Source organism: Rhodoferax sp. GT1R46 (genome assembly GCF_056521285.1).
Genome location: NZ_JBWMBC010000006.1, coordinates 225,003 through 282,673, shown reverse-complemented (window position 1 = coordinate 282,673; position 57,671 = coordinate 225,003). Strand labels below are relative to the sequence as shown.

The window sequence follows — 57,671 nt, the reverse complement described above, 5'->3', positions numbered from 1 at the left end:
CTACTCGAAGACGTGCAGGACGTTTACTTGAACAGTTTCTGTTTTGGTTTCCGGTTCCGAGAAAACGTGGCAGCAGACGGTGTTTTCTTTGCCTATTATTTGAGAAGTAAGGAAGGCCGCGAATTGATGAAGTCCCTTGCACAAGGATCGACGCGCTACAACCTGTCCAAGGTCGCACTGTTGAATTCGTCGCTCCGGTTGCCCGCACACGCCGAACAAGCCGCCATCGCCACCATCCTCTCCGACATGGACACCGAACTCACAGTCCTGCAAGAGCGCCGCAGCAAAACCCAAACCCTCAAGCAGGCCATGATGCAAGAGTTGCTAACCGGCAGAATCCGCCTGGTATGAAAGAAAACCAAAACACCGAGTGGAAAGAGTCCTGGCGCGACGACTACTTGCGCTGGGTGTGCGGCTTTGCCAATGCCGAGGGCGGCACGCTGGTGATTGGGCGCAATGACCGTGGCGCAGCGGTGGGCGTGGCCAACGCAGCCCGGTTGCTGGAGGAGATACCCAACAAGGTGCGCGATGTGCTGGGCATCATGGTGGATGTGAACCTGCTGGTAGAAGGCGGCGAAGAGCTGCTAGAAATAAGGGTGGAGCCCTACCCCAGTCCCATCAGCTACAAGGGCGAGTACCACTTTCGCAGTGGCAGCACCAAACAAGAGCTAAAAGGTGCGGCGCTGTCGCACTTTTTGCTGAAAAAGCAGGGCTTGCACTGGGACGGTGTAGCGCTGCCCGGTCTGAAGGTAGCCGAACTAGACGCCGGTGCATTGGCCTTGTTCCGCCAGCAGGCGGTGCGCAGCCAACGCTTGCCGCAGGATGCGCTGCAAGAGCCCAACACTGCGCTGCTGGAGCGCTTGCACCTGCTGGCCGATGGCGTGTGCAAGCGTGCCACGGCGCTGCTGTTTCATGCCGACCCAGGGCGCTGGTTTTCCGGCGCGTTTGTGAAAATTGGTTTTTTTGAAACCAATGTTGACCTGCTGTACCAAGACGAGGTCAACGGGCCGCTGCTGGTGCAGGTTAACAAGACCATCGAAGTGCTGCAAGCCAAATACATGAAGGCGCTGATCAGCTATGACGGTTTGCAGCGTGTGGAAACCTGGCCGGTGCCCCTGCCCGCGCTGCGCGAGGCGGTGCTCAATGCGGTGGTGCACAAGGACTACACCAGCGGCGCGCCGATCCAGATCAGCGTGTACGCCGACAAGCTGATGATCTGGAACTCAGGCCGCCTGTCCCCCGACTGGACGGTGGATCGTTTGCTGGGCAAGCATGCCTCGGCACCGTTTAACCCGGATGTGGCGAACGCTTTTTTTCGGGGTGGGCAGATTGAGTCTTGGGGGCGCGGTATTGAGCGCATGGTGCAAGCCTGCCTGGATGCGGGATTGCAGGCACCTGTTTTGCAGTTGGAGGACGGTGGGTTATGGGTGACGTTTGCATTTGCACCCCCTTCGGTGAAAACTTCGGTGAAAACTTCGGTAAAAACACCCGCAGAGATCATGCGGCTGTTGACCGCTACGCCGTCTATGACCTTGGCGGAGGTTGCAGCCGTGATCGGCAAAACTCCGCGCGCCATTGAACTGGCAGCGTCCAAGCTGGTTAAAGAAGGTCGATTGAAATATGTAGGTCCGCAAAAGGGTGGCCATTGGGAGGTAATTTTGTGACAGAACAAACCCGCTCCGAACGCAAGACGCAAAACCGCGTCATCGACCTGTTCACCCACAAAGCGCGGCCTGACGGCATGGGCTACCGCTACCTGGGTGAATGGAACAAGCGTGACAACAACCGACCCATTGAGGCCGCGCTGCTGCGCGACAGCCTGGCCGCCCGCGGATACACCGCCGCCCACATCTCTGCCGCCCTGCAAAAGCTGGAAGCCGCCGCCGACACCACCGGCCTTACGCTGTACCAAGCCAACCTGCGCACCTACCAATGGACAGCCTGGTACGGGAACATGCCCCCGCTGGCTGGAAAGGCGACCAGGCGCGTGAGGCGCAGGTGTTGAATGCTTTGTTCCCGGTGCTTGATCGTGACCGGGAAGCAACAAAAGCCCTGTTCGAGATCATCAAGAACCAGCCGGGGTATTTGTGACAGAGACGATCCAGCTAGGCGATGTCAGCATTGCGGTCACGCGCAAGGCTGTCAAGAACGTGCATCTATCGGTGCACCCGCCACAGGGCCACGTCACGTTGGTGGCTCCCACCGCCACCCGACTGGAAGTGGCACGCGCCTACGCCATCTCCAAATTGGGCTGGATTCGTGACCAGCAAACCAAACTGCTGGCCCAAGCCCGGGAAACGCCTCGCCAGTTTGTCGAGCGGGAGACCCACATGCTTTGGGGGAGGCGCTATCTGTTGTCGGTTGTGGAAGTGGATGCCAAGCCTGCTGTGACTCGGGACCATCGCCGCATCACTCTATCTGTGCGGCCAGGTAGCACCTTGGCAAAGCGCGAAGCTGTGATGGATGAATGGCACCGTGCCGTGCTGCATCAGGCCGTGCCTGCGCTGATTGAAAAATGGGAGGTAAAACTGGGAGTAAAAGTATCCAGTTATTTTCTCCAGCGCATGAAAACCAAGTGGGGAGGCTGTAATCACCGTGCCGGAAACATTCGCCTCAATACCGAGTTGGTGAAGAAACCCAAGGATTTGCTGGAATACGTGGTTGTGCACGAAATGGTGCATTTGATAGAGCCAACGCACAGCGAGCGATTTGTAGCTCTGTTGGAGCAGCATTACCCGACATGGCGTGAAGCTCGGGCGGAACTCAATGAGCTGCCGCTGGCGGCGCAGGTTTGGAGGGCATAGTGAATGTACCGAAGGACACAGGGGTGCTCACCGTTGCGCAGGTCAACTTTGGCCTTTCTCCCCAGTCGTAATTGCTAACCTGCTGACCGAAATAAGTTGGCAGCTTGTTTCAGTCAAATGAGCGCCCTCCTCCACTCATCGCTCCAGACGCAGCGCGAGGCCCCTATTGCAGGCCCGTTTGAGAGGGCTTCAAAGAGGTGTTTTTCATACTTATTTCATACCGCCAACAAAAAAGGACTTGCGATTTCTCGTAAGTCCTTGATTGATAACCAATATTTGGTGGGCGATGCAAGTTTCGAACTTGCGACCCCTGCAGTGTGAATGCAGTGCTCTACCCCTGAGCTAATCGCCCTGAATTTTCATTCAGAATAGCCTGAAATTATACAATGCTTTTCAAGCGGCTTTTCGCCATAGCGTTTTGCCACTGCTGGATTTGTCAATCTGGATCATCACGTCTTCGTGCGCGGCAAGTTCTTGCGTATTGGCCGCAACGACGGGCAGGTCAAACCCGCGCAAATCAACCTGCACCACCGCAACACCGCCCTCATCGGGCGAACCGGCATCCATCAACAGGGCATCCTGGCCACGAGTCATGTTGATATAGACATCCGCCAGCAACTCCGCATCCAGAAGCGCCCCGTGCAGGGTTCGGCCCGAGTTGTCGACTTCCAGACGGTCGCACAATGCATTCAAGCCGTTGCGCTTGCCCGGGAACATTTCCTTGGCCATTGCCAGACTGTCGATAACATTCGCAACATGCTCCCGAAACGGAGGACGCCCGGCCAACTCCAGTTCCTTGTTCAAAAACGCAACGTCAAATGCGGCGTTGTGGATGATGACTTCGGCATCCTGCAGATAGGCGACCAGTTCGTCGGCTACCGCCTCGAACTTGGGCTTGTCACGCAAAAACTCGGTGGTAATGCCGTGCACCTTGAGTGCCTCTTCGTGGCTGTCACGCCCGGGATTCAGGTAGAAATGCAGATTGTTGCCGGTGAGTTTGCGGTTGACCAGCTCGACGCAACCGATCTCGATGACCCGGTCGCCCGTATCTGCGGACAAGCCAGTGGTCTCGGTATCCAGAAAAATTTGGCGCATGGCGGGTATAGCCTCGTGGCGGTTAATGGTTCTCTTTGGCGTGGTTGATGGAGTACTTGGGTATTTCCACCACCAGGTCTTTTTGCGCCAGAATGGCTTGGCAACTCAGACGGGAGCTGGGCTCCAGGCCCCAGGCGCGGTCCAGCATATCTTCTTCGTTTTCATCCAGCGGATTGAGCGAAGCAAAGCCCTCCCGCACCAGCACATGACAGGTCGTGCAGGCACAACTCATCTCGCAGGCATGCTCGATGGGAATGTTGTTATCCAGCAAGGCTTCACAGATGGAAGTACCTGCAGGGGCAGAGATTTCCGCACCCTGAGGGCAATACTCAGGGTGCGGAAGGATTTTGATGACAGGCATGGTGATATTCCGGGTGCAGATTCAAATGGATTCAATATTCTTGCCCGCCAGGGCATGGGCAATGCCCCGGTTCATGCGCTGCGCGGCGAAAGCCTCGGTGGCTTGGCCCAGCGACTTGCTCAGAGCCTCAATCGCCGCAGCATCGTCCATCAACGGCGCTTTGGCGAGTGCGGCCATTGCTGCATCGATCTCCGCTCGCTCGGTCGGTTGCAGCAAATCGCCGTCGGCAGTCAGCGCGCTTTGGGTGGCCAACAGCAGGCGGTCGGCATCCACTCGGGCTTCCACGAGCGCGCGGGAACGCATGTCCTGCTCAGCGGTGGAGAAGCTGTCTTTCAGCATCTGCGCGATCTGGTCATCGCCCAGGCCATAGGACGGCTTGACGTCGATGTCCGCTTGCACGCCGCTTACCTGCTCCCGCGCAGACACATTGAGCAAACCGTCGGCATCCACCGTGAAGGTGACGCGGATGCGCGCTGCTCCGGCAGCCATCGGCGGTATCCCGCGCAGCTCGAAACGCGCCAGACTGCGGCAATCCGCCACCATGTCCCGCTCGCCCTGAACCACATGCAACGCCAGCGCGGTCTGGCCGTCTTTGTAGGTGGTGAAGTCCTGTGCCATGGCCGTGGGAATGGTTTGGTTACGCGGAACAATGCGCTCCACCAGACCCCCCATGGTTTCCACGCCCAGCGACAAGGGAATGACATCCAGCAGCAACAGATCGCCGGAAGAATTGTTACCCGCGAGCTGGTTGGCCTGTATGGAAGCGCCCAGGGCCACGACCTCGTCGGGGTTGAGGTTGTTGAGTGGGGCACGTCCAAAAAACTGGGCCACTGCGGCCTGGACTTGCGGCATGCGGGTAGAGCCACCGACCATGACAACACCTTGCACGTCTTCGATCGACAGCCGGGCATCGCGCAGCGCTTTGCGGGCCGCAACCAGTGTGCGCGCAGTCAGGGGCTCGGTGACAGCGTGGAACTGGCCCTGTTCTACATCAAAATGGACGCTAGACCCCGTCAGGTCTGCGAGGAAAGCTACACTTTTTGTAGCAGAGAGCGCCTCCTTGCACGCCCGGGCAGCCAGCTTGAGCGCCGCCTTGTCTGACGCCGTAACGGCTTGCGTGCCGGTTTGCGCCAACACCCAATCGGCCAGCGCGTGGTCGTAATCATCACCACCCAAAGCCGAATCTCCGCCGGTGGCGACCACTTCAAAGACACCTTGCGTCAGGCGCAGGATCGAAATGTCAAAGGTTCCGCCGCCCAGGTCGTAGATGGCGTAGACACCTTCGCTGGCGTTGTCCAGTCCGTACGCAATGGCAGCGGCAGTAGGCTCGTTGATCAACCGCAATACATTCAGGCCCGCCAACTGCGCCGCGTCTTTGGTGGCCTGGCGTTGTGCATCATCAAAGTACGCAGGCACGGTAATGACTGCGCCGTAGAGATCGTCGTTGAAAGTGTCTTCGGCGCGGTAGCGCAAGGTGGCCAGAATTTCGGCGCTGACCTCTACGGGCGATTTCTCTCCGGCAACGGTGTGAATACCCAGCATGCCATCGTGTTGCGCAAAACGGTAGGGCAGCTTTTCAGCGCCGACCACGTCAGCCAAGCTGCGCCCCATGAACCGTTTGACGGAGGCAATCGTGTTCTCGGGATCAGACGCCAGTGCTTGCTGGGCTGCGTCGCCAATCTGGCGTCCACCGCCCGCCACATAGCGAACAACGGATGGAAGAATTACGCGACCCTCACCGTCGGGCAAGCACTCAGCCACGCCATTGCGCACAGCGGCCACCAGTGAATGGGTGGTACCCAGGTCAATGCCTACGGCAATACGCCGCTCGTGCGGATTCGGCGTTTGGCCGGGCTCGGAAATTTGTAATAGCGCCATGGTTATTGTTTATTCAAACTTGTCGAAACCGTGTTCCAGGTCGTGGGAAAACTTGTCAATGAACATCAGTGCCCGCACCGGCTGCACTGCCGCATTGAAATCCTGTTGCAGATCCAGCAATTGCGCGCACTCCTGCATTAACTCGGCTCGGGTCGCGTCCACCCGCGCATTCAGTGCTTCGAGATCCGACACGTTTTGGGCCTCATCCAACAGTTCACGCCATTCCATTTGCTGCATCAAAAAGGCAGTGGGCATGGCGGTATTGCTGTGGGCGTTGATCGGAGCACCACTGAGTTCACACAAATAAGCGGCTCGCTTGAGCGGATCCTTCAGGCGCTGATAGGCTTCGTTGATGCGCACCGACCATTGCATGGCCACGCGCTGTGCAGCCGAGCCCTGTGCGGCGAACTTGTCAGGATGCGCTTCGCGCTGCAGGGCTTTCCAGCGGGCATCCAGCGCCGCGCGATCCTGGACAAACTGTTGCTTCAGTCCAAACAGTTCAAAGTCATTGGATTGAAGATTCACACCCGAAACGACTCACCGCAGCCGCACTTGTCGCGCTCGTTGGGATTGTTGAAGCGAAAGCCTTCATTGAGGCCCTCGCGTACAAAATCGAGCTCGGTTCCATCGATGTAGGCAAGGCTTTTGGGATCGACGAGAACCTTGACGCCGTGACCTTCAAAGATGGTGTCCTCGGGTGGCAGCTCATCCACATATTCCAATGTGTATGCCAGACCCGAGCAGCCGGTGGTCTTGACGCCCAAGCGCACGCCAACGCCTTTTCCGCGCTTGGTCAGGTAGCGGCTCACGTGGCGAGCCGCCGCTTCAGTCAGGGTCACTGCCATATCAGTTCAGGTGTTTTTTCTTGTAATCGTCCACAGCCGCCTTGATGGCGTCTTCAGCCAGGATCGAGCAGTGGATTTTGACCGGTGGCAGGGCCAATTCTTCGGCGATCTGGCTGTTTTTAAGCGCCGCCGCTTCATCCAGTGTCTTGCCCTTGACCCACTCGGTCACCAGGGAGCTTGAAGCAATAGCAGAGCCACAACCATACGTCTTGAAGCGTGCATCTTCAATGATGCCGGTCAGCGGATTGACCTTGATCTGGAGTTTCATCACGTCGCCACAGGCAGGCGCGCCGACCATCCCGGTGCCAACGGTGTCATCACCCTTTTCAAAGCTACCCACGTTGCGCGGATTTTCGTAGTGGTCAACAACTTTTTCAGAATATGCCATGGTGATACCTCTTGAATACGTTAGAAAGGGATGCTCAGTGGGCTGACCACTGGATGGAGCTGATGTCAACGCCGTCCTGGTACATCTCCCACAGGGGGCTGAGTTCGCGCAGCTTCGCGACGTTGGTCTTGATGGTATCCACGGCGTAATCAATTTCAGCCTCAGTCGTCCAGCGACCGATCGTCATGCGCAGACTGCTGTGCGCCAGTTCGTCACTGCGACCCAGGGCACGCAACACATAACTGGGCTCCAGGGAAGCCGATGTGCAAGCGGATCCACTACTAACGGCCAAACCCTTGATGCCCATCATCAATGATTCGCCTTCAACATAGTTAAAGCTCATGTTCAGGTTGTGTGGAACACGCTGGGTCACATGGCCATTGATAAAAACCTGCTCCACGTCCTTCAAACCGGCAAGCATGCGATCGTGCAGCGCGGTTATGCGGATGTTTTCTGCAGCCATTTCTTCCTTGGCAATGCGGTACGCCTCGCCCATGCCCACGATCTGGTGCGTCGGCAAAGTGCCACTGCGCATGCCACGCTCATGGCCACCACCGTGCATCTGCGCTTCGAGGCGAATGCGGGGTTTGCGGCGCACGAACAGCGCGCCAATACCCTTGGGGCCATAAGTTTTGTGGGCCGTCAGGCTCATCAAGTCAACGGGCAGTTGCGTGAGGTCAAATTCCACACGGCCCGTGGCTTGCGCAGCGTCCACGTGGAAGATGATGCCCTTTTCGCGGCATACCGCTCCAATGGCCGCGATATCCTGAATAACGCCAATCTCGTTATTGACGAACATCACGCTGGCCAGAATGGTGTCGGGGCGAATCGCCGCCTTGAACGCATCCATATTGACCAGACCGTCTTCCTGCACGTCCAGATAAGTTACCTCAAAGCCCTGGCGCTCCAGTTCACGGCAAGTGTCCAGCACGGCTTTGTGCTCAGTCTTGACTGTAATCAGGTGCTTGCCCTTGGACTGGTAAAAATGCGCGGCGCCTTTGAGTGCCAGGTTGTTGGACTCGGTCGCTCCCGAAGTCCAGACAATTTCGCGGGGGTCGGCACCAATCAAAGCCGCAACCTGACCCCGTGCGTTTTCGACCGCCGCTTCTGCTTCCCAGCCCCACGCATGGCTACGTGATGCGGGGTTGCCGAAGTGCGAACGCAACCAGGGAACCATGGCATCCACCACGCGCTCGTCGCACGGGTTGGTGGCGCTGTAATCCATATAAATCGGAAAATGAGGAGTAGTGTCCATCGCTTGCTCGCTGCTGGCTGGTTGGTTAAAAGTCGAGATGATCGGCATCAAGTCTTGGAGAAGGCATTACCCAAGGCAAACACCGAATTAGGCGCATTGATGCGAATGGGCTTGGACATCGGCATGGCAGAGATGGCCCGCTTCACACTGGGCTTGTCTTCAATCTGGATGCCTTTAGCAAGCTGGTCGTCCACCAGCTTCTGAAGGGTGACCGAGTTCAGGAACTCGACCATTCGCACATTCAATGAAGCCCACAAATCATGGGTCATGCACCGGGCGCCCTCACCCAGGCAGTTTTCCTTGCCGCCACACTGGGTGGCATCGATGGGTTCATCGACCGAAACAATGATCTCCGCTACGGTAATATCCGATGCTTTGCGCGCGAGGGTGTAGCCGCCGCCAGGTCCGCGGGTGGACTCCACCAGCTCATGGCGACGTAACTTGCCAAAGAGTTGTTCCAGATACGACAGGGAGATCTGCTGCCGCTGGCTGATGGCTGCCAGGGTCACAGGACCGCCATTCTGGCGTAAGCCCAGATCGATCATTGCGGTGACGGCAAAGCGGCCTTTAGTGGTGAGACGCATGGTGTGCTCCTTGGATTCTGGTCGCATCAACATGGATGCTTTAGTGACCGGTTCCCCTAGTATAGCCTTAACCCAAGCGTTTTGCTCGGGTAACTAGACTGATCAGTCACAATTCAGTCATTTCCCACCAGATGAAATAACCACGACATTGTCGTGGCCCGACGCACCAAAGGCCTGTTCCTTCAAAATGCCCAGCTGGTCACGCACGCGGGCTGCCTTCTCGAACTCCAGGTTGCGGGCATGTTCCATCATCAGTTTCTCCAACCGTTTGATTTCCCGGGAAATGTCTTTCTCGCTCATGTCTTCCACCTGAGCCCGCTGCAAGGCGTCGCGTTCCAGGCGTTCGGCCTCCTTACCCGCCTTTTCGCTGTAAACGCCGTCGATGAGATCGCGCACCTGCTTGACAATGCTCCGCGGCGTGATGCCGTGGGCCAGGTTGTGGGCAATCTGCTTCTTGCGCCGCCGCTCGGTCTCACCAATCGCGCGCTCCATCGAGTTGGTGACTTTGTCGGCATACAGAATGGCTCGGCCGTGCAGATTGCGCGCCGCCCGGCCAATGGTCTGAATCAGCGATCGCTCCGAACGGAGGAAACCTTCTTTGTCCGCATCCAGAATGGCCACCAGAGATACCTCGGGGATATCAATACCCTCGCGCAACAGGTTGATGCCCACCAGCACGTCGAAAGTGCCCAGACGCAAATCACGCAAAATTTCCACCCGCTCCACCGTATCCACGTCGCTGTGTATATAGCGCACCTTGACACCGTTATCGGTAAGGTAGTCGGTCAACTGCTCTGCCATCCGCTTGGTCAGCGTAGTAATCAACACCCGCTCGTTCTTGTCGACGCGGATGCGAATCTCCTGCAGCACATCGTCCACCTGGCTGGTAGCGGGGCGTACCTCTACCTCGGGGTCCACCAAGCCGGTGGGGCGGACCAACTGCTCGACTACCCTGCCCGTGTGCTCCTGCTCCCACTGGGCCGGGGTGGCGGACACAAAAATAGCCTGACGCATCTTGGTCTCGAATTCTTCAAACTTGAGCGGCCGGTTATCCAGCGCGCTGGGCAGACGAAAACCGTATTCGACCAGCGTGGTCTTGCGCGACCGGTCGCCGTTGTACATGCCGCCAAACTGGCCAATCAGCACATGCGACTCGTCCAGAAACATGATCGAATCCTTGGGCAGGTAATCGGTCAGGGTGGCGGGGGGCTCTCCTGGAGCGGAGCCAGACAGGTGTCGCGAATAGTTCTCGATGCCTTTGCAATGCCCCACTTCGCTGAGCATTTCCAGATCGAACCGGGTACGCTGCTCCAGACGCTGAGCTTCTACCAATTTGCCTTGACTGACAAACTCCTTGAGCCGGTCGGAAAGCTCCGTCTTGATGGTTTCGACTGCGGCCAGCACCTGCTCACGCGGCGTCACGTAATGGCTACTGGGATAGACCGTGAAGCGCGGAATTTTTTGCCGGATGCGCCCCGTGAGCGGGTCAAATAGTTGCAGCGATTCGATTTCGTCGTCAAACAACTCCACGCGGATGGCCATTTCGCTGTGTTCCGCCGGAAAAATATCGATGGTGTCCCCTCGCACCCGAAACGTGCCGCGCGAGAAATCCATGTCGTTGCGCTGGTATTGCATGCGCACCAGCTGGGTAATCAGGTCCCTCTGGCCGGGCTTGTCGCCCGTGCGCAGCGTCATCACCATCTTGTGATACGCCTCAGGTTGGCCAATACCGTAGATGGCCGAGACGGTGGCCACAATCACGACGTCGCGGCGCTCCAGGATGCTCTTGGTACAGCTCAAGCGCATTTGTTCAATGTGCTCGTTGATCGCCGAGTCTTTTTCAATGAACAGATCGCGCTGGGGCACGTAAGCTTCAGGCTGGTAGTAATCGTAGTAACTGACGAAATACTCCACAGCGTTTTTGGGGAAGAACTCGCGAAATTCGCTATATAGCTGGGCCGCCAGTGTCTTGTTGGGAGCGAAAACAATGGCAGGCTTGCCCAACTGGGCAATCACATTGGCCATCGTGAAGGTTTTGCCGGAACCGGTAACGCCCAGCAGGGTCTGAAACACTTCACCATCATGCACGCCCTCGACCAGCTGCCGAATGGCTTCCGGCTGGTCCCCTGCGGGTGGATAGGGTTGGTAGAGCTCAAACGGCGAATCCGGAAAACGAACAAAAACACCAGCGGCAGCAGTTTCTGACGGCTCGGGAACAACTTCAAGTGCGGTATTCATGGTTAGTTAATTCTGAGCCCGGTAAAATCGCGGGCAACCCAAAAGAATACGCCATTCCGGCACTTTGCGGAGCGGCGGGCGCAATCGCCCGTTCTTTATGCCTTTTCTGTCCCTTTTTTGACCACTCCAAGAGGAATTGCAATGTCCATGTTTTCCGCCGTAGAAATGGCCCCCCGTGACCCGATTCTGGGTCTGAACGAGCAATTCAATGCTGATACCAACCCCGCCAAGGTCAACCTCGGTGTGGGCGTCTACTACGACGACAACGGCAAACTACCGCTGCTGCAATGTGTCCAGGCTGCGGAAAAAGCCATGATGGAAGCCCCGAAACCCCGCGGCTATTTGCCCATCGACGGTATTGCTGCGTATGACGCAGGCGTCAAAGCGCTGGTGTTTGGCGCAGACAGCGAGCCGGTGACGTCCGGCCGCGTCGCCACGGTGCAAGCCATCGGCGGCACCGGCGGCCTCAAGGTAGGGGCCGATTTTCTGAAACGCCTCAGCCCCGACGCAACGGTGCTGATCAGTGATCCCAGCTGGGAAAACCACCGCGCCCTGTTCACCAATGCAGGCTTCAATGTGGACAGCTATCCGTATTACGACGCAGCCAAGCGCGGCGTGAACTTTGAAGGCATGCTGGCCGCATTGAACGCAGCGCCAGCAGGAACCATCGTGGTCCTGCACGCCTGCTGCCATAACCCCACCGGCTACGACATCACCCCGGCTCAATGGGACCAGGTTATTACAGCCTGCAAGGCCAAGAACCTGACGCCTTTCCTGGACATGGCCTACCAGGGCTTTGGCTACGGCATTGCGGAGGACGGCGCGGTCATCGGCAAGTTTGTGGCCGCTGGCCTGACCTTCTTTGTGTCCACTTCGTTTTCCAAAAGCTTCAGCCTGTACGGCGAGCGCGTCGGAGCGCTTTCCGTGCTGTGCGAAAGCAAGGAAGAAGCGGACCGGGTGCTGAGCCAACTTAAGATCGTGATCCGAACCAACTACAGCAATCCCCCAACGCACGGCGGCGCCGTGGTGGCCGCTGTTTTGGGGAACCCCGAGTGGCGGGCCTTGTGGGCAAAAGAGCTGGGCGAAATGCGCGTGCGGATAAAGGCGATGCGCCAGAAACTGGTGGATGGCCTCAAGGCCGCCGGCGTCAAGCAGGACATGGGCTTCATCACCAGCCAGATTGGCATGTTCAGCTACTCGGGCCTGACCAAGGACCAGATGGTGCGTCTGCGCAATGAGTTTGGCGTATACGGCACGGACACCGGCCGCATGTGTGTAGCGGCGTTGAACAGCAAAAACATCGACTATGTGTGCGCTTCAATTGCCAAGGTAGTCTGATTCCAGACAACCAGGGTCCACACGGCATCAAAAAGCAAAGACCTGCTGGTTGCAGGTCTTTGAGGGTGCCGGTTCAGCGGCCAATCGGTGGCGTGATTCGTCGCATAATCTGCACCAAGGTGAGGCGCGCTGCCATTGCACGAAGAAAAATAAACTGCATCAGCACTTCGGTCGTAGATCACGGAGACACCTGAATGCCCTGTTTTGCCATAGTTCTCAGCTTGATTCTGGCTGTGGCTTCGCCTCATGCCTTTGCCTGGGGCAACCATAGCTTTTCAGCCTACCGGGCATTTGAGTCCATGCCCGAGGTAGCCAACGCAGCTTCCGTCAAGGCAGAACCTCTCGATGCGTTCCTGAGAGCAGAAGAAAAAACCATTGAGGCCCTCCTCGCAAGCCAGGAGGCATGGGCGGTGGCCAATCTGGAGAAGTACCCTGCACGCCCGGCGGCCTTAGCGTTCACCGCCAACACCGACCGCCCCGATGAAGCACGCCGACTGGCTTTTCTGATGGCGCTTCGGGTCGCGCCCAACAGCAAGTTCGCACTGTATATCCAGCCGGACCCCCAGACCCCACCCGCAGCAAACACCCTGCTACCTCATGCGGCAGTCAATACGTTGCCGGAACAGCCCAACTCTGTGTATACCTACGTAGCCTTGAAGGCGGGTGAGCCAATAAAGCCACTCGCCATTCTGGCCTCGGCTTCGGATGAGCCCGATTACGGACTGGACATCAACCTCTGGGAAGACAGTCCGTCCGACTGGGGCAAGGTATATGGATTTGGCCCACTTCCTTTTGGCAACCCCGCGCTCTACTACTCGACGCAGGCACCGTTTCACATGGGGTTTTTCCATGAAGACAAGCTGCTCTACGTGGCTGCCCCATTCCTGAAACGAACCTTTCCACTGTTGCGTTCCCACCAATACTCGACGCTCTCCGCATTGGCTTTTCGCACGGGCCACGACTACTGGGGCTGGCGGTTTGCAGGCCTGTCACTGCACTACCTGCAGGATCTGACACAGCCTTATCACGCCAGCGTTGCACCAGGGGTTTCAACCCTGAAGCTGATCAGCGCCAACGCGCTGGCGATGGCTGGCATGCCTGGCATGAAGAACGACATGATTGTGCTGCTATCCAACCGGCATACCGCTCTGGAAAAATACCAGACCGAGTTACTGCAAAATGCGGCCCGCAACAAACAGGACACCGCCATCGAGAAAGCCCTGCGAGACACCAGTAAAGACCGTAGCTACCCCGAATGGAGTAACACTTACCTGCGCGACGTGGTCTCTGCACAATCAGCCGCGTTCGGCAGACAACTGGTTCAATCCCTGGTGACTGCCATGCCTGCGGGATTCGTTTCCGACCCCACTTTTGACTTTGGCGTCAACGAATCAGGGATTAATATGGTCCGAGAAATGGCCAATCGGGATGCGACCGAAAAAGCCAGGCTTGACAGCGCCATTGCCGAATTGCTAGGCAATTTTGCGGCGCACAGCCGAAATGCCATAAGGGGCATCCTCAAGGCGAGCACCAGTGCAAACCCTTAAGTCAGTGAATACTGTTATATTGCACTGCAACATTTTCTAAAAGTGAGTCTTACATGCTGTACCAGCTCTACGAAACCCAACGCTCCCTAATGGAGCCGTTCACGGATATGGCCCATGCTGCGGCCAAGGCTTACGGCAACCCCTTGTCGGTTGCGGGACAGAACCCATTCGCGCAGCGCATTTCTGCCGGATATGACCTGATTCACCGTTTGGGCAAAGATTACGAAAAACCAGAATTCGGCCTGCGCACCATCGAAGTCGATGGCGTGGACGTCGCCGTCCATGAACGGGTAGAAATCAACAAACCGTTTTGCGAATTGCGTCGTTTCAAGCGCTTCAGCGATGACCAGCGCACGCTGGACAAGATCAAGAACCAGCCGGCCGTGCTGATTGTTGCGCCCTTATCAGGCCATTACGCCACCTTGCTGCGTGACACCGTCAAAACGATGCTGAAAGACCACAAGGTCTACATCACCGACTGGAAGAACGCGCGCCTGATCCCCCTGTCTGAAGGGGAGTTTCACCTGGACGACTATGTCAACTACGTGCAGGAGTTCATTCGCCATTTGCAAAGCATCTACGGCAACTGCCACGTCATGAGCGTTTGCCAGCCCACCGTTCCCGTTCTGGCCGCAGTATCTTTGATGGCCAGTCGTGGCGAGAAAACGCCACTGTCCATGACCATGATGGGTGGCCCTATTGACGCACGCAAGTCGCCAACAGCGGTGAACAACCTGGCCGTGAACAAGAGCCACAGCTGGTTTGAAAACAATGTGATTTACCGCGTTCCCTCCAGCTTCCCCGGTGCCGGGCGTCGTGTTTACCCCGGCTTCCTGCAGCACACGGGCTTTGTGGCCATGAACCCGGACCACCACGCCAAGAGCCATTACGACTACTTTAAAGACCTGATCAAGGGCGACGACGCCAGTACCGACGCCCACCGCAAGTTCTACGATGAGTACAACGCAGTGCTCGACATGGATGCAGATTACTACCTGGAGACCATCAGAGTGGTGTTCCAGGATTACAGCCTGGTCAGCGGCACGTGGGACATCAAGGGCGTGAACGGCAAAATTGAGCGCGTACGCCCAGGCGACATCAAGACGACGGCGTTGCTGTCGGTTGAAGGTGAGCTTGACGATATCTCTGGCTCGGGCCAGACACAGGCCGTGCACGATATTTGCACCGGTGTACCGAAGACGCAGCAGCGTCACTTCGAAGCCAAAGGTGCCGGACACTACGGCATTTTTTCCGGAAAGCGCTGGCGCGAGCTGGTGTACCCGCAAGTCAAGGCCTTTATCCTGGCGCACAACCAGATCGCTTCAGGGCAGATTGTTCCAGCCGTCAAGGCGGTTCCACCCAAAGGGGCGCCGGTCAAGGTTGCTGCAAAAACATCAGCCAAACCGGCTGTGGCCCCCGTAAAGACTGCACAAGCAGCTACCAAAAAAGTAGCAGCCAAACGCGTCGCCGACAAAAAGTGACCCACGGGGCGATTCAAGCCGCTGGGCTGGTCGCCCGAATTCTGGATGCCCTGCCCCAGACCCAGTGCACACGGTGTGGATACCCGGACTGTGCCGGTTACGCAGGTGCCATCGCCAGCGGTGAAGCGGGCATCAATCAATGTCCCCCTGGTGGACAAGAAGGTGTGATTCGGCTCGCCCGGATCACCGGTCAGTCTGAAAAACCTCTGGATCCTGCTTTTGGCACGGAAGGACCGCGCAGTATCGTCTTTATCGATGAAGACTGGTGTATCGGCTGCACTCTGTGCATCAAGGCTTGCCCCACCGATGCCATCATTGGCAGCAACAAGCGCATGCACACGGTGATAGAGGCGTACTGCACTGGCTGTGAGCTGTGTTTGCCAGTCTGCCCGGTGGACTGCATTGAACTCGAAATCGCCAGCGCAGACGCCACTGGCTGGGACGCATGGCCACAGCATTTGGCCGACACCGCCCGCAAACGCTACGAATCTGCCATCACGCGGCGCAGCCGGGATCTGAACGAGCACGGTCAACGACTCGAAGAAAAAGCCCGCACCAAGCTGGCAGACCTTGGCGCCCACTCACAGCACACGGACCCCGCAGTGTTAAACAATAAGCGGGCTGTCATTGAGGCAGCGCTTGCACGTGCAAGAGCCAGACGCCAAGCATCTGACCGCTAGGTCCGGTTAAGACTCGATAGGCGCCACGCGTGGCAGGTGGATATCAAAAGTCGTCCCGTTTCCGACCACCGAGCGCACATGCACGGCGCCACCGAGTACCTTGCGAACAATCGAGTCCACGATGCTCATCCCCAAACCCGTACCGCCATGGCCAATTTTGGTACTGAAGAATGGTTCAAACAGGTGAAGCAGCACGCTTTGCTCCATGCCGGTTCCGTTATCTGAAATGTGCAGTTGAACCTGGCGATCCTGCGTTGTCGCACTGATGGTCAGCACACCATCAGTGCGCCCCTCAAACGCATGCATATAGGCATTGTTGATCAAATTGATGACCACCTGCCCCAGCGGGCCGGGCATGCTGTCCATCATGATGCCAGGGGGGATCTGTTGCACCACACGGTGTGGGGAATTCTTCAGACTGGGGCCCAGCGATGCAACGACCTCCGCCACGACGTAAGCCAGATCGAACTCCCGTCGTTGTTCACTGGCTTGATCGACTGAGACTTGCTTGAAATTCTTTAGCAGCGTCTCTGCGCGCGCCAGATTGCGTTGCAGCAACTGGCCGCCTTCGCCAACTGTGCGGGTCAGATCCATCAAGGTGGATTTACGAACCTGTCCCGAATCCAGTTGCTGCTGAAGTTGACGGGACAGGTCACTCAAGGTGCTGGCCACGAGAACACTGTTACCAATTGGCGTACTCAATTCGTGGGACACGCTCGCCACCAGCGCGGACAAGGTAGCCCTGGCTTGGCTGCGCACCAGCTCTTCGCGGGAGTCGTGAAGTTTGTCCATGGCCTGTGCCAACTCTGCCGTGCGCCGGGCAACCCTACTCTCAAGATCCGCATTCAGTTCGCGAATTTCTGTCTCTGCTTTCACCTTCTCGGTCACGTCAACCAGCAAGCCATACAGGCCAACCACTTTTCCATTTTCAAATTCGGGAATGACCCGCGCATCGACCCAGGAAATGGCGCGGGTACGGGGATCGACGCTGGTGCGGTGATAAGACTGCGGCACTCCCTCAAGTGCGCGCTCCCAATAGGGCAACATTTGATCCAGCGTCTCACGGGGTACGTACTCCATGATGGACTTGCCAACGATTGCCATGGGCTCGGCACCAAATAGCGCGGCGTACTGGATATTGCAGTAGCGCAAACGGGATTGCGCATCAAACGAGGCCACTGCCGCCGGCACGTTGGTGAGAAGTAATTGCAGCTCACGCTCACGCTGGGCAATCTGGGCGTTTTGCTGTGCCAGGTCATTCGACAATTGCAGTACGGTATCGCGACTCCGTATCAAGCTTTGTGGAGCGAGGTAGGTCAATGCGGCAGTTACCAAAAGAATGACCGCGATTTCCAGCGCCACGATCCAGGTTGGCGCGCGCTGCGTCGGATGAAATGCTCCCTGCGTCTCGGCAAGACCCAGGATGAGCACAAAGCCCACCGTTGCAAGGGTCATGATCATCAACCAGCGCCTGCCGACGAGCCAGCCAGCCAGCCCGATGATGAAGGGAAAAATAACCATGCCCACGCTGTGTACACCTGCGTACTGCAACGCGTTGCCTGCCGTCATGACCCACAGACCAAGACCCACAGAAATGATCGCGCGACGTGGGCTCTGCCGCAACTGCCAGTGGCCAACGAGAATCATCACAGCCAAAAAAGCAAGCGGCAACAGACGAGCCCACTGAATACCGGAAGGCTCAACCCCAATCGCAAGGACCATGAACACCAAGGCAGCCAACAGCAGGCGATGAACCCAGACAGCAAACCAGCGCAAATCTTCTGACTGATCCACGTGGTTCACGTCGGGTAGGCCAGGGTTCATGAATCAGCTACCGTGCAGTGGCGTCTGGACATCAATGGTGCTACCGAGGCTTAAACCAGATTTTTGTAGACGCCACACCCCACAAATACCTCGTCTACCTGCTGCACATAAGACATTTTGGCCTGTACCTTGCCCGTGGCAGGATTATTGATGTCGTATTCGACCCAGCCTGGCTCGCGGCTGGCTTGGTCAATGATTGCTTCCAACAACCCATTTCCATCGATTCCCGCGATATCCTGAACACGGGTGCCCACTTTAGATTTGTTGCCCCCAAAGGCGACATAGGTGCCGTTTTGATCGAGCACAAAAACGTACATGTCACGATCATGAAAGCCATTGGCGGGCTCTGTGATATCGCGCAAGAATGCATCTCTCGACGTGCGCTGGCGGTGTGCAACGGCCCTGTCGACCAGATCCACGGCTTCCTCGGCTGAGCCCTGCTGCAGTTTGAACGAAGCCACAGACTCCACCAGCGTGCTGGCGCGGCCTTCGAGGTTGACGGCTTGCGTCACGGCCTGCTCCACCATCTGGGCATTGCGTTGGGTGATCTCGTCGAGTTGCTGCACTGCCGATGTAATCTCGGACAAGCCAGAACTTTGTTCTGCGCTGGACGTAGATATCTGCGACATGCTTGCAGCAACGCCGCGGATGCCTGACACAATTTGCGTTATGTTGGCACCCGCAGCGCGGATCTTCTGGACACTGTTGGCCACCTGACTTGAGGACGTGCCGATCAGCAGACGAATTTCCTTGGCCGATTCGGCCGAACGCTGTGCGAGTGAACGCACCTCACTGGCCACCACGGCAAATCCGCGGCCTGACTCCCCGGCACGAGCCGCTTCAACCGCTGCATTCAGTGCCAGGATATTGGTCTGGAACGCCAAGCCATCAATAACGCCGACGATCTCATCCATCCGCTTGGCACTGCCCTGGATCGCCTCCACCGACTCGATGGCCTGGCTCATGGTGGTCGCCCCGCTGTCGGCTGCATCTCGCAACTGGGCCGCCTGCGCATTGGCTTGGCTGGCCGTATTGGCGTTTTCCTGAACAGTGGATGAGAGCTCTTCGACACTGGCCGCCGTCTGCTCCAGATTGGCCGCCTGTTGTTCGGTGCGGTCTGACAAGTCCCGGTTGCCCGCAGCCAAGCTCTTGCCAGAATGGGCTACAAAGGCCGCATTGCTGCGCACGTTTGCGACCATGCCGGAGACGGTACGACCCAGTTGCCCCATTGATGCAGCGAGGCTACCCAATTCGTCCTGACCGTGGCTGACAAGATTCTGCCGCAGGTCACCAGCCACCATTTTTTTCGCCGCGAGAATGACTTCACCCAGATCTTGCGCAACACTGCGATGAAAGGCAACCAGAAAATACATCAACAGCGCCAACGCAATGCCGCAGGCCACCGCAGCTCCACCCGCTCCTGCTGCAAGGCCATCACCCAACACCATGTGCCACACGAGCGGAACAATCGGTAGAACGGACAGGACCGCCAACAGCGTCAGCTTTCCAGCAAAACGCAAGCTTCGCACGAGTCGGACACCAGGAGCCAGAAGGGCAGAAAACACCATTGGGAGGTCTCCAAGACTATGAGCAAGGGCTTATGTATGTCCCTTTGATGTTGATTCTACGATTGAAAATCATCGCAATGGCCGACAAATCTGATGAACTACACCGTGCAAAAATAGACCATCAGGTACACACTTGCGCGGAGAAAGCGCGCACGACCTCAGGCGGCGCCTGCACCAGCTCGATCAAAACGCCTTCCCCTGCGATCGGAAACTCGTCATTCGATTTGGGATGCAGGAAACAGATATCAAACCCGGCCGCACCCTTGCGAATACCGCCAGGCGCAAAACGTACGCCCTGCGCCGCAAGCCATTCGACTGCAGTAGGCAAGTCATCGATCCACAGTCCCACGTGATTCAGCGGAGTCGTGTGCACGGCCGGTTTTTTGTCCGGGTCAATGGGCTGCATGAGATCAACCTCTACTTTGAACGGGCCGCTGCCGATGGCACAGATGTCTTCGTCCACATTTTCGCGCTCGCTCTTGAAGGTGCCGGTCACCTCCAGACCCAGCATGTCGACCCAGAGTCTTTGCAGTTTGCTTTTATCCGGAGCGCCAATGGCGATTTGCTGGATGCCCAGCACCGTAAAAGGTCGTTGTGTCATGACGTCGATCCTCAGACAAATTCAACAATCGGCTGGTCCACGGTCAGGCTCTCGCCTTTGGCTGCCAGCACCTTGCCCACCACGCCATCGGCTTGCGCAAACAGCACGTTTTCCATCTTCATGGCTTCAATGACCGCCACGCGCTCACCAGCCTGAACCTTTTGGCCGACGACTACAGCCACATCCACCAGCAGGCCCGGCATGGGGGACAGTACATAGCGGCTCATGTCTGGCGCCGCTTTGTGCGGCATCAGGGCGTGCAACTCGGCCATGCGGGGAGACACTACCAAGGCATCTATGCGGGTCCCGTTGTGCTGCAACCGCAAAGCCAACGGGTTGCGGGGCGTACCCCGTTCCACCTGGGCGTTGAACGGCTGGCCATTCACCGTGCCATGGATGGCGATGTCGTTCAAGCGCGAGTTGCTACGAATTTCATAGCTGGACGCGCCTATTCTCACCCGGGCAGAGCCCGTATCGCCTACAAACTCATCCACATGCACCGGGGTGTAGCTGTTCTCACCGGTCGCGCCCAGTGTGATCACGACGTAGTCCTTGCCCGCGTTGACGGCATACCCAGGCAGTTGGCCCGAAATACCGGCAGCGCGCTCCCTGGACTTGCGGCGCACAAATGCAGCCAGTGCCAACAGGAACGACGGATCTTCGTGCGGCACATCTTCCGCGGCAAAGCCCTTGCCGTAGTTCTCGGCAATAAAGCCGGTGTTGAAATCACCCGCCACAAACTTGGGGTGTGCCAACAAGGCAGATTGAAATGGGATGTTGCTGCTGATGCCGCGAATCACAAAGCCGTTAAGGGCTTCGCGCATTTTGACAATGGCATCCATACGGTCAGTGCCGTGCACGATGAGCTTGGCGATCATCGAGTCGTAGAACATGGGGATTTCGCCGCCGTCTTGCACGCCGGTGTCCACGCGAACACCCAACCAGTCCTGCGTATTGGCCTGGAACATGGTCTGCTCGGGTGGCGCAAAGCGCACCAAGCGACCAGTCGACGGCAAAAAGTTGCGGAACGGGTCTTCGGCGTTGATGCGGCATTCCATGGCCCAGCCATTGCGTTTGACTTCGGCTTGCGTGAGCGGCAACTTTTCGCCCGCCGCCACGCGGATCATCAGTTCCACCAAGTCGAGCCCGGTAATGCACTCGGTCACAGGATGCTCCACCTGCAGGCGGGTGTTCATCTCCAGGAAGTAAAAGCTCTGGTCTTTGCCGACCACAAACTCGACCGTACCCGCGCTCTGGTAGTTCACCGCCTTGGCCAGCTGCACCGCCTGCTCGCCCATGGCTTTGCGGGTGGCCTCGCTGATAAAGGGGCTTGGCGCCTCTTCAATCACCTTCTGGTGGCGGCGCTGGATCGAGCACTCGCGCTCGTTCAGGTAAATCACGTTGCCAAAGCTGTCGCCGATCAGCTGGATTTCGATGTGGCGGGGCTCTTCGACAAACTTCTCGATAAACACGCGGTCATCGCCAAAGCTGTTGCGCGCTTCGTTGCGGCAGCTGGTGAAGCCTTCAAACGCTTCTTTGTCATTGAAAGCCACGCGAAGGCCCTTACCGCCGCCGCCGGCGCTGGCCTTGATCATCACGGGGTAGCCAATGCTCTGGGCAATTTCGACGGCCTTTTCAGGCGTCTCGATCGCGTCGTTCACGCCGGGAATGCAGTTCACACCTGCGGCACCGGCCAGCTTCTTGGACTCAATCTTGTCGCCCATGGCGCCAATAGAGTGGTGCTTGGGGCCGATGAAAATGATGCCCTCTTCTTCCACGCGCTTGGCAAAGCCAGCGTTTTCGCTCAAAAATCCATAGCCGGGATGCACCGCTTGCGCACCCGTCTGCTTGCAGGCGGCAATGATCTTGTCGGCCACCAGATAGCTCTCGCGGCTCGCAGCGGGGCCAATGTGCACGGCCTCGTCCGCCATCATCACATGGCGTGCGTCCTTGTCAGCATCGGAATATACGGCCACGGTTTTGATGCCCATCTTGCGGGCGGTGGCGATGACGCGGCAGGCGATTTCGCCACGGTTGGCGATCAGAATTTTGGTGAACATTTGCAGTCTCCTAACGGTGTTGGTGTGCCAGTAATGGCATGTTTTTTGTTCGTGTGGCTGTATGGCTGGGCTCGCAGCGGACACGGCGTATCCACCTCCGCGAATGTCCTCCGCCCGCTGCGCGGGCTCCCCCTTGATTTCGCTGCGGCAGACACACCATGCCCGCCGCTGCGAAGGGAGGCTCCTGCTGGCCGACGACATACACGACATCCAGGATCGGGCTGCCCGGGCGTTTTGCGCAGGTCAAGGAGGAGCGCGCAGCGCGGGGGACACGGAGCAAAACGTCCGGGTAGCCCGAGCCAGCGCGAGAACAGTTCATGGACATGCGAAAACTCAGAGTGGAATGTTTCCGTGCTTGCGCCACGGGTTTTCCAGCTTCTTGTCTTTGAGCATCACCAGTGAGCGGCAGATGCGCTTGCGGGTCTCGCTGGGCAAAATCACGTCGTCAATAAAGCCACGAGCGCCGGCCACAAACGGATTGGCAAAACGGGCTTTGTATTCAGCCTCTTTGGCAGCCAGCTTCGCAGGGTCGCCCTTGTCTTCGCGGAAGATGATTTCAACCGCGCCCTTGGCACCCATCACCGCAATCTCGGCGTTAGGCCAGGCAAAGTTCACGTCACCGCGCAAGTGCTTGGAGGCCATCACGTCATACGCGCCGCCGTAAGCTTTGCGGGTAATGACGGTGATTTTTGGCACGGTGCACTCGGCATACGCATACAGCAGTTTGGCGCCGTGCTTGATGATGCCGCCGTACTCTTGCGAGGTGCCGGGCATGAAACCGGGTACATCCACAAACGTGATGACCGGGATATTGAACGCATCGCAAAAGCGCACAAAACGCGCCGCCTTGATGGAGCTCTTGATGTCCAGGCAACCCGCCAGCACCAGCGGCTGGTTGGCCACGATACCCACGCTCTGGCCGTCCATTCGGGCAAAGCCGATGAGGATGTTCTTGGCGTATTCGGGCTGCAGTTCAAAGAAGTCGCCATCGTCCACCGTCTTGACAATCAACTCCTTCATGTCATAGGCCTTATTGGCGTTGTCGGGCACCAGGGTGTCAAGGCTTTTGTCAATACGGTCGCTAGGGTCGCCGCTCTTGCGCACAGGCGCTTTTTCGCGGTTGCTAAGCGGCAGGTAGTTGTAGAGACGGCGCAGCATCAGCAGAGCTTCCACATCGTTCTCAAACGCCAAGTCAGCTACACCGCTCTTGGTGGTGTGAGTGATGGCGCCGCCCAGTTCTTCGGCCGTCACGTCTTCGTGCGTCACGGTCTTCACCACTTCAGGGCCGGTGACGAACATGTAGGAACTGTCTTTCACCATGAAGATGAAGTCGGTCATGGCCGGGCTGTATACCGCGCCGCCGGCCGATGGCCCCATGATCATGCTGATTTGCGGAATGACGCCGCTGGCCATCACGTTGCGCTGGAACACGTCGGCATAGCCGCCCAAGCTGGCCACACCTTCCTGAATGCGGGCGCCGCCCGAGTCGTTCAAGCCGATGACCGGTGCGCCGACCTTCATGGCCTGGTCCATCACCTTGCAAATTTTTTCGGCATGGGCTTCTGACAGCGCGCCACCGAACACGGTGAAATCCTGGCTGAACACAAACACCAGGCGGCCGTTGATCATGCCGTAGCCGGTGACCACGCCGTCGCCGGGAATCTTGTTGTCCTGCATGCCGAAGTCCACACAGCGGTGCTCGACGAACATGTCCCACTCTTCAAACGTTCCTTCGTCGAGCAGCAGCTCCAGACGCTCGCGGGCGGTGAGTTTGCCCTTTTTGTGCTGGGCTGCGATGCGCTTTTCGCCGCCGCCCTGGCGCGCGAGTTCGCGCTTGGCTTCCAACTGTTCAAGAATGTCGTGCATGGTTTTCTTCTTTCAGGTCAGTGATGGGGTTAAATTTAGTTGCTACTTAATTGATAGCTGGTAACGCAGTACTAGCGAGGGCTGCAAGCAGATTTCGTGCTGCAGTAGAGGCTGCCATCTGGCCGGACGCCACGGCGCTGGTCAACTCGGGCAAGCGCGCACGCACTGCGGGGTTTTGCTTGAAGGCGTGCTTCAAACCGGCGTCAATGCGCTCCCACATCCAGGCCAGGGACTGGTTCTGGCGGCGGCTGGCCGATTGGCCGTTGGCGGTCTGCAGGGTCTGGAATTGGGTGACGGCGCTCCAGAAGTCATCAATGCCTTCACTTTTCAAAGCGCTGAGCCGAATCGCCTGCGGATGCCACACCGTGGCCGAATGCGGATCGTGGCCCGGGCTGCCGTGCATGCCCAGCAGGCGCAGGGATGACGCAATTTGGGCCTGCGCCCGCGTGGCGGCGTCGGGGTCAATATCGGCCTTGTTGATGAGCACCAGGTCGGCCAGCTCCATCACGCCCTTTTTGATGGATTGCAGGTCGTCGCCCGCATTGGGCAGCTGCATCAGCACAAACATGTCGGTCATGCCCTGCACCGCCGTCTCGCTTTGGCCCACGCCCACGGTTTCCACAATCACGATGTCGTACCCCGCCGCCTCACAGACCAGCATGGCTTCACGGGTTTTCTCGGCCACACCGCCCAGGGTGCCGCTGCTGGGGCTGGGGCGGATATAGGCTTCCTCGCGCACCGAGAGCAGCTCCATGCGGGTCTTGTCGCCCAAGATGGAGCCGCCCGATACCGTGCTGGACGGGTCAATGGTGAGCACCGCCACGCGGTGGCCTTTGCCAATCAAATACAGGCCCAGCGCCTCGATAAAGGTGGACTTGCCAACGCCCGGCACACCGCTGATGCCCAGCCGGAAGGACTTGCCCGTGTGCGGCAGCAAGGCCGTCAAGAGTTCATCGGCCAGCGCACGGTGGTCCGCGCGGGTGGATTCCAACTGCGTGATGGCTTTGGCGATGGCGCGGCGCTGCTGGGGGCCAGCGTCTTGCGTAATCGCGGCAACGGAAATGGGGTTCACAAGATTCAGGCGATGGCTTTGTTGATTTGCGCCAGCACATCCTTGGCAGACACCGGAATCGGCGTGCCAGGGCCATAGATGCCCCTGACGCCCGCGGCATACAGCATGTCGTAGTCCTGGCGCGGAATCACGCCACCCACAAACACGATGATGTCGTCGGCGCCCTGCTTTTTCAGCTCGGCGATGATGGCGGGCACCAGCGTTTTGTGGCCGGCAGCCAGGGTGCTCACGCCCACGGCATGCACGTCGTTTTCAATCGCCTGGCGGGCACATTCTTCGGGGGTCTGGAACAGCGGGCCCATGTCCACGTCAAAGCCCAGGTCGGCAAAAGCGGTGGCTACCACTTTGGCACCACGGTCATGGCCGTCCTGGCCCAGCTTGCTGATCATGACGCGAGGGCGACGGCCTTGCGCTTCGGCAAAGTCGGCAATGTCTTTCTTCAGCTGGTTCCAGTATTCCAGGGTGTCGCCTTCGGCCGAGTCGTAGGCCGCAGCGTACACGCCCGACACCTTCTGGGTATCGGCACGGTGGCGGCCATAGACCTTTTCCAGCGCGTCACTCACTTCACCCACGGTAGCCCGCAGGCGCATGGCCTGAATGGACAGGTCCAGCAAGTTGCCCGTGCCGCTTTCTGCTGCAAAAGTGATAGCAGTCAGCGCAGCATCCACGAGGGCTGTGTCGCGTTTTGCCTTGATAGCGTTGAGGCGGGCGATCTGGCCATCACGCACCGCCACGTTGTCGATGTCACGGGACTCAATGGCGTCTTCGGTCTTGAGTTTGTACTTGTTGACGCCCACAATCACGTCCTGCCCACTGTCGATGCGGGCCTGCTTTTCGGCGGCAGCGGCTTCGATTTTGAGCTTGGCCCAGCCGCTGTCCACGGCCTTGGTCATGCCGCCCATGGCTTCCACTTCTTCGATGATCTTCCACGCGGCATCGGCCATGTCTTGCGTCAGCTTTTCCATCATGTAGCTGCCGGCCCAAGGGTCCACCACATTGGTGATGTGGGTTTCTTCCTGGATGATGAGCTGGGTGTTGCGCGCAATGCGGCTGGAAAACTCGGTGGGCAAAGCAATGGCCTCGTCCAGCGCGTTGGTGTGCAGGCTTTGGGTGCCGCCAAACACGGCTGCCATGGCTTCGATGGTGGTGCGCACCACGTTGTTGTAGGGGTCTTGCTCAGTGAGCGACCAGCCCGAAGTCTGGCAGTGGGTGCGCAGCATGAGCGATTTGGGGCTCTTGGCGTCAAAGCCTTTCATGATGCGGCACCACAGCAGGCGGGCCGCGCGCATCTTGGCCACTTCCAGGTAGAAGTTCATGCCAATGGCCCAGAAGAAGGACAGGCGCCCGGCGAACTCATCCACGTCCAGCCCGGTGGCAATGGCGGTTTTCACATACTCTTTGCCGTCGGCCAGCGTGAAGGCCAGCTCCAGCGCCTGGTTGGCGCCTGCCTCTTGCATGTGGTAACCCGAGATGCTGATCGAGTTGAACTTAGGCATGTTTTTGGCGGTGTAGCCAATGATGTCGCCAATGATGCGCATGCTGGGCGCGGGCGGGTAGATGTAGGTGTTGCGCACCATGAACTCTTTCAGAATGTCGTTCTGAATGGTTCCTGACAGCTTGTCTTGCGACACGCCCTGCTCTTCGGCGGCCACCACGTAACCGGCCAGCACGGGCAGCACAGCGCCGTTCATGGTCATGGAGACGCTGACTTTGTCCAGCGGAATCTGGTCAAACAGAATCTTCATGTCCTCCACCGAATCAATCGCTACACCGGCCTTGCCCACGTCGCCCGTCACACGCGGATGGTCACTGTCGTAGCCACGGTGTGTGGCCAAGTCAAACGCCACCGACACGCCCTGCCCGCCTGCGGCCAGCGCCTTGCGGTAGAAAGCGTTGGACTCTTCGGCGGTCGAAAAACCCGCGTATTGGCGAATGGTCCAGGGGCGCACGGCGTACATGGTGGCCTGTGGGCCGCGCAGGTAGGGCTCAAAGCCGGGCAAGGTGTTGGTGTATTGCAGGTTGGCAGTGTCTTCAGCGGTGTAGAGCGGCTTGACGGAGATGCCGTCCGGAGTGATCCAGTTCAGCGCCTCGACATTGCCGCCGGGAGCCGACTTGGCTGCAGCCTTGGCCCAGGCGTCCAGGTTGGCGGCTTTGAATTCAGGGTTCTTTTCGGTCATGACAAATCCAATCTTCCGTATGCAGACGCCGTTGGAAGGCGGCTGCAGGCAATTAAGGGCCGTTAAATGAATGGCGAACGAGCCCACAGTGCTTGAGCCAGCGCAATCTTTTAGTTTACATTATTCATAATTATTGATTCAAAATATTCTATTCAGCTTACAAGGTGCCTATGGCAGCGCTTCCAACCGATTCCCCCAATGACCGCTCGCTTGCGCCCCGCGCACTGTATGTTGAGGTAGCGGAGCGGCTGCGTCAACGCATATTCAGCCAGGAACTGGAGCCCGGCAGCTGGATTGATGAGCTCAAGATTGCCGAGGCCTACGGCATCAGCCGCACACCCCTGCGCGAAGCACTCAAGGTGTTGGCGGCCGAGGGCTTGATCACCATGAAGGTGCGCCGCGGAGCCTATGTGACCGAGGTTTCCACCCGCGACCTCTCCGACGTGTACCACCTGCTCAGCCTGTTGGAGAGCGATGCCGCCGGCGTGGTGGCCACCCAGGCAACCAACGCGCAGTTACAAGAATTGCAAACACTGCACCGTGAACTGGAAGCCGCCGCACTGCCCGGTCAGCATGACCGTGAACGCTTCTTTGCAATCAACGAGCGTTTTCACATGCGCTTGCTGGAGATCGCCGACAACCGCTGGCGCGACCAGATGGTGGCCGATCTGCGCAAGGTTATGAAGCTGAATCGGCACAACTCGCTGTTCAAGTCAGGACGCATTGACGAGTCACTGCAAGAGCACCGCGCCATCATGGAAGCGCTAACCGCGCGGGATGCCAAAGCTACGGTGCTGCGGATGCAGGCGCATTTTGCCAACGGCCTGGCAGCCGCCGCTTGAAACAGTCCCTACAATTCAGTGAAAAACATCCACCCTGACCGGATATGCCAGCGGTCGTTTGAGGATGGCAGGGAGACCGACCATACCAATGCTCCATGACAGACCCGACCAATCCGCTGGCTGACCACGCGCCTGCGATTTCCCAGCAGCAAACACTGCTTGAATACCAAGCCATTCTTGAAAATGCCTCGGTTGGAATTTCGTTCACACGCGACAGACAGGTGTTGCACTGCAATCCCAAGTTTTCAGAGATCTTCGGATGGCCACACGGAGAACTGGTTGGCCAGCCCGGCTCGATTTTCTATCTCTCCGATGAAGACTATGTAGAAATAGGTCAGTTGGCGTCCCCCATCCTGACCAGTGGTGGCCTGTTTGACCGTGAAATTGCCCTGCGCCGCAAAGACGGCAGCACGGTGGTTTGCCAAATGCGGGCCAAGGCCATCAACCCCCAGAACACCGCCGAAGGAACGATCTGGATCGCGGAGGACATTGGTGAGCGCAAACGCGCCCGGATCGAACTCGATGAACTGATGCTCAGGCAAAAGGCCATTCTCGAAAATGCCTCGGTCGGCATCATGTTTACCCGCAATGGGCTGGTTGTGCATTGCAACCCGAGCGCTGAAGGCATCCTGGGCTGGTCACCCGGTACGCTGGCAGGACACAAGGCGCAGGTGTTCTTCCCGAACAGCGAGGATTACGCCCGCTTCGGTGAGACGGTCGGCCACAAGCTGGCCGCTGGTGAACTGATTGACGTTGAATGGCTCAACGCCCGCGAGGATGGCTCACTGATCTGGTGCCGCAATCTGGCCAAAGCCCTGCAAACAGCCGACGGGAGCCGCAGCACCATCTGGATTACCGAAGATATCAGCGAGCGCAAAGCCACTCAGGAGGCGCTAATCAACGCGCACAGGGAGCTTGAATTCAGGGTACAGGAGCGCACCACCGAGTTGGCAAAAGCCCATCAGCAGTTCAAGACCATGTTCGAGAGCTCGCCGATTGCAACGTATGCCAGAGACATCAACCACGTGGTCACCAGCTGGAACCCTGCCGCTGAACGGTTGTTTGGCTGGAGTGCACGTGAAATAGTGGGCCACCCCGTGCCAATCAATCCTGAAGGCAAATGGGATGAAACAGTAGATTTGCGATGCAGGGTACTCAACGGGGAAACGATCGTGCAGCTCGAACTGGTGCGGCAACGGCGCGATGGAACCGCCGTCGACGTAAGCGTGACGCTTGCACCCCTGAAGGACTCATCCGACCGTTTGTACGGGTACCTCACCATCGCTGCGGACATCACGCAGCGCAAGGCTGCCGAGCAAAAGATTCGACAACTGGCTTACCACGATCCGTTGACAGGACTACCCAACCGATTGCTGATGCGCGACCGGTTTCAGCAGGCCGTGGCCCACGCCGATCGCGCGAAGACCAAGGTCGCATTGCTGTTCCTGGATCTGGACAACTTCAAAAACATCAACGACTCGCTAGGCCATGCCGCCGGCGATGCCATGCTCACAGAAGTGGCCGCCCGATTGGCCCAATGCGTACGTGAAACCGACACCATCAGCCGCCAGGGTGGTGATGAATTTTTGATCGTACTCAGCGATCTGTCAGACGTCGAGTCGATACCGCCCATTTTGACCAAGCTGATGGACCGGTTGCAAGAACCGTTTCATGCCGATGAACAAGAACTCTCGACGTCCGTCTCTGTCGGTATCACCCTATTTCCGGACGATGGATGTGACTTCGAAAACCTCTTGAAGAAAGCCGACATAGCCATGTATCGGGCGAAAGATGCCGGACGCAACACCTACCGGTTCTTTGATGAGTCCATGAACACCGAGGCGGTGGAGCGTCTGGCCATGCAAAACGGGTTGCGCCGCGCGCTTGAACGCCAGGAGTTTGTGTTGCATTACCAGCCCAAAATCGAACTCGTCAGCGGCAGAGTCATCGGTGCAGAAGCGCTGATTCGCTGGAACCATCCGGACCGGGGCATGATTCCACCAGGACGCTTCATCCCGGTAGCCGAAGAAAGTGGCCTGATTGTGGCGATTGGCGATTGGGTAATACATGAAGCTTGCCGCCAGGCCATGGCCTGGAAACTCGCAGGACTGCCGGAGCTGTCGATGGCCGTCAACCTTTCTGCCGTGCAGTTCAAGCGCGGCGATGTGGGGGCGGCCGTGGTACATGCGCTGGAAGAGACGGGGCTCGAACCCGCCCTGCTGGAACTGGAATTGACTGAATCCATTCTTATCCAGAATGTCGAAAGTGTGCTGGCCACCGTCCAGGGTTTAAAACGGCTGGGAATCACGCTTTCGATTGACGATTTTGGAACGGGTTATTCCAGCCTGTCCTACCTCAAGCGATTTGACATAGACAAGCTCAAGATAGACCAATCCTTCATTCGCGACCTGGCAAGCGATCCCAACGATGCAGCCATCGTGCGGGCCATCATCCAGATGGCGCGCAGCCTCAATCTCAAAACCGTAGCCGAGGGTGTCGAAACGATTGCCGCGCTGGAAAAGCTTCAGACTTTCGGTTGTGATGAATCGCAGGGCTACCTCTTTGCGCGACCCATGCCAGCCGATGAATTTGAGCGGTACCTGTCCCAATTGCCGGACGGTCGGGCAATCACGGTGCGACTGGACTCCCGGAACTGACTGCTGCGTTCGCGCGCTGCAGGACCTCATGGGAGCCCATCCCCTTGAGGTGGTGATCACTCCACACTTGCCGCCAGCGCCGCGCACCGGGCTGGCCATGGCGCAGGCCCAGCATGTGCCGTGCAACATTGCTCCAGGGGGTGCCGTGCGCAGCAGCCTCGCGTTCCATGTAGTCCACCATGTGCTGCTCTACCGCATCACGGGTGAGGTCTGACGGCGTTTGCCCGTAGAAAGTGGAGTCCCAAGTAGTCATGCACCAGGGGTTGTGATATGCCTCACGGCCCACCATCACGCCATCCAGGTGATTCAATTGCTCGGCGATCTGTGCATCGGTGGTGATGCCGCCATTGACCACGATGCGCAGTTGGGGAAAATCGGCTTTAAGCCGGTGCGCCACCTCGTATCGCAGCGGCGGCACTTCGCGGTTTTCTTTCGGTGACAGCCCTTTGAGCCAGGCGTTACGGGCATGGACGATAAAAACGGAGCAGCCCGCCTCGCTGACCGACCCCACAAAATCACGAACAAAGTCGTAACTCTCGCTTTTGTCGATGCCAATGCGGTGCTTGACAGTGACCGGCACGCTCACCACATCGACCATGGCCTTGACGCAATCGGCCACCAGTTGCGGCTCGTTCATCAAACACGCACCAAATGCGCCGCGCTGCACCCGTTCGCTGGGGCAACCGCAGTTCAGATTGATTTCATCGTAGCCCCATTGCTCGCCGAGTTTTGCGCAGTGCGCAAGATCGCCCGGTTCACTTCCACCCAGCTGCAAGGCAACAGGATGCTCTTGCGCATTGAAGGCAAGATGCCGCGCCACGTCACCGTGGATCAATGCGCCAGTGGTCACCATTTCGGTGTACAGCAAAGCGTGGCGCGTAAGCAGGCGGTGAAAATAGCGGCAATGGCGGTCAGTCCAGTCCATCATCGGGGCGACGCTGAGCCGCCACCGGTCCGCAGAAGTGTGCAAAGGAATTACAGCCCGGTCGATACCAGAAGAAATGGGGTCAAGAGACATGGTGGGGATTATCCCCGCCCGGCCCGTCATCCAGGGCTACGACACCATTGCGCCCTTGGCGTTTTGCCTGGTATAAGGCCTTGTCGGCCCGCTCAACCAGGCTTGCAGGGGAGTCCGACTTGGTTGCGAATGCAACGCCCAAACTGGCCGTCAGGTTGCGATGCGGGCACTCCGTCGTTTCAATGGCACGACGAATCCGCTCAGCAACCACCATGGCTTCCGCACAATCGGTATTCGGGAGGATGACTGCAAACTCCTCTCCGCCATATCGGGCCACATGGTCGTAGTTGCGAGCCTCCGCCCGCAAGGTTTGTGCGAGTGTGTGCAAAATACCATCACCTGCAACATGACCAAAATCGTCGTTAAACGCTTTGAAATGATCCACATCGACCATGACCAGCGCCATTGGAAGATGCGCGCGCTGAAAACGTGCATGCTCCTCTTCCAGAACGCGGTCAAATGCGCGGCGGTTCAAAAGATCCGTGAGTGAGTCAGTCTGGGTTTGCCGGGACAGTTGCTGGTTCAATTCCTCCAGACGTTTCTGATAACTCTCCAGCTGCTTTTGGCGCGCTGTTTGTGCCTGGGCCAACAGACGCAATTCAGCATTGGCCCGCCGCAAGGCCAACAACTCACTGACTTGCCGGGACAATGCTTTCAGGGCTTCGGCCATGGCGGGCGTCAGGGTGCGAGGAACCCGGTCCAACACGCACACCGTTCCCAAGGCTGAGCCGGATGGCGTGAGCAGCGGCGCGCCAGCGTAGAACCGGATATTCGGGTCACCCGTTACCAACGGGTTGGTGGCAAAGCGGCGGTCCAGCGATGCATCGTGAACCTCCATGATTTGCTCAGGTTCAAGAATCGCATGCGCGCAGAAAGCTTGGCCCCGCGGCGTTTCCATTACATCGACACCCACTTTAGCCTTGAACCACTGACGATCCTCGTCCACCAGGGAAATCAGCGCCATGGGCACGCCACAGATGAGCGCTGCAAGGCTAACAATATCGTCATAGGCCTGTTCGGCCGGGGTGTCGAGCACAACGTAGCTTTTGAGCGCCTGCAATCGCAGAGACTCAAGGGAGTTGAAAGTGTCGTCCATGGGTGTCAGCGAGTGCGATTCGTTTTGAGAGCGAGAGAATTATGGCGTAACGCACCAGGGTGCGCCATTGTGTGCCAATGCCATCCATAGGGCCCAACCCGAACTTGCGGCGAGCGCAGCCCCTGCCAGCCGAATGCCCCATTGGCCGCTACCCCCACGAAGGGTGCCGCCCGATGCGCCGCGCAGTCGCAGCCACAACCAGGGGCCTGCCATCATGGTGACACTGGTACCCAACGCAAAGAGTGCCATCACCATGGCACCGCCCAGAGAGCTACCGGCCATGGCGGCTACCAGAAGTGCCGAATACAACAGGCCGCAGGGCAAAAAGGCCCACAAAGCGCCCAATACCAGTGGGGCACCACCTCCCCAGCGAGCGGCAAACGACCTGGTGTAACCCCACACCTTGCGCGCGGCGCTCTCCAGCCACATTGGCTGGCGCGCCTGCAGCAACAGCATCAGCCCCAGCACAAAGGCCGCCACATGGAAAAGGGACCACACCGGCCGCAACGCTGCCGACTGGACAGTCAGCCAGCCCAAGCCCTGCAGAGAAGCTGCGGCCACGGCACCCAGCACGGAATACCCTACCACTCGCCCCAATTGAAACGTCCACAGAGCAGCATTTTTACGCGAGCCGGCTGCCTGTCCAATACCCGCGCAGGCGGCGCCGCACATGGCTACGCAGTGGGGTCCACCCACTAGCCCCATCAACAGAGCAGTGAGCGCCAAAGAAGATTGCATCTGCCGATGCTAAATGATCTTGGAAAAACGCGCCCGTGTGCGGTCTGTCTGCAAATAACGGTCAAACACCATAGCCACCGCACGCACAAAAAACCAGCCCTGAGCGGTGACCTGAATACCGGCGGAATCAACAGTGACCATGCCTTGATCGGAAAGATCCGCAAGCGCTTCCAGCTCTTTGGCGAAATAGCTTTGAAAATCTACCAAATAGGCCAGATTGATCGACTCGAACTGCAATTCGCCCTGGCACATCAGCGCCATGATGACGGCACGGCGAACCAAGTCATCGCGCGACAGTGCCAGACCGCGCACCACGGGGAATCGTCCTTGGTCGAGGAGATCGCAATACTCCTCCATCGACTTGGCGTTCTGGCTATATGTCGCGCCGATCCGACCAATGGATGACACGCCCAGGCCAATCAGGTCGCAATCTGGCTGGGTGCTGTACCCCTGGAAATTGCGGTGCAGGCGTCCCTGGCGCTTGGCCACAGCCAACGCGTCTTCCGGCAAGGCAAAGTGATCCATGCCGACGTACACATAACCCGCACCCATGAACGCAGCCAGCGAACGGGACAGCATGGACACTTTGGCTGCCCCACTGGGCAATGACACAGTAGCAATGCGCCTTTGCGGCTTGAACCGTTCTGGCAAATGGGCGTAGGCATAAAGGGCAATCCGGTCGGGGCGCAACTCGTTGACCTGCGCCAGTGTGCGATCAAAGGACTCCGGACTTTGTTGGGGAAGTCCGTAGATCAGATCCACATTGATCGACTCAAACCCGCGCTCGCGTGCGGCCGCCACCAGAGCAAACACCTGCTCGGCAGGTTGCACTCGATGCACTGCTTTTTGCACCGCCGGATCAAAGTCTTGCACCCCAAAGCTCAGCCGGTTGAACCCAAGCTCGGCCAGGGTGTCGAGCCTGGAGGCGTCGATGGTTCGGGGGTCCACCTCAATGGAGTATTCGCCCCCAGGTGCAAACGTGAAATTGCGACGCAACATGGTCATCAACTCACGCAATTCGTCGTCACTCAAAAATGTAGGACTACCCCCACCAAGATGGACCTGACTGACTGTTTGGCCCAAACCGATTTGGGCCGTGTGCAAATCAACCTCACGGCTAAGGTAGCGCAGGTACGGCGCTGCACGGTCATGGTGCTTGGTAATGATTTTGTTGCAGGCACAGTAATAACACAGCGACTCGCAAAACGGGATGTGTACATAGAGCGAAAGCGGCAAGTTCATGGCAGCAGCGCCACCGCGCCGCATTGTCAGGGCCTGCGCGTAGTCATCCGCCGTAAATGCTTCGACAAAACGGTCTGCGGTTGGGTACGAGGTGTAGCGCGGGCCCGCCACGTCGTATCGACGCAACAAATCATCATTTATGGTTTCAGCAACTGGTTTCATGAACGCTCCAAGACAAGGGCTACTGTGCCGCCATTTGACTTTCCATCACTTGATTTGCATCAAGAACTTCGAAACTGGGTAAACTGGCCTGTCACTTACACTAGGTGAAATCCATGCCTGATCAAACATCCAAGCCCAACTCAGTCGCCGAAACCCGGGTGCCCCTTGCCGCGCATGCCGATTCCAAGATGGTCGCGATGAGCCCTCAATCCATCAAGGTGGCCTGCTCCAGCTGCAATTTGCGCGAACTGTGCATGCCGCTGGGGCTCAGTCCGGCTGAGCTTGATCGCATTGACGACGTCGTGGCTAGTCGACGCAAAGTCAAACGTGGAGACATACTTTTTCGCAATGGCGAAAGGTTTACCAGTCTTTACGCCATTCGCACCGGATTTTTCAAAACCTGCGTGGCTTCTGAGGATGGCCGGGACCAAGTTACGGGTTTTCAGATGGCTGGCGAAGTGATCGGGCTGGATGGCATTGTTAACGACTATCACACCTGCGATGCGGTGGCCCTGGAAGATGCCGAGGTATGCGTCATGCCCTTTGACCGCATTGAGGAGCTGTCGAGAGAGGTCAACGCCCTGCAACGCCATGTCCACAAGATCATGAGCCGCGAAATCGTCCGCGAAAATGGAGTGATGCTGCTGCTGGGGAGCATGCGCGCGGAAGAGCGCCTGGCGGCTTTCTTGCTGAATCTGGTGCAACGGCTGCATGCGCGGGGGTTTTCGCAATCCGAGTTGGTACTGCGGATGACGCGCGAGGAAATTGGAAGCTATCTTGGACTGAAGCTGGAAACCGTCAGCCGAACTTTCTCAAAATTTGTGGAAGAAGGCATAGTGGAAGTGAAGCAGCGCCACGTCCGGATACTCAATACCGATGCACTCAAAGACATCGTGAACCCCAAGGTTTGCAACTGACTCTGGCTGTTGCACCTGTAATCAGCAAGAACCCTGTTTGGGGCAGCCGTCCGGACGGTCCGTCTCTGGCAGAGGGCAGCGATTGACCTCAAAGGGCGACATGGACAACAGTGTGGTCAAGGCGCTTGAAGCCATGGTGAGACCCCAAAACACAAAAAATGCGACGGTGTATACCCCTTGGCGAGACCAGTCCAGCGGCTGACCAAACCAGTGCAGATCCTGCGGGTCAATCATCGCAAAAACCAGTATTTCCAGCGCGCCGGCCACCAGAAACGCAGGCCAGATAATCCACATCAGTCGTTGCTGCAGCATGTTCTTCTCCTCCTGAGGACTGGGCATTTCAATGTGGAGCACCTGATGAAATCACGGCGTTTTGGGGGCAGGAACACCGGTAGCCGCATGATTGCGCGCCTGTGTGGCGGGTGCCAGACTGGACGGGTTGTCACCCAGAGTCTTGTTGATTTCTATTCCCTTTCGGTAATAGTCTTCGTCCAACACCGGATCTTTACCGACCAATGCCAGATAGAACGTCACAAATGACGCGACGACCACGATTGCGGGGCCGGAGATGACAAGCCAGACGTGACCGAACTTCCACCATGGACGCGCGGGATTCAGGTTGGATGGGGTCATGGGAAACTCCTTAACGGGGAACAATGAAAACAGATTTTTCCGACACATGGCCCTGTGAGCCTTGTGCAGAAATTTCGAAGTGAATAACGTGAGAACCTGGAGGGGCCACCTCATACGGCGCATCAATCCGAACGGCCACCCACCGCGCCTGAGTGGACTCTACGACGACTTCATCGTCAGAGACGACTGCCAAACCGGGCAGACCTTCGACCGCAATTCGGAAGCGCTGCGTAGACTCGGTCGCATTCATTACCTGAAGGCGGTAGACATTCTCAATGCGACCGCCGTCCACGACGCGTGCCAACACACCCCGATCACGAACTACATCGACCTTGAATGGGGTCCGCGTAGCCAGGCTCAAAGCCATTGCGATCACCACCGATCCAAGAATCGCCGTGTAGACCAGCACCCGTGGGCGCAGCACATGGCGCAGGGTCTGGGACCCCGTCCAGTGTTGGCTCACTGCGTTTTGGGTCGAGTACTTCACCAAGCCCCGTGCGTAACCCATCTTGTCCATGACCGTGTCGCAAACGTCGGCGCAGGCACCGCACCCAATACATTCGTATTGAAGCCCTTTGCGAATATCAATGCCGGTCGGACAAACCTGAACGCACAGACTGCAGTCCACACAGGCACCGAGTTTCAAAGTAGACAGATCTGCCTTTCTGGACCGTGCACCGCGAGGCTCACCGCGTTCTTCGTCGTAGGTGACGATAAGCGTGTCTTTGTCGAACATGGCGCTCTGGAACCGCGCGTACGGGCACATGTGCTTGCACACCTGCTCGCGCATGAAGCCCGCATTGCCATAAGTGGCAAAACCGTAGAAGAAGGTCCAGAAGATTTCCCACGAACCCATGTTGAGCTGAACGAACTCCAGACCCAACTCCTTGATCGGGGTGAAATAGCCGACGAACGTGAAGCCCGTCCACAACGCCACTGCGAGCCACAAGAGGTGCTTGCCAGATTTGCGCAGAACTTTGTCGAAATTCCACGGGCCCGCATCGCGGCGCATGCGCGCAGATCGGTCGCCTTCCAGCTTCTTCTCTATCCAGAGAAAAATTTCAGTGTAAACCGTCTGCGGACAGGCGTAACCGCACCACAAACGCCCGGCGACCGCCGTAAACAGAAACAGCGACAAAGCCGAAATGACCAAAATGCCAGTGAGATATATGAAGTCCTGTGGATACAGAACCAGATTGAAAACATAGAAGCGCCGTGAGCCCAGATCAAACAGCACAGCTTGTCGATGACCCCACTCCAGCCACGGTACGCCATAGAAGACCAACTGGGTCAAAAAGACCATGCCCCATCGCCAGTTAGAGAACAGACCCGAAACACTGCGCGGATAGATCTTCTTGTGGGCCTCGTAAAGCGACACCATCTCCGCATCGGCTCCCTCCGGTGGTTCAATGGGCCCCTTGTCAGGGGACTCCATAATGGGGATGACCTTGTGAGACGGTGTTACTGACGGATCCACAAAATGTACTTTCTACAGCCCGCGTTTATTTTGCAGGGGCGTTATTTGACAGACCCCAAACATAGGATGCCAAAACACTGATCTGGCTGGCATTCAACTTGTCCGCTTGTGCAGGCATTTGATTGACTTTTCCGTTGTTCACCATGGTGACAATCGCGTTTTCGCCATAGCCATGCAGCCAGATGTTATCGGTCAGGTTAGGGGCGCCCAATGCCTGGTTACCTTTGCCATCCATGCCATGGCACGCAGCGCAGACCACGAACTTTGATTTGCCCAGCTGTGCGCGCACTGAATCGTGTGGACTGCCCGACAGACTCAATACGTAGTTGGCGACGTTCTTCACGTCATCCGACGTACCCACTGCAGCAGCCATGGGAGGCATGTTGCCGATGCGACCCAGGGTGAGTGTTTCCTTGATTTTTTCGGGCGAACCGCCATGCAGCCAGTCGCCATCCGTCAGGTTTGGAAAGCCTTTTCCACCCCGGGCATCAGAACCGTGGCACTGAGAGCAGTTGTTCATGAACAGGCGCTCACCGATCGCCTGCGCCTGTGGATCGCGAGACACGTCTTCCGGAGTCATAGCAGCGAATTTGGCATACAGCGGCGCCACTTCACGTTCACCTTTTGCCATCTCGGCCTCATATTGACCATGCGATGACCAGCCCAGCTTGCCAGCAGAACTGCCAAAACCCGGGTACATGGCCAAATAGGCCACGGCAAACACGATGGTGATGACGAACAGCCACACCCACCAGCGGGGTAAAGGATTGTTCATTTCACGCAAGTCGCCGTCCCAAACATGCCCTGTCGTGTTGTCATGGGCGGTCATGGCACGGGCCTTGCCGCTGAACCACAAAAGGAGCGCACAGGCCAAAATGCTCACTGCGGTAATGCCTGCGACGTAGATCGACCAGAAGTTGCTTGTAAAGTCACTCATTTCATTTCCTTTTTCGGTGGATCAGTCCTGCTCGAACGGCAGGTTGGCAGCTTCCGAGAAGTCTGCAGAACGCCTGCGGGACCAAGCCCACCACACAATTCCGATGAAGGTCGCAAAGCTCACCACGGTGGCGATCGACCGGAGAATGTTGATATCCATGTGCTGATCCTCTGCGTTTACTTGAGCGCCAAGCCCAAAACCTGCAGGTAGGCAATCGTGGCGTCGAGTTCTGTCTTGCCTTTGGTTTCTTCAACCGACTTGGCAATCTGCTCGTCTGTGTAAGGCACGCCGACCACTCGCAAGGCCTTCATGTGAGCGGGCATTGACTCGGCATCCACCGGAGTCTTTTCAAGCCAAGAATAAGCCGGCATATTGGACTCAGGCACTACATCCCGCGGATTGGTGAGGTGGGTACGGTGCCAATCATCACTGTACTTGCCGCCTACGCGTGCCAGATCAGGGCCCGTTCGCTTGCTGCCCCATTGAAACGGGTGGTCATATACCGACTCACCCGCAACTGAGTAATGGCCATAGCGCAAAGTCTCAGCCCGGAAAGGACGGATCATTTGTGAGTGGCAGTTGTAGCAACCTTCGCGCACGTAGATGTCACGACCGGCCAATTGCAGAGCGGTATATGGCTGAATGCCTTTGATAGGTTCCGTCGTGGACTTCTGGAAGAACAGCGGAACGATTTCCACCAAGCCACCTACCAGCAGCACCAGCAGGATCAGGACGATCATCAAAAAGTTATTGGTCTCGATCTTCTCGTGGGAAAAGGACGAATTGTGGTTGTTATTTGCCATGGGGTGATCCTTCTCAAGCGTGCGCAGCAACAGCGGGAACGTTGACGTTCACTGCACGTCCGGCGGTAACAGTTTTCAGCGTATTCCACAGCATGATCAGCATACCGGTCAGATACAGCAGACCGCCCAGCAACCGCAATACATAGAACGGGTAAGTCGCCTTGACAGACTCAACAAAGGTGTATGTCAGAGTGCCATCAGGGTTAATTGCACGCCACATCAGACCCTGCATCACACCGGCTATCCACATGGCAGCGATATAGATCACGATACCGATCGTGGCCGTCCAGAAGTGGATTTCGATGGCCTTGACGCTGTACATCTGCTTTTGACCGAAGAGTTTGGGAATCAGGTAATACATGGAACCCATAGTCACCAGACCCACCCAGCCTAAGGCGCCGGAGTGCACGTGGCCCACGGTCCAGTCGGTGTAGTGGCTCAACGCGTTAACGGTCTTGATAGACATCATCGGACCTTCGAAGGTCGACATGCCGTAGAAAGACAGGGACACGATCAGGAAGCGCAGGATCGGGTCATCGCGAAGTTTGTGCCAGGCACCCGACAAGGTCATGATGCCGTTGATCATGCCGCCCCAACTTGGAGCCAGAAGAATCAGGGAGAACACCATGCCGACAGACTGGGTCCAGTCTGGCAAAGCCGTGTAGTGCAGGTGGTGAGGACCCGCCCACATGTAGGTGAAGATCAGGGCCCAGAAGTGAACGATGGACAAGCGGTAGCTGTACACCGGACGACCGGCCTGCTTGGGGATGAAGTAGTACATCATTCCCAGGAAGCCAGCAGTCAGGAAGAAGCCCACGGCATTGTGACCGTACCACCACTGCACCATGGCATCCTGAACCCCAGCGTATGCGGAGTAGGACTTCATGAAGCCGGCAGGAATGGCCGCGCTGTTAACCAGATGCAGAATGGCAACCGCGAGAATAAACGCACCAAAGAACCAGTTGGCCACATAGATGTGCTTGACCTTGCGCGTACCGACGGTACCGAAGAAAACAATCGCAAACGACACCCAAACCAGGGTGATCAGAATATCGATGGGCCACTCCAGCTCGGCGTATTCCTTACCCTGGGTGTAACCCAGGGGCAAGGAAATGGCAGCCGCCAGAATGACCAGCTGCCACCCCCAAAAGGTAAAGGAGGCCAACTTGTCACCAAATAGGCGAACCTGACACGTTCGTTGCACTACGTAATAGGCCGCGGCAAACAAGCCGCAACCCCCAAACGCAAAAATCACCGCATTGGTGTGCAACGGCCGCAATCGTCCGTAGCTGAGCCAAGGAATCCCAAAGTTCAGTTCGGGCCAGGCAAGCTGGGAGGCGATGATTACACCCACCAACATGCCAACCACACCCCAAACCACCGTCATGATGGCGAACTGACGCACAACGGTATCGTTGTATACAGTCGCATTTTGATTTGCAAATGCCATTTTTACCTCTTCTCTATTTATCTAGTGGTGAGTGTCTAACTCCACGGAGCGCTTGAGTTTGATCAAAGTCAAACGCGCGCGAAAGTTCTTAACATTTCTTAAGAATCTTTCAAAATACGTTCCCCCTCGGCCTCGATATCTTCAAATTGACCCCTATGTATGGCCCACCACAGGCCACCCAGGATGAAAAACACCAAAACCACCGAGAGCGGGATCAGTAAATACAAAATATCCATCAGTGCACCCCTTTTTCGGAAACGCCACGTGTCAGGCGCAAAGCATTCAGTACCACTACCAAAGAGCTGGTAGCCATGCCCAAACCTGCCAACCAAGCTGGCAACAGGCCCAAAACAGCAAGCGGAACACAAGCAGCGTTGTAAAGCAGCGCCCACCAGAGGTTCTGCCTCACAACCGTAATCGTTCTTCGGGCAAGTCGTAGCGACAGCACCACACTTGTAAGCTTGTCGCCCAGCACCACAAAGTCCGCCTGCGCCTGCGCCAAGGGAACGGCTTGGCCAAATGCAAACGACACATTCGCACCGGCCAGCACCGGGCCATCATTCAATCCGTCACCCACCATGGCTACCGTATGACCTTGCCGCTGGAGCTTTCGCAAAAATGCGAGCTTGTCGTCAGGCGAACACCCGCCTTGCGCCCGCCCAATACCCGTCTGAGCCGCAACGCGCGCCACTGACTCTGCGCTATCGCCCGACAGCAGGTGCACCGTGACTCCGTCGGTTGCCAGCGCGGCAACCACCGCTGACGCTTCCGGCCGCAAGTCTTCTTTCAATGCAAACGTAGCCAGCCAGCCATCTGCATCCGCCAAGAATACGCGTAAACCGGGTTCAGTATGAGACTCAATGCCACAAAAAATGGCAGACCCAAGCCGCAATGCAACTTGTGCCGCACCGTCGCCGCCCTCTGGTTGAGACACCCATCCTGCAATACCCTGGCCCGCCGTTTCCGTGGCGGCTTCACACGACCACGCCTCGCGCCGTTCGACTTCATCCAGTTTGTCAGTTCGCCCACGGGCTGCGGCACTCAAAGCCCGTGACACCGGGTGAAGGGAGTGCTGAGCCAGCGCAGCGGCCATAGCGAGCGCTTGGCCAAGCGCTACTCCGGGGCGCAACTCCACCGCCCCCAAAACCATCGAATCCCGCGTCAAGGTGCCCGTCTTGTCGAACACGAGCGTATCCACTGCAGACAATGCTTCAAGCGCCTGCAATCTGCGCACCAGCACTCCACCACGGGCAAGTGCGCCAGCGGACGCCAGCATCGCCGCCGGGGTGGCCAGCGACAACGCGCACGGACAGGTCACCACGAGTACCGCCACCGCCACCATCAAGGCGTGTCCCGGATCACGATTCCACCACCAAGCACAGGCCCCGGCGGCCGCAATCAGCACTGCAAACAAAAATGGCTTAGCCAGGCGATCCGCCAGGAGAGCCCCCTGGGGTTTTGTCGCTGACGCACTTTCCATCAACGCCACGATCTGGGCAAAGCGCGTCTCGTCACCGATTCGCAGCACACGCACCTGCACCGTGCTGCTAAGGTTGTGACTTCCAGAAAGGACCTGTGCACCCAAGCCCCGCGCCAGCGGTCGTGACTCGCCGGTAAGCAGTGCCTCGTCCACCAGTGTTTCACCCCGCTCCACGACGCCGTCCGCGACAAAGGCCTCACCGGGGTGTACCCGCACCAGATCACCGACCACCACGCGTCGAACGGCCACACGTTCATACTCTCCGTCTGGGCGCAAACGCTCCACACTGTCTGGCAAGCGGTTCATCAATGCTTCCAGCGAACCGGCCGTCTGGTCCCGCAAGCGCAACTCCAGCCAGCGACCAGTCAGCAGGAAGAAGACGAACATGGTCAGCGAGTCAAAGTACACCTCATGCCCAAACGCGCCCTGGGGTTCAAATGTACCCACCGTACTCACGACAAACGTGATGAGCATGCCCAAGGCAACCGGCAAATCCATGCTGATGCGCCACTGCAGAATGTCTCGCAATGCATTGCGAAAAAAAGGTCCGCATGAAAACAGGATGACCGGCAGAGTCAGCACCCAGGATGCCCAGCGCAGCAGCTGCTCCATTTCACCCGTCAGGTCGCCGGGGTGGGCAATATATGCCGGATAGGCATACATCATGACCTGCATCATGCACAGGCCCGCTACCAGCCAGCGCCACAAAGCCTGCCGAGTCTCCAGCTTGCGTCGCTCACTGGCGAACACGTCATTGGCTGGCACGGCGCGGTATCCACTGTTCTGCACCGCCTTCATCCAGGCAGAGGGGCTGACACGCCCGGCAGACCACACCACCTTTGCCCGGTGGCTGGCCGCTCCAACCTGCGCGCTCATCACGCCTGGAACCCGACTCAGCGCTTCTTCCACTGTCAATGAGCAGGCCGCACAATGCATGCCTTCTATGACTACGCTTGACTCCCAGCAGTCTCCACCCATCGAAGAGGGTCGACTAAAAGCGCTCCATTCCTGGGGGTCGTCCAGCAACTCCAGAATCTCGTTGCTATGCGGGCGCACCGCTCCACCCGACAAACCAGAAGGCGGAAAGACAGATTCGTCAGGCAATGAAAGACCCACTGTGGACATGGTTGCAAGTGTGCCGTGCAAAACACACAAAGTACTTGATACAGATCAAGACACGACCGCTGGCCTGGAGTAACCTGAACGCCTTATCAGCCTAAAGGAGCACTTCCATGTACAAACGCATTCTGGTTACCACCGACGGATCGACCCTGTCCAAGAAAGCCGTCAAAAGCGCCATTGACCTGGCCGCGCTCTGTGGCGCGGAACTGGTAGCACTGAAGGTGGTTCCACGCTACCCGCAAAGTTATTTTGAAGGTGGCATTGCGTTGCAGCCCGATGAAGTGCGCCGTGTAGAAAAGCAATGGGCTGACGAAGGACAGGCGGTTGTTGACGCCGTCAAGAAAGCGGCCTTGGGCAAGGGCGTCATTACCAAGGCGCTTATTGCCAAATCAGATGTGGTGTCCGATGCCGTTTTGGCGGCTGCGAAGAAAACCCAGTGCGACCTGATCGTTATGGCGTCCCATGGCCGCAAGGGCATTAAACGGCTGTTGCTGGGAAGTGAGACCCAGCATGTGCTGACGCACAGCACAACGCCGGTATTGGTGCTGAAATAAGAAGGGCTTCAGTCCTCTTCCTGGTAACGATTCCGGATTTCCATGACTGATTCCCAGGCGTTCAAGAATGCCTGGACACAGTCAGGATCAAAGTGTTTTCCAGAACCCGCCACCAGGAAGTCCACCGCGGCCTCCAGCGTCCACGCCTTTTTATAGGGGCGCTCCGAGGTCAATGCATCGAACACATCCGCCACAGCAACTATGCGGCTGAATACCGGAATATCCAGACCACTGATTCCACCAGGGTAGCCAGAGCCGTCAAATTTTTCGTGATGCCCTCGTGCAATTTCAGCGCCGGCTTGCAGGACCCGCGATGAACTGCCTTGAAGCAACTCGTAGCCGAAGATGGCATGCTGCTTCATGACCTCGAACTCCTCCGTGTCCAGGCGCCCAGGTTTGAGTAATATCTTGTCAGCAATACCGACCTTGCCAATGTCATGCATAGGAGCCGCTTCGAGCAGCAACTCCTGGTCATCAACAGACAAGCCCATGCCGCGCGCGATCAGTTGCGAGTAATGCGCCATACGCAAAATATGCGCTCCGGTTTCGGGATCGCGGTACTCGGCGGCCTTACAAAGCCGAAACACGGTTTCACGCTCACGGGCCACGATTTCAGCGGTGGCTTTGCGTACTTCTTCAGCGAGCCATGTCGCACGGTCTGCCAACTGTCGGCTGGCCTGACTCAGCGTCAGCATATTTTTGGCGCGAGCCAAAAACTCGACCTTGTCGACCGGTTTGATCAGGAAGTCATTCGCACCCAAGTCAAGAGCGCGGTAGCGCAGCTGTTTCTGGTCATTGGCGGTAATCATCAACACAGGCACGGACTCCCGCCCCCGAATCTGCCGCAACCGGCTGATAAATTCCAGACCGTCAACCCCGGGCATCATGTAGTCCACAATCACTAAATCGGGGTCGTTGTCGGTAGCCCATGCCAGCCCTTCCAGTGCGTCTGCAAAGGTGTGCGAAACACAACCGTCGAGCTTTTTCACCAAAGCGGCAAAAAGTATCAGGTTTATTTCGGTGTCGTCAACTATCAGCACGTTTTGGACCACGGTCATTCAGCCTTTGAGTTGATCTTTGGGTTCGTCACAGCACCTTACCGTTGGCGATGGCATCCAGCAGATGCCCGACTTCCTCGGTCAATGGCGCCAGCAGCTGTTCCACGCCGGCTGCATCGGAGCGCAGTGCACACCGCTCGATACTAGCGGCAAGATCACTGGCTGGCTGGGCACCGAACATCGCAAGCGTACCTTTGAGTGCATGGGCTGTGTGCAACACCGTTGCCAGTTCCCTGTTGTAGGTGGCCATGTGCATCTTTTCAATATCCAGTGGCCATTGATCCAGGAACGGCTGCATCACGATATGCAGAATTTCCTGATCGACTGTCGCCAGACCCGCAACATAGTCAAAGTCGTCAGAAGGCGAACTCTCTATGGCAATGTCCATCATGAGGGACGGCTGCGACAGCTCGCCATGCACGGAGGTGCTGGCAACGGTCTCCAGCATCTCCTGCAAAACGATGGGCTTGATCGGCTTGGAAATATAGTCATCCATGCCAGCAGCCAGACAGCGTTCACGATCAGACGCGTGGGCATTTGCCGTCATGGCGATGATCGGCGTACGGTGTATGGTTTCCAGTGCTCGAATGCGTTGCGCAGCCTCCAGTCCATCCATAACCGGCATCATCATGTCCATCAGGACAACATCGTAATTTTTTTGCGCCATGCGCTCCAGCGCAATCAGACCATTACCCGCTACGTCAACCTGGTGACCCCAACGCTCCAGCAGCGTTACTGCGAGCTTCTGGTTCACCGGGTCGTCCTCTACCAGCAGAACGTCCAATGAAATCTGATTGCGATCAAAAAGGTCCCGAGTGATGCCAGCCGCAGATTCAGCCGCCTCCCGGGCTCTGCGATCAACTTCGATCCGGGTGGTGAAATGGAAGACGCTGCCCTTTGCGACCTTGCTTTCCACCCAAATGCGCCCGCCCATGGCTTCAACCAGCCTGGCACATATGGTCAGGCCCAATCCGGTGCCGCCAAACCGCCGTGTAATAGAGCTGTCTTCCTGCGAGAACGCATCGAACACCGCATCCAGCCGGTCCTCAGGAATGCCGATTCCGGTATCGCTGACCGACACATGCAGCAAACTTCCATCAATGGAACCTCCTGCCCTTTCAATGCGCACCGACACCTCGCCACTGTCCGTGAACTTGATCGCATTTCCGACCATGTTGACAAGAATCTGTCGCAAGCGACCCGGGTCCCCCAAGACGGCGAGAGGAACGTCCTCTGCTATCTCGCAGACCAGTCGCAACCCTTTCTCATGCGCCCGCAAGGCAAGCGTTTTCAAGGTATCTGCAACGACCTTGTCCAATGGGTAAGGGATCCGTTCAATGAGGAGCTTTCCAGCTTCAATTTTCGAAAAATCAAGAATGTCGTTAATGATCCGCAGCAAGGCTTCAGAGGACGATTTAACGATACCTACATATTCACGCTGGTCCGGGTCAAGGGTTGTATCCAGCAAAAGATCAGTCATACCGATGACGCCATTCATCGGCGTCCGGATTTCATGGCTCATGTTGGCCAGAAAATCAGACTTGGCCCGGCTGGCCGCTTCCGCCGCATCTTTCGCCTTCTGCAACTCCTCAGACGTCAGTTTTGACTCCGTTATGTCCGCCAGATAGCCGTTCCAGACTACATCCCCTTGCGGAAGCTTGCTCGGTTGCGCTTCACCATGCACCCACACCGTGGCCTTGGACCGCTGATGAACCATTCGAAAGTCCATGGCCCACGATTTATTGCCGGAAATAGCGTCAATCATGAATTGGGCGAACGGTTCACGCTCTTCAGGGTGGACCTGACGCACAAACGCTTCGGAATCGGAAATGACACTTTCAGGGCTTATGCCACACATCTCGTAAATAGCGTGGCTGATGAACGGCACCTGAATAACGCCGTGGCTATCCACCGCGTACTGAAAAACAGTGACCGGAATGCTCTCGGTTACTTCGCGAAGGCGAGAATCGGCTTCTTTGAGCAAGGTGACGTCTTGCCATATTCCGGTGAAAACTGTGGCGCCATCAGGAGATAAATCCGGTTCGGGAATCATTTCTGATCGAATCCAGCGCAGCGCGCCGTCTGGCATCCGGATGCGGTAGTCATCATGCCAATCAATCCTCTGCTCAGCTGCTGCCCGAGCACCCTTCACCACCCGCACTCGGTCTTCCTCAACAAGCTGGGATGTTGCCAGCGCAGAATCGGCAAGCAATGCCGCAGGCGACAACCCTCTGACTTCCCGAACCCGATCGCTCACAAAGGTGAAGCGATAACTGCCACCACCCATTTGCAACTGGAACACCACACCGGGCACCGTATTGGTAATCCGACTCAATCGCGCCTCGGCCGCCTTGATGGTGACCTCCATGCGCCTGCGCTCCGAAATATCAGTCCGAATGGCTATAAACATGGACGGCTTGCCCGCTTCGTCGCGCAGGGGAACGATCGTGGCGTCTACCCAGTAAAAGTGACCGTCCTTCGCGCGATTGCAAATTTCACCATGCCATACCTGGCCTGCGGTAATAGTGGCCCACAAGTTGGTAAAGAACGCGGGCGCATGGGTGCCCGAGTTGATCATGCGGTGGTTCTGACCCATCAGCTCCTGACGGGAATACCCGCTGATCTCGCACAACTTGTCATTCGCATAGGTGATATCACCCGCCAGGTTGGTAATACTGACGATGGCATGCTGGTCTAGAGCAAATTTCTGATAGGCCAGGTCTGCCAGTGCCTCATGCAGGTCTTTTTGGCCTTCCTCGTTTTGACGGACCAAATCACGCATGAGCAGCGACAACGATTCCAGACTCTCGTCGAGAGCCAGCGTCTGCGCAGGATCAATGGTCGCTATCAATTCACGGGCAGTCGCGCGCAGCGACTCGATGGCCCGGGTGCGCCCTGCCAACTCCTCCCTCAGTCGGGTATTGGTGCTGGTCAGCTCGACTGAACTTAACTCAAGACTTCGGGTTTTCAGCTCCAGGTCCCGATCGTTTTGCTGATAGGCCTCTCCCACGCGCTGAAACAGCCCGGGCAGGCCATTCAGCAGTTGCGCAGCGTTTGCAGACAGGGTGCCGCTGTCCGCTAGCTGGCGCAATTCATCTTGCACGGCATCCAACCCGGCAGGATCAACGTCCAGTATCCGTTTGACCTGACGGGCTAATAATTTGTGCATTCGACTTGCGTTTTGTAGAAATCAGGTAGTTTCGCCTATGTAGGTGATCGTCATGGTCTGGTTGTGCAGCTTGCACTCCACCGCCGGGCTGAAAGGACTGATCTCCCCATAGGAATAGAAGCCTGCCAGCGTAGCACGCTGTCCGAACACCGCACCAACCGCTTCAACTTCTTCGTCCACGCGACCGCCCATCACCAGTTTGCGTCCGACGCAACTCACGAGCAGTGCCAACCCTTCACCGGAACCCTGCAGCATGGCTTTTGCAGCCTGCGCCGCTGCTTCAGCCCCATCAACCAGCGCGTCGGTACTGGCATGCATCAGCCGGAGATAACCCTCCGGATCAATATCACCCGCGAGTGTCAGGCTGCCTGCGACTTCGTCGACGCCAAGAATGGTGCGGATCAGCCCAACCTCGTTGTGGTCGCTCCCCAGCATGGCAAATGGAAACAGCAACCCAGACGCTGGCAGGTCTCTGGCATGGTCGCCCAAATAGCGTTTGTAGGTTTCCAGTGCTGATTCGCCGTCCAGCTCAAAAAGTACGTTGTTCTCGCAGCGCGTGACCTTGCGGGCGGGGCCGAACGGCGACCAGCCACCGAAAGAGCCGTGGGAAAACTGCAAGGTATCGCCATACAGACCAACACAGGTCAACCGGTTGCTGCTGACCCCCTTCTCGTCCAGAACGAACGTGTTGACAAACGCGCCGCCGTCACCCGCCAGCCCCCCAGTGATGGGAATCCGAGAACCCACAATGTCCGTCATGCCGGATAGCACTGCGCTGCCGTTAATCCGGACTCCCTGCCCAAAAATCAGTATGGCTTTGAGGCCCACAACCGGCAAGCCGGTGGCCAATCGGCGGCCGGCAGCGAAAGAGTCGTCCATGCCAGCCAGGACGGTACTTACCTGCGCCACCCGGGCCTGGTCAAAATGCAGAGCCGTGACGATGAGCGTGCCATCGTCAACGCCATGCGCTGAAATCTCGCCCGCAGTGGAGCAACCCGCCCGCTGGGCCTGCGGAAAGGCTTGCGCAATGGCGTCAGCGCCCTTCTGTAACGCATCGACCGAGCCAAAGGCCAGCACCAAATTGGGGTGTATCGCTGCAAGACCTGAAAAATCAGCTGCGGCCGATTCCGCCTGGCGTACTACGACCTGCAAAACCTTCATGAATAAGCTCCTGTGGGTAGCTAACTTTGATACTGGGCGCGCAAAACATTTTTCTGCACTTTACCCATAGTATTACGCGGTAGCTCATCCACAACGAAACACCGCTTGGGAATTTTGAAATTGGCCAGCATGGCCTTGAGTTGCAACAGGATGGCGGCAGGATCCAGCGTCGCCCCCGGCTTTGCGATCACCACGGCCACGCCCACCTCGCCAAAGTCTGCATCCGGCACGCCCACTACAGCGCTCTCGGCGACGCCCGGAAGCTCATTGATGTAGCCTTCTATCTCGGCAGGATAGACGTTGTAGCCACCGCTGATGATGAGGTCCTTGCTGCGCCCGACGATGGTGACATACCCCCGTGCATCGGTTTTCCCCACGTCACCGGTCTTGAAGAATCCGTCTGCCGTGAACTCCTCCCGGGTTTTTTCAGGCATGCGCCAATAGCCCTTGAAGACATTGGGACCCTTGACCTGGATGCCCCCAATCTCCCCGGTTGCCAGCGGCTTTCCGTCATCCCCCTGAACACGCAAGCTCACACCGGGCAGCGGGAAGCCGACCGTGCCGCCGCGGCGTTCGTCCTGATTGCCGTAGCGCGAGTCGAGTGCGTAGGGATTGGAGGTCAGCATGGCGGTCTCGCTCATGCCGTATCGCTCCAGAATGGTATGGCCGGTGCGGTCCTTCCACTCATTGAAGGTCTCAATCAACAACGGCGCCGAACCGGCAATGAACAGCCGCATGTTGCGTACGGCGTTGCGATTCAAGCCCGGCTCGGCCAGCAGGCGCACATAGAGCGTCGGAACACCCATGAATACGGTGGCTTCCGGCATTTTGTCCAGCACCCGCTTGGGATCAAACCTGGCCATCCAGATCATCTTGCTGCCATTGAGCAGCGCACCATGCACGGCAACGAACAGCCCGTGCACATGGAAGATCGGCAACGCATGGATCAGCACATCTCCTGGCTTCCAGCCCCAGTAGTCCTTGAGCACGCGTGCATTGCTCAGCATATTGCCGTGCGTCAGCATCGCGCCCTTGCTGCGCCCAGTGGTGCCGCTGGTGTACAGAATGGCGGCCAGATCATCAGCACTGCGGTGCACCACGGTGTGCTGGTCACCGCAATGAGCCGCACGCTCCAGCAAGGAGCCCGTGCGGTCATCGCCCAGGGTGAACACGTTTTGCGTTCCCGCCTTGAAGGCAATCTTGCTCACCCAGCCAAAGTTCTTGGGGCTGCACACCACGACGGCAGGTTCCGCGTTGCCGATGAAGTATTCAATTTCGGCACTCTGGTAGGCCGTGTTCAGCGGCAAAAACACATAGCCCGCCCGCAACGTTGCGAGATACAGCACCAGGGCCTCCACGGATTTCTCCACCTGAACCGCAATGCGCGCGCCCTCGGGCAGCTTCAGCGAAGCCAACAGATTCGCCATCATGGCGGTGGCGCGGTCCAGATCGCGCCAGGAATAGAACAAACCGTTGTCGGTTTCCACCGCCACCGCATCCGCGTCGGCAGGAAACGCATTGCGCAAGGCAACAAATAGATTGTCGTTTTTCATACTTCAAGCAATCAGAAAAAGGGAGAACTCAGGCATAGGCCTCACGGCGCAAACCGTGGCGGGCGCTTTTCCATAAAGGCGGTCACGCCTTCGCGGTGTTCGGCAGAACTGGCGTAGCGATAAGCATTTGCTATCAAATCAGTAGCTGCCTGCGCAATGGATACGGGGGCTAAGGCCCTGAATGTCTGCTTATTCATGCGTGCGGCCTCGGGCGCCATCTGGCCGATGCGGTCGGCACACAGCAGGACCGCAGCTTCCAGGGCAGACGCGGCAACCACCCGATTGAGAAAACCGCGTTGCAGCATCACATGGGCTTCCAGTACCGCCGCCGAGAGCAGCATCTCACGGGCTGTCAACTCGCCCACCGCACGCATCACCAGAGCCGCCTCACGCGGAGCCATGGGAAAGCCCAGCTTGGCAATGGGTGCGCCAAAGCGCGCCGTGTCGGTGGCCATTCGAATGTCACAGCAACTGGCAATCTCGACGCCAGCGCCCATACAGTTTCCGGCGATCTGGGCCACGATGGGTACATCGCAGTCCAGCATGGCCTGCAACCCACCCCACACGTCGTTCTCATGAAAGTCACGCAGGCTCGACTCCTCAAAGCGGAATCCGGCATATTCAGAAATATCGCCACCCGCGCAAAAATGGCCTTCACCGCGAACTACCACACACGCAATTGTGCGGTCCAGCTGAATCTGCTGGAACACTGCGCGCAACGCACGCCACATCGTGCGTGACATGGCATTGAGTTTTCCCGGATGCGAGAGGTTGACCCAGCCCACTGTCCCCAGTATTTCCAGCGTTACATCCCCGCTCATGGCTTGGTGGCAGCTACGCCCATGACGGCATCAGGCAAGGCTGTGGCGATCCCTGGAAAGATGCAAATCAGCACCACCGCGAACAACATCAGCGCCACAAACGGAACGACGCCCCAGATGATGTCCTTCAGTGGAATATCGGGTGCGATGTTTTTGATAACAAAAATGTTGAGCCCCACGGGCGGGTGAATCAGTCCCGTTTCCATTACGATCGTCATGAGCACACCGAACCAGATCAGGTCGAAGCCCGCAGCCTTGAGTGGCGGCAAAATAATCGGTGCAGTCATCAGGATAATACTGACGGGTGGAAGAAAGAACCCGAGCAAAATCACCATCACCAGCACGGCGGCCAGCAGAATCCATTTTGAGAGTTGCATACCGACCACCCACTCGGCTGTGGACTGACTGATGTGCAAAAAACTCATCACGTAGGAGAACAGCAGCGACATGCCAATGATCAGCATCAACATGGTGGATTCTTTGAGCGTCGCCGTGAGTATGGGCGCCACGTCACGCGGCCGCCACACACCGTAGATCACCGCAATCAAGGCCAAGGCCAGGATGGCGCCCAAACCGGCTGTTTCACTGGGTGTGGCAAAGCCGCCGTAAAGCGCCACCATCACGCCCACAAGCAACAACACAAATGGAACCACACGCGGCAGCATTTCGAACTTTTCACGGGTTGTAAAGGTTTCATTGGCCAGCAGCGCAGAGGCAGTGCCCGAGCGTTTGAATTCCGCTTCAGCCAGTCTGAATTCTTTGCGGTAGCGCACCACCGCGTAGCCCGCAAACAGCATCACCAGCAGCACACCAGGAAAGATGCCGGCCAGAAACAGGCGACCAAGCGACTGCTCTGCAGCAACCGCGTACAGAATCATCGTGATCGAGGGCGGCAACAAAATACCGAGAGTGCCGCCCGCAGCAATGATGCCCGCTGCAAAACCGGGTGAGTAGCCGCGGCGGCGCATCTCCGGAATACCGGCGCTGCCAATAGCCGAGCAGGTGGCCGGGCTGGAGCCCGCCATCGCCGCAAACAGTGCGCAGGCAAATACGTTCGCGATCCCCAGGCCACCGGGGATACGCCCCATCCAGACATGCATGGCCGCATACAGGTCCTGGCCGGCGCGCGACCGCCCGATCGCCGCCCCCTTGAGAATGAAGAGGGGAATCGACAGCAAGGTGATACTGGCCATTTCCTCATACACGTTTTGGGTGACCGTGTTGAGCGCCGATGCGGGCATGAACAGGTACATGAACAGCACGGCAACACTGCCCAGCGCAAAAGAAATGGGGGCGCCGGAAAACATGAACAGCAACGTGACCACCCCAAACAGAAGGCCCAAAGTGAGCATGCTCATGCGGAGACTCCTGAAACTTGTTTGCGCAGGCCATTTGCCGTCGCACTGAGCTGCACCAGCAACTGCAGGCTGAGCAATGTCATTCCCGCAGCCATCAGACCGTAGGGAATCCACAAGGGCGGAGCCCATGAAGACGAGGTGGTTTGCTGCTCCACCCAGGCTTCATGAAACAGCGTCCACGACTTCCAGGCAAAAAAGCTGCAAAAAGCCGAACCCAGCAGATCGACAAAAACGAGCCGCACCTGGTTGACTGACCGGGGCAGCAAGCCCGCAATGGCTTCAATGCCCACATGCCCGCGCATGGACTGCACAAACGCACCACACAGGAAAGTTGCCCCGACCAGGCAGAAAACCGCTGCTTCATCCTGCCAATCCGTGGAGGCATGCATCACGTAGCGCGAAATCACGCTATAGGTAAGCACACAGGATGCCACCAGTAGTGCCACCATGCCCAGCACCACCAGCGCCTGATTCACCCACTGCAGTAGCCGCGCCAGCGGCTGCAGAATGCGCGGCATGTCCGGATCCATGGCAGCTTGCGCCGCCACGATTTCAATACCGTGGCTCATAGCAGTTTCTGCGCGGCCTTCAACAGCCCGGCGCACGATTCGTTCTTGTCATTGAAGTCCTTCCACGCGGTCTCGCGCGCAATGACCTGCCATTTTTTCAGCGTGGCCTCGTCCATGTCGTACACCTTGGCGCCGGCCTTGGCATAGATGTCGGCGGCGGCCTTGTCGTCAGCGCGCGCCGCGTCACGGGCAAAGCCTTCGAGCTCGGCACCGACTCCCATCACCACGTCCTGCTGGGCTTTGGGGAGCTTGCCAAATACTTCTTTGGAGATCATCAGCGGTTCGAACATGAACCAGTAGGTCTTGTCACGCCCTGTCGTCAAATGCTTGGCAATTTCTTCCAGCTTGAAGGAGATGAAGCTGGTGCTTGATGTCATGGCGGCATCCATCGCACCGGTCTGCATGGCAGCGTAGATCTCGTTGGACGGCAAGGTGATGACCGAGGCGCCCGCCTGCTTGAGCATCATGTCCATCTCGCGGCTGCCACCCCGGACTTTCAGGCCTTTGGCGTCATCCGGTGTCAGCAAAGGCCGGGTGCGACTGGCAACACCGCCGGCTTGCCAGATCCAGCTGACGATCAGGATGCCCTTGTCGTCGAGCACCTTGCTGAGCATCTTGCCTACCTCGGCCGTCTTCCATGCAGCGCCTTGCTCGTAGCTGGGCACCAGCGCAGGCATCAGACCAATATTGGTCTCGGCCACTTCGCCTCCAGCATAGGACAGGGGCACCAGGCTCATGTCGAGCGCGCCTTTGCGCATGGATGAGAACTGGGCGTTGGTTTTCATCAGGGACGACCCGGGATACACCGAAGCCTTGAGCGCGCCAGCCGTCCGCTTCTCCACTTCTACGGCAAATTTGCGGCACAGGCGATCGCGAAAATCGCCCTCGGTCAAGGTTCCACCAGGAAACTGGTGGGAGATTTTCAGCCCACCGCCGGCTTGTGCCCACGCACCGTGGGTGAGTAAACCGAGGGCGGATGCACCGGCAGTCTGGATAAGGTTACGTCTTGATAAAGTCATTTTTTTGTCTCCTGAGTAATATGAATAATGTGATGCAAAGCTACGGCCCGGAACCATCGAGAAACAGTTGCTGTACCGCCCCGGATACCGGTACTTTCCCCACTGAAAACTGGGCCCGGTGCTTGTCCAGCCGCTTCAGGTCGTAGAGGTAATTCACCATCAGGCCATAGGATTGCTTGAGCCCCTTGCTGGAGCGGTCGCCCGCCCAGTTGAGGCGCTCAATGCGGGCACCATTGCCCAGGTGAAAGCGTGCGACCGGGTCGACCGGCTTGCCGTCCTGTTGCGAGCGCCCCAGATAGTGCGCAGCGCACTGCAGCAACATCTGGCGCACCGGTGATTTTTCGGACAAGGCCAAAGCACCCTCTGCGGCCGTCAAGAAATGTCCCGCGCCGGGCGGCTCGAACCCAACGGCACGGCCCAATGCACCGCGCTCCTTGTCGCTGAGCATGGCCAGCATGGCCGTTGCGTTCTTGCCCAACCAACTGCGAAAACCAGGAATCGGCGACAGTGTGGCGAAGTTCTTGAGCTTGGGGAATTCGTCCTTGAGCGTTTCCACCACCCGCTTGATCAGGGAATCGCCAAAACTCACCCCGCGCAAACCCGTCTGGGTGTTGCTGATGGAGTAAAAGATGGCCGTGGTGGCCTTGCTCAGGTCAGATGCCGCAGCCAACTCGTCGAGCAAGGGCTCGATGTTGCTGGCCATCTCGTCCACCAAAGCTACTTCGACAAAAATCAGTGGCACGTCTGGCAGACGCGGATGAAAAAACCCGTAACAGCGCCGGTCGCTGTCAAGGCGGTTCTTGACGTCAGCCCAACTCTTGATGTCATGGACGGCCTCATACTGGATCAGCTTTTCAATCAGGGATGCAGGTGAATCCCAACTGATGCGACGCAGGTCCAGAAAACCCACATCAAACCAGGTGGAAAACATGTATTCCATCTCGACATCCAGCGCCATGAGCCGTTTGTCCTGCCTGAGGCAGTGCTGCATTTCAGCCCGCATGTTCACCAGAAACTCAATACCCCCCGGATAGACGCTGAAGCGCTGGAGCAAGCGCCGCCGGGGCGACACCGTGGCGCGCCGGTAATGCACCTCGGCTACCGCCTCATCGGGCGTACCCACCGCAGCGGCAAACTGGGCCTGCGCCGCCTTGACCTTTTGCGCATCGGCGACAAACTGCTCACTCATCAGCAGCCACATGTCCTGGCGCCGCGCGGGCGTGGCGCCTGCATACCAGGCGGCCAGGGATTTGGCCCTGCGACCGCCCTCCACTTCGCTCACGCGCGGATCGGTGATGGCCTGCAACTCCTGCAACGACCGGCGCAGCACACGGGGCGACAGGGCTTCACCTTTTTGGCGAAGCGTCCCCTGCAGACGCTCATGGGTAGACCGGCTACCCGCCGTTTGCGTGACCACATCCGCCGCCGACGCTCCTGATTTAATAGCGACCTGTGCCCGTTTTACGCGGGCTGCAGCTTGATTTACCTCTGAATGAGAGGATGGCAAAAGCCGGGAGACGCTGCGACTGATCCACTCCGGTGTGTTCATGCCAGCAACCTGCTCTTCTGGTCGCGCGCGAGTTCCCGAAGGGCCTCGCGCTGGCGCATCAGGTGGGTGCGCATAGCAGCGTCTGCCCCTTCGCTGTCGCGCGCGCGCAGCGCGGCGTATATCGCCAGGTGCTCGCCGAGACTCTGCTCCAGCCGCCCCGGTGCATGCAATTGCTGTTGCCGCGCCAACTTGAGTATCTTGCGCAAATCGGCAATTGACTGGGCCAGCCAGCGGTTGTTGGCCAGGGTGATGATGGCCTCGTGAATGATGAAGTTGGTGGCGTAGTAGTCGTTTATGCGTTTGGCCGCCGCATGCTGCTGCAGGCGCTCATGCAGCGTATCCAGGGCCGCAATATCGGCATCGCTGGCGTTGCGTGCGGCCTCAAATGCGCAACGACCTTCCAGCAGCGCAATGACCGGAAAAATATCGTCCAGATCCTGTTCCGTCACCTGATTGACAAAGCTGCCCCGACGCGGTTCATGGCGAACCAGCCCTTCGGCCGTGAGTACCTTGAGTGCCTCGCGCAACGGCGTGCGTGAAATCTTCAGGCTTTCACACAACGCCGCCTCATCAATAAAGCTTCCTGGAGCCAGGGTTCCAGCAAAAATTTGATCGCGTAAAAGC

General features: G+C 57.8%; 51 protein-coding genes and 1 tRNA gene (2 of these 52 cut by a window edge). 12 read left to right on the top strand and 40 right to left on the bottom strand.

Features of this window, described 5'->3' with window-relative positions; all coding sequences use genetic code 11:
- From AC097W_RS14980 to AC097W_RS14965, 4 genes are all read left to right on the top strand, one after another.
- Positions 1-351 carry the final stretch of a restriction endonuclease subunit S gene (locus AC097W_RS14980; protein WP_479603405.1) on the top strand. The gene continues 918 nt to the left of window position 1, outside the view, so only the last 351 of its 1,269 coding nucleotides appear in the window; its start codon lies beyond the left edge, outside the window; its stop codon occupies positions 349-351.
- Positions 348-1,664 carry an ATP-binding protein gene (locus AC097W_RS14975; protein WP_479603404.1) on the top strand — a complete coding sequence of 439 codons (1,317 nt, stop codon included), beginning with the start codon at positions 348-350 and terminating at the stop codon, positions 1,662-1,664. Before AC097W_RS14980 ends, AC097W_RS14975 begins: the two co-directional genes overlap by 4 nt.
- The gene (locus tag AC097W_RS14970) at positions 1,661-2,005 is read left to right on the top strand and encodes a hypothetical protein (protein ID WP_479603403.1); all 345 of its coding nucleotides are present in this window, start codon (positions 1,661-1,663) and stop codon (positions 2,003-2,005) included. Before AC097W_RS14975 ends, AC097W_RS14970 begins: the two co-directional genes overlap by 4 nt.
- Positions 2,006-2,087: 82 nt before the next feature.
- Positions 2,088-2,804, top strand: a complete 717-nt coding sequence (locus AC097W_RS14965; RefSeq protein WP_479603402.1) for a M48 family metallopeptidase — start codon at positions 2,088-2,090, stop codon at positions 2,802-2,804.
- Positions 2,805-3,081: 277 nt separating this feature from the next.
- Here AC097W_RS14965 and AC097W_RS14960 read toward each other — a convergent pair.
- The 10 genes from AC097W_RS14960 to uvrB all read right to left on the bottom strand — a co-directional run bounded on the left by AC097W_RS14960 (position 3,082) and on the right by uvrB (position 11,448).
- Positions 3,082-3,156: transfer RNA gene (locus AC097W_RS14960), tRNA-Val, on the bottom strand.
- Positions 3,157-3,197: 41 nt separating this feature from the next.
- Positions 3,198-3,899: a DNA polymerase III subunit epsilon gene (gene dnaQ / locus AC097W_RS14955; protein WP_479603401.1), complete on the bottom strand. Its 702-nt coding sequence runs from the start codon at positions 3,897-3,899 to the stop codon at positions 3,198-3,200.
- A 22-nt stretch (positions 3,900-3,921) separates the two neighbouring features.
- On the bottom strand, positions 3,922-4,260 hold the full coding sequence (gene fdx, locus AC097W_RS14950; protein ID WP_479603400.1) for an ISC system 2Fe-2S type ferredoxin: 339 nt from the start codon (positions 4,258-4,260) through the stop codon (positions 3,922-3,924).
- A 21-nt stretch (positions 4,261-4,281) separates the two neighbouring features.
- Positions 4,282-6,138: a Fe-S protein assembly chaperone HscA gene (hscA, locus tag AC097W_RS14945; RefSeq protein WP_479603399.1), complete on the bottom strand. Its 1,857-nt coding sequence runs from the start codon at positions 6,136-6,138 to the stop codon at positions 4,282-4,284.
- 9 nt (positions 6,139-6,147) lie between these two features.
- Positions 6,148-6,663: a Fe-S protein assembly co-chaperone HscB gene (hscB, locus tag AC097W_RS14940; protein ID WP_304866904.1), complete on the bottom strand. Its 516-nt coding sequence runs from the start codon at positions 6,661-6,663 to the stop codon at positions 6,148-6,150.
- Positions 6,660-6,983 carry an iron-sulfur cluster assembly protein IscA gene (iscA, locus tag AC097W_RS14935; protein ID WP_479603398.1) on the bottom strand — a complete coding sequence of 108 codons (324 nt, stop codon included), beginning with the start codon at positions 6,981-6,983 and terminating at the stop codon, positions 6,660-6,662. Before iscA ends, hscB begins: the two co-directional genes overlap by 4 nt.
- Position 6,984: 1 nt before the next feature.
- A complete protein-coding gene (iscU, locus tag AC097W_RS14930) occupies positions 6,985-7,371 on the bottom strand; it encodes a Fe-S cluster assembly scaffold IscU (RefSeq protein WP_479603397.1) in 387 nt (128 codons plus the stop codon).
- 34 nt (positions 7,372-7,405) lie between these two features.
- Positions 7,406-8,626, bottom strand: coding sequence for an IscS subfamily cysteine desulfurase (locus AC097W_RS14925; protein ID WP_479603396.1), 1,221 nt, complete (start codon positions 8,624-8,626; stop codon positions 7,406-7,408).
- Between the two features lie 47 nt (positions 8,627-8,673).
- Positions 8,674-9,210: a Fe-S cluster assembly transcriptional regulator IscR gene (iscR, locus tag AC097W_RS14920; protein ID WP_479603395.1), complete on the bottom strand. Its 537-nt coding sequence runs from the start codon at positions 9,208-9,210 to the stop codon at positions 8,674-8,676.
- A 117-nt stretch (positions 9,211-9,327) separates the two neighbouring features.
- Positions 9,328-11,448, bottom strand: a complete 2,121-nt coding sequence (gene uvrB / locus AC097W_RS14915; protein ID WP_479603394.1) for an excinuclease ABC subunit UvrB — start codon at positions 11,446-11,448, stop codon at positions 9,328-9,330.
- A gap of 141 nt (positions 11,449-11,589) precedes the next feature.
- Between uvrB and AC097W_RS14910 the strand changes: the two genes are divergently transcribed.
- The 4 genes from AC097W_RS14910 (at position 11,590) to rsxB (ending at position 16,494) form a co-directional block, all read left to right on the top strand.
- Positions 11,590-12,786: an amino acid aminotransferase gene (locus AC097W_RS14910; RefSeq protein WP_479603393.1), complete on the top strand. Its 1,197-nt coding sequence runs from the start codon at positions 11,590-11,592 to the stop codon at positions 12,784-12,786.
- A 194-nt stretch (positions 12,787-12,980) separates the two neighbouring features.
- Positions 12,981-14,333 carry a hypothetical protein gene (locus AC097W_RS14905; protein ID WP_479603392.1) on the top strand — a complete coding sequence of 451 codons (1,353 nt, stop codon included), beginning with the start codon at positions 12,981-12,983 and terminating at the stop codon, positions 14,331-14,333.
- A 53-nt stretch (positions 14,334-14,386) separates the two neighbouring features.
- Positions 14,387-15,814, top strand: a complete 1,428-nt coding sequence (gene phaZ / locus AC097W_RS14900) for a polyhydroxyalkanoate depolymerase (RefSeq protein ID WP_479603391.1) — start codon at positions 14,387-14,389, stop codon at positions 15,812-15,814.
- Entirely contained in the window at positions 15,811-16,494 is a 684-nt protein-coding gene (rsxB, locus tag AC097W_RS14895) for an electron transport complex subunit RsxB (RefSeq protein WP_479603390.1), read from the top strand. Before phaZ ends, rsxB begins: the two co-directional genes overlap by 4 nt.
- Positions 16,495-16,500: 6 nt before the next feature.
- On the opposite strand, the gene AC097W_RS14890 is transcribed toward rsxB, so the two are convergent.
- The 7 genes from AC097W_RS14890 to scpA all read right to left on the bottom strand — a co-directional run bounded on the left by AC097W_RS14890 (position 16,501) and on the right by scpA (position 27,662).
- A complete protein-coding gene (locus tag AC097W_RS14890) occupies positions 16,501-18,318 on the bottom strand; it encodes an ATP-binding protein (RefSeq protein ID WP_479603389.1) in 1,818 nt (605 codons plus the stop codon).
- Positions 18,319-18,368: 50 nt separating this feature from the next.
- Positions 18,369-19,886 (bottom strand): methyl-accepting chemotaxis protein, encoded by a 1,518-nt coding sequence (locus AC097W_RS14885; protein ID WP_479603388.1) that lies wholly within the window; start codon positions 19,884-19,886, stop codon positions 18,369-18,371.
- 121 nt (positions 19,887-20,007) lie between these two features.
- The gene (locus tag AC097W_RS14880; RefSeq protein WP_479603387.1) at positions 20,008-20,487 is read right to left on the bottom strand and encodes a VOC family protein; all 480 of its coding nucleotides are present in this window, start codon (positions 20,485-20,487) and stop codon (positions 20,008-20,010) included.
- 11 nt (positions 20,488-20,498) lie between these two features.
- Positions 20,499-22,547 (bottom strand): acetyl-CoA carboxylase biotin carboxylase subunit, encoded by a 2,049-nt coding sequence (locus AC097W_RS14875; protein WP_479603386.1) that lies wholly within the window; start codon positions 22,545-22,547, stop codon positions 20,499-20,501.
- A gap of 333 nt (positions 22,548-22,880) precedes the next feature.
- Entirely contained in the window at positions 22,881-24,413 is a 1,533-nt protein-coding gene (locus AC097W_RS14870) for an acyl-CoA carboxylase subunit beta (protein ID WP_479603385.1), read from the bottom strand.
- A gap of 46 nt (positions 24,414-24,459) precedes the next feature.
- Positions 24,460-25,485, bottom strand: coding sequence for a methylmalonyl Co-A mutase-associated GTPase MeaB (gene meaB, locus AC097W_RS14865; RefSeq protein WP_479603384.1), 1,026 nt, complete (start codon positions 25,483-25,485; stop codon positions 24,460-24,462).
- A gap of 5 nt (positions 25,486-25,490) precedes the next feature.
- Positions 25,491-27,662: a methylmalonyl-CoA mutase gene (gene scpA / locus AC097W_RS14860; RefSeq protein WP_479603383.1), complete on the bottom strand. Its 2,172-nt coding sequence runs from the start codon at positions 27,660-27,662 to the stop codon at positions 25,491-25,493.
- 170 nt (positions 27,663-27,832) lie between these two features.
- Here scpA and AC097W_RS14855 point away from each other — a divergent pair, with 170 nt between their 5' ends.
- Both AC097W_RS14855 and AC097W_RS14850 read left to right on the top strand, forming a co-directional pair.
- The gene (locus tag AC097W_RS14855; protein ID WP_479603382.1) at positions 27,833-28,504 is read left to right on the top strand and encodes a GntR family transcriptional regulator; all 672 of its coding nucleotides are present in this window, start codon (positions 27,833-27,835) and stop codon (positions 28,502-28,504) included.
- A gap of 95 nt (positions 28,505-28,599) precedes the next feature.
- Positions 28,600-31,161: a sensor domain-containing protein gene (locus AC097W_RS14850; RefSeq protein WP_479603381.1), complete on the top strand. Its 2,562-nt coding sequence runs from the start codon at positions 28,600-28,602 to the stop codon at positions 31,159-31,161.
- On the opposite strand, the gene dusA is transcribed toward AC097W_RS14850, so the two are convergent.
- From dusA to hemN, 4 genes are all read right to left on the bottom strand, one after another.
- The gene (dusA, locus tag AC097W_RS14845; protein WP_479603429.1) at positions 31,133-32,089 is read right to left on the bottom strand and encodes a tRNA dihydrouridine(20/20a) synthase DusA; all 957 of its coding nucleotides are present in this window, start codon (positions 32,087-32,089) and stop codon (positions 31,133-31,135) included. The genes AC097W_RS14850 and dusA overlap by 29 nt on opposite strands.
- 79 nt (positions 32,090-32,168) lie before the next feature.
- The gene (locus tag AC097W_RS14840) at positions 32,169-33,275 is read right to left on the bottom strand and encodes a GGDEF domain-containing protein (RefSeq protein WP_479603380.1); all 1,107 of its coding nucleotides are present in this window, start codon (positions 33,273-33,275) and stop codon (positions 32,169-32,171) included.
- 39 nt (positions 33,276-33,314) lie between these two features.
- A complete protein-coding gene (locus AC097W_RS14835) occupies positions 33,315-34,013 on the bottom strand; it encodes a sulfite exporter TauE/SafE family protein (RefSeq protein ID WP_479603379.1) in 699 nt (232 codons plus the stop codon).
- A gap of 9 nt (positions 34,014-34,022) precedes the next feature.
- Complete coding sequence (gene hemN, locus AC097W_RS14830; protein WP_479603378.1) at positions 34,023-35,417, bottom strand: oxygen-independent coproporphyrinogen III oxidase; 1,395 nt, start codon at positions 35,415-35,417, stop codon at positions 34,023-34,025.
- Between the two features lie 197 nt (positions 35,418-35,614).
- Between hemN and fnr the strand changes: the two genes are divergently transcribed.
- Complete coding sequence (gene fnr, locus AC097W_RS14825; RefSeq protein WP_479603428.1) at positions 35,615-36,334, top strand: fumarate/nitrate reduction transcriptional regulator Fnr; 720 nt, start codon at positions 35,615-35,617, stop codon at positions 36,332-36,334.
- 21 nt (positions 36,335-36,355) lie between these two features.
- On the opposite strand, the gene AC097W_RS14820 is transcribed toward fnr, so the two are convergent.
- The 9 genes from AC097W_RS14820 to AC097W_RS14780 all read right to left on the bottom strand — a co-directional run bounded on the left by AC097W_RS14820 (position 36,356) and on the right by AC097W_RS14780 (position 44,239).
- Positions 36,356-36,646 (bottom strand): hypothetical protein, encoded by a 291-nt coding sequence (locus AC097W_RS14820; RefSeq protein ID WP_479603377.1) that lies wholly within the window; start codon positions 36,644-36,646, stop codon positions 36,356-36,358.
- Positions 36,647-36,697: 51 nt separating this feature from the next.
- On the bottom strand, positions 36,698-36,967 hold the full coding sequence (locus tag AC097W_RS14815) for a FixH family protein (protein WP_479603376.1): 270 nt from the start codon (positions 36,965-36,967) through the stop codon (positions 36,698-36,700).
- Positions 36,968-36,977: 10 nt separating this feature from the next.
- Positions 36,978-38,402, bottom strand: a complete 1,425-nt coding sequence (gene ccoG / locus AC097W_RS14810; RefSeq protein WP_479603375.1) for a cytochrome c oxidase accessory protein CcoG — start codon at positions 38,400-38,402, stop codon at positions 36,978-36,980.
- Between the two features lie 67 nt (positions 38,403-38,469).
- Positions 38,470-39,381, bottom strand: a complete 912-nt coding sequence (ccoP, locus tag AC097W_RS14805; RefSeq protein WP_479603374.1) for a cytochrome-c oxidase, cbb3-type subunit III — start codon at positions 39,379-39,381, stop codon at positions 38,470-38,472.
- Positions 39,382-39,402: 21 nt separating this feature from the next.
- Positions 39,403-39,540 carry a cbb3-type cytochrome oxidase subunit 3 gene (locus tag AC097W_RS14800; protein WP_479603373.1) on the bottom strand — a complete coding sequence of 46 codons (138 nt, stop codon included), beginning with the start codon at positions 39,538-39,540 and terminating at the stop codon, positions 39,403-39,405.
- A gap of 17 nt (positions 39,541-39,557) precedes the next feature.
- Entirely contained in the window at positions 39,558-40,184 is a 627-nt protein-coding gene (ccoO, locus tag AC097W_RS14795; RefSeq protein WP_479603372.1) for a cytochrome-c oxidase, cbb3-type subunit II, read from the bottom strand.
- A gap of 13 nt (positions 40,185-40,197) precedes the next feature.
- Positions 40,198-41,634 (bottom strand): cytochrome-c oxidase, cbb3-type subunit I, encoded by a 1,437-nt coding sequence (gene ccoN, locus AC097W_RS14790; protein WP_479603371.1) that lies wholly within the window; start codon positions 41,632-41,634, stop codon positions 40,198-40,200.
- A gap of 98 nt (positions 41,635-41,732) precedes the next feature.
- On the bottom strand, positions 41,733-41,870 hold the full coding sequence (gene ccoS / locus AC097W_RS14785) for a cbb3-type cytochrome oxidase assembly protein CcoS (RefSeq protein WP_326530498.1): 138 nt from the start codon (positions 41,868-41,870) through the stop codon (positions 41,733-41,735).
- The gene (locus AC097W_RS14780) at positions 41,870-44,239 is read right to left on the bottom strand and encodes a heavy metal translocating P-type ATPase (protein ID WP_479603370.1); all 2,370 of its coding nucleotides are present in this window, start codon (positions 44,237-44,239) and stop codon (positions 41,870-41,872) included. Before AC097W_RS14780 ends, ccoS begins: the two co-directional genes overlap by 1 nt.
- A 107-nt stretch (positions 44,240-44,346) precedes the next feature.
- On the opposite strand from AC097W_RS14780, the gene AC097W_RS14775 reads away from it, so the two are divergent.
- Complete coding sequence (locus tag AC097W_RS14775; protein WP_479603369.1) at positions 44,347-44,790, top strand: universal stress protein; 444 nt, start codon at positions 44,347-44,349, stop codon at positions 44,788-44,790.
- An 8-nt stretch (positions 44,791-44,798) separates the two neighbouring features.
- On the opposite strand, the gene AC097W_RS14770 is transcribed toward AC097W_RS14775, so the two are convergent.
- The 10 genes in view from AC097W_RS14770 to AC097W_RS14725 are tightly spaced (at most 41 nt apart) and all read right to left on the bottom strand, a layout consistent with a single transcriptional unit that may run on beyond the window.
- Positions 44,799-45,848, bottom strand: a complete 1,050-nt coding sequence (locus AC097W_RS14770) for an HD-GYP domain-containing protein (RefSeq protein WP_479603368.1) — start codon at positions 45,846-45,848, stop codon at positions 44,799-44,801.
- 28 nt (positions 45,849-45,876) lie between these two features.
- Positions 45,877-49,017: a PAS domain-containing protein gene (locus AC097W_RS14765; RefSeq protein WP_479603367.1), complete on the bottom strand. Its 3,141-nt coding sequence runs from the start codon at positions 49,015-49,017 to the stop codon at positions 45,877-45,879.
- A gap of 21 nt (positions 49,018-49,038) precedes the next feature.
- Positions 49,039-50,178, bottom strand: coding sequence for an FIST signal transduction protein (locus tag AC097W_RS14760; protein WP_479603366.1), 1,140 nt, complete (start codon positions 50,176-50,178; stop codon positions 49,039-49,041).
- 20 nt (positions 50,179-50,198) lie between these two features.
- Complete coding sequence (locus AC097W_RS14755) at positions 50,199-51,731, bottom strand: malonate--CoA ligase (RefSeq protein WP_479603365.1); 1,533 nt, start codon at positions 51,729-51,731, stop codon at positions 50,199-50,201.
- 41 nt (positions 51,732-51,772) lie between these two features.
- The gene (locus AC097W_RS14750; protein WP_479603364.1) at positions 51,773-52,552 is read right to left on the bottom strand and encodes an enoyl-CoA hydratase/isomerase family protein; all 780 of its coding nucleotides are present in this window, start codon (positions 52,550-52,552) and stop codon (positions 51,773-51,775) included.
- Positions 52,549-53,910 (bottom strand): TRAP transporter large permease, encoded by a 1,362-nt coding sequence (locus AC097W_RS14745; RefSeq protein WP_479603363.1) that lies wholly within the window; start codon positions 53,908-53,910, stop codon positions 52,549-52,551. The genes AC097W_RS14750 and AC097W_RS14745 overlap by 4 nt, the downstream gene beginning before the upstream one ends.
- Positions 53,907-54,479 carry a TRAP transporter small permease gene (locus AC097W_RS14740; protein ID WP_479603362.1) on the bottom strand — a complete coding sequence of 191 codons (573 nt, stop codon included), beginning with the start codon at positions 54,477-54,479 and terminating at the stop codon, positions 53,907-53,909. The genes AC097W_RS14745 and AC097W_RS14740 overlap by 4 nt, the downstream gene beginning before the upstream one ends.
- Complete coding sequence (gene dctP / locus AC097W_RS14735) at positions 54,476-55,498, bottom strand: TRAP transporter substrate-binding protein DctP (protein ID WP_479603361.1); 1,023 nt, start codon at positions 55,496-55,498, stop codon at positions 54,476-54,478. The genes AC097W_RS14740 and dctP overlap by 4 nt, the downstream gene beginning before the upstream one ends.
- A gap of 40 nt (positions 55,499-55,538) precedes the next feature.
- On the bottom strand, positions 55,539-57,047 hold the full coding sequence (locus AC097W_RS14730) for a malonyl-CoA decarboxylase domain-containing protein (protein WP_479603360.1): 1,509 nt from the start codon (positions 57,045-57,047) through the stop codon (positions 55,539-55,541).
- Positions 57,044-57,671: the 3' portion of a GntR family transcriptional regulator gene (locus tag AC097W_RS14725; protein WP_479603359.1), read on the bottom strand. Its footprint extends 41 nt past the window's final position; the window shows 628 of its 669 coding nt (coding positions 42-669); its start codon lies off the right edge, out of view; its stop codon occupies positions 57,044-57,046. The genes AC097W_RS14730 and AC097W_RS14725 overlap by 4 nt, the downstream gene beginning before the upstream one ends.

Coding starts and splice junctions, on each gene's coding strand:
- ccoG (WP_479603375.1), bottom strand. CDS start 38,402: ATGGAGTCCCCTGACAAGGGGCCCATTGAACCACCGGAGGGAGCCGAT.
- AC097W_RS14780 (WP_479603370.1), bottom strand. CDS start 44,239: ATGTCCACAGTGGGTCTTTCATTGCCTGACGAATCTGTCTTTCCGCCT.
- AC097W_RS14875 (WP_479603386.1), bottom strand. CDS start 22,547: ATGTTCACCAAAATTCTGATCGCCAACCGTGGCGAAATCGCCTGCCGC.
- iscA (WP_479603398.1), bottom strand. CDS start 6,983: ATGGCAGTGACCCTGACTGAAGCGGCGGCTCGCCACGTGAGCCGCTAC.
- AC097W_RS14745 (WP_479603363.1), bottom strand. CDS start 53,910: ATGAGCATGCTCACTTTGGGCCTTCTGTTTGGGGTGGTCACGTTGCTG.
- ccoN (WP_479603371.1), bottom strand. CDS start 41,634: ATGGCATTTGCAAATCAAAATGCGACTGTATACAACGATACCGTTGTG.
- iscU (WP_479603397.1), bottom strand. CDS start 7,371: ATGGCATATTCTGAAAAAGTTGTTGACCACTACGAAAATCCGCGCAAC.
- ccoS (WP_326530498.1), bottom strand. CDS start 41,870: ATGGATATTTTGTATTTACTGATCCCGCTCTCGGTGGTTTTGGTGTTT.
- AC097W_RS14765 (WP_479603367.1), bottom strand. CDS start 49,017: ATGCACAAATTATTAGCCCGTCAGGTCAAACGGATACTGGACGTTGAT.
- AC097W_RS14740 (WP_479603362.1), bottom strand. CDS start 54,479: ATGAGCCACGGTATTGAAATCGTGGCGGCGCAAGCTGCCATGGATCCG.
- scpA (WP_479603383.1), bottom strand. CDS start 27,662: ATGACCGAAAAGAACCCTGAATTCAAAGCCGCCAACCTGGACGCCTGG.
- phaZ (WP_479603391.1), top strand. CDS start 14,387: ATGCTGTACCAGCTCTACGAAACCCAACGCTCCCTAATGGAGCCGTTC.
- dusA (WP_479603429.1), bottom strand. CDS start 32,089: ATGATGGACTGGACTGACCGCCATTGCCGCTATTTTCACCGCCTGCTT.
- ccoP (WP_479603374.1), bottom strand. CDS start 39,381: ATGAGTGACTTTACAAGCAACTTCTGGTCGATCTACGTCGCAGGCATT.
- AC097W_RS14775 (WP_479603369.1), top strand. CDS start 44,347: ATGTACAAACGCATTCTGGTTACCACCGACGGATCGACCCTGTCCAAG.
- AC097W_RS14840 (WP_479603380.1), bottom strand. CDS start 33,275: ATGGACGACACTTTCAACTCCCTTGAGTCTCTGCGATTGCAGGCGCTC.
- uvrB (WP_479603394.1), bottom strand. CDS start 11,448: ATGAATACCGCACTTGAAGTTGTTCCCGAGCCGTCAGAAACTGCTGCC.
- AC097W_RS14925 (WP_479603396.1), bottom strand. CDS start 8,626: ATGGACACTACTCCTCATTTTCCGATTTATATGGATTACAGCGCCACC.
- hemN (WP_479603378.1), bottom strand. CDS start 35,417: ATGAAACCAGTTGCTGAAACCATAAATGATGATTTGTTGCGTCGATAC.
- AC097W_RS14855 (WP_479603382.1), top strand. CDS start 27,833: ATGGCAGCGCTTCCAACCGATTCCCCCAATGACCGCTCGCTTGCGCCC.
- AC097W_RS14835 (WP_479603379.1), bottom strand. CDS start 34,013: ATGCAATCTTCTTTGGCGCTCACTGCTCTGTTGATGGGGCTAGTGGGT.
- dctP (WP_479603361.1), bottom strand. CDS start 55,498: ATGACTTTATCAAGACGTAACCTTATCCAGACTGCCGGTGCATCCGCC.
- AC097W_RS14815 (WP_479603376.1), bottom strand. CDS start 36,967: ATGACCCCATCCAACCTGAATCCCGCGCGTCCATGGTGGAAGTTCGGT.
- fnr (WP_479603428.1), top strand. CDS start 35,615: ATGAGCCCTCAATCCATCAAGGTGGCCTGCTCCAGCTGCAATTTGCGC.
- ccoO (WP_479603372.1), bottom strand. CDS start 40,184: ATGGCAAATAACAACCACAATTCGTCCTTTTCCCACGAGAAGATCGAG.
- fdx (WP_479603400.1), bottom strand. CDS start 4,260: ATGCCTGTCATCAAAATCCTTCCGCACCCTGAGTATTGCCCTCAGGGT.
- iscR (WP_479603395.1), bottom strand. CDS start 9,210: ATGCGTCTCACCACTAAAGGCCGCTTTGCCGTCACCGCAATGATCGAT.
- AC097W_RS14890 (WP_479603389.1), bottom strand. CDS start 18,318: ATGAACCCTGGCCTACCCGACGTGAACCACGTGGATCAGTCAGAAGAT.
- dnaQ (WP_479603401.1), bottom strand. CDS start 3,899: ATGCGCCAAATTTTTCTGGATACCGAGACCACTGGCTTGTCCGCAGAT.
- hscA (WP_479603399.1), bottom strand. CDS start 6,138: ATGGCGCTATTACAAATTTCCGAGCCCGGCCAAACGCCGAATCCGCAC.
- AC097W_RS14755 (WP_479603365.1), bottom strand. CDS start 51,731: ATGAAAAACGACAATCTATTTGTTGCCTTGCGCAATGCGTTTCCTGCC.
- AC097W_RS14870 (WP_479603385.1), bottom strand. CDS start 24,413: ATGCACGACATTCTTGAACAGTTGGAAGCCAAGCGCGAACTCGCGCGC.
- AC097W_RS14880 (WP_479603387.1), bottom strand. CDS start 20,487: ATGACACAACGACCTTTTACGGTGCTGGGCATCCAGCAAATCGCCATT.
- AC097W_RS14910 (WP_479603393.1), top strand. CDS start 11,590: ATGTCCATGTTTTCCGCCGTAGAAATGGCCCCCCGTGACCCGATTCTG.
- AC097W_RS14820 (WP_479603377.1), bottom strand. CDS start 36,646: ATGCTGCAGCAACGACTGATGTGGATTATCTGGCCTGCGTTTCTGGTG.
- AC097W_RS14750 (WP_479603364.1), bottom strand. CDS start 52,552: ATGAGCGGGGATGTAACGCTGGAAATACTGGGGACAGTGGGCTGGGTC.
- AC097W_RS14800 (WP_479603373.1), bottom strand. CDS start 39,540: ATGGATATCAACATTCTCCGGTCGATCGCCACCGTGGTGAGCTTTGCG.
- AC097W_RS14975 (WP_479603404.1), top strand. CDS start 348: ATGAAAGAAAACCAAAACACCGAGTGGAAAGAGTCCTGGCGCGACGAC.
- AC097W_RS14885 (WP_479603388.1), bottom strand. CDS start 19,886: ATGGTGTTTTCTGCCCTTCTGGCTCCTGGTGTCCGACTCGTGCGAAGC.
- AC097W_RS14760 (WP_479603366.1), bottom strand. CDS start 50,178: ATGAAGGTTTTGCAGGTCGTAGTACGCCAGGCGGAATCGGCCGCAGCT.
- AC097W_RS14905 (WP_479603392.1), top strand. CDS start 12,981: ATGCCCTGTTTTGCCATAGTTCTCAGCTTGATTCTGGCTGTGGCTTCG.
- AC097W_RS14730 (WP_479603360.1), bottom strand. CDS start 57,047: ATGAACACACCGGAGTGGATCAGTCGCAGCGTCTCCCGGCTTTTGCCA.
- AC097W_RS14850 (WP_479603381.1), top strand. CDS start 28,600: ATGACAGACCCGACCAATCCGCTGGCTGACCACGCGCCTGCGATTTCC.
- AC097W_RS14770 (WP_479603368.1), bottom strand. CDS start 45,848: ATGACCGTGGTCCAAAACGTGCTGATAGTTGACGACACCGAAATAAAC.